44 protein-coding genes (1 of these 44 running past the window's edge) are annotated in these 46,532 nt (G+C 74.5%); 23 read left to right on the forward strand and 21 right to left on the reverse strand.

The window, feature by feature from the left end; translation table 11 throughout:
* Together ACIA6T_RS30545 and ACIA6T_RS30550 are read right to left on the reverse strand one after the other, a co-directional pair.
* On the reverse strand, positions 1–2,996 hold the 5' portion of the coding sequence (locus ACIA6T_RS30545; protein ID WP_399449741.1) for an HAD-IC family P-type ATPase. Its footprint begins 1,333 nt before the window's first position; the window shows 2,996 of its 4,329 coding nt (coding positions 1–2,996); it begins with the start codon at positions 2,994–2,996; the stop codon falls past the left edge of the window.
* A 24-nt stretch (positions 2,997–3,020) separates the two neighbouring features.
* Positions 3,021–3,794, reverse strand: coding sequence for a hypothetical protein (locus ACIA6T_RS30550; protein WP_399449743.1), 774 nt, complete (start codon positions 3,792–3,794; stop codon positions 3,021–3,023).
* Positions 3,795–3,992: 198 nt separating this feature from the next.
* Between ACIA6T_RS30550 and ACIA6T_RS30555 the strand changes: the two genes are divergently transcribed.
* The 5 genes from ACIA6T_RS30555 to ACIA6T_RS30575 all read left to right on the forward strand — a co-directional run bounded on the left by ACIA6T_RS30555 (position 3,993) and on the right by ACIA6T_RS30575 (position 9,217).
* The gene (locus ACIA6T_RS30555; protein WP_399449744.1) at positions 3,993–4,682 is read left to right on the forward strand and encodes a nucleotidyltransferase family protein; all 690 of its coding nucleotides are present in this window, start codon (positions 3,993–3,995) and stop codon (positions 4,680–4,682) included.
* 21 nt (positions 4,683–4,703) lie between these two features.
* Positions 4,704–4,988 (forward strand): BON domain-containing protein, encoded by a 285-nt coding sequence (locus tag ACIA6T_RS30560; protein WP_399449745.1) that lies wholly within the window; start codon positions 4,704–4,706, stop codon positions 4,986–4,988.
* Positions 4,985–5,752, forward strand: coding sequence for a metallophosphoesterase (locus ACIA6T_RS30565; protein WP_399449747.1), 768 nt, complete (start codon positions 4,985–4,987; stop codon positions 5,750–5,752). The genes ACIA6T_RS30560 and ACIA6T_RS30565 overlap by 4 nt, the downstream gene beginning before the upstream one ends.
* A 271-nt stretch (positions 5,753–6,023) precedes the next feature.
* A complete protein-coding gene (locus ACIA6T_RS30570) occupies positions 6,024–7,688 on the forward strand; it encodes an alkaline phosphatase D family protein (RefSeq protein ID WP_399449748.1) in 1,665 nt (554 codons plus the stop codon).
* 158 nt (positions 7,689–7,846) lie between these two features.
* Positions 7,847–9,217, forward strand: a complete 1,371-nt coding sequence (locus ACIA6T_RS30575; protein WP_399449749.1) for a trypsin-like serine protease — start codon at positions 7,847–7,849, stop codon at positions 9,215–9,217.
* Between the two features lie 302 nt (positions 9,218–9,519).
* Here ACIA6T_RS30575 and ACIA6T_RS30580 read toward each other — a convergent pair whose 3' ends face one another.
* Both ACIA6T_RS30580 and ACIA6T_RS30585 read right to left on the reverse strand, forming a co-directional pair.
* Positions 9,520–9,708 (reverse strand): hypothetical protein, encoded by a 189-nt coding sequence (locus tag ACIA6T_RS30580; RefSeq protein ID WP_399449751.1) that lies wholly within the window; start codon positions 9,706–9,708, stop codon positions 9,520–9,522.
* A 122-nt stretch (positions 9,709–9,830) separates the two neighbouring features.
* Complete coding sequence (locus ACIA6T_RS30585) at positions 9,831–11,084, reverse strand: cytochrome P450 (protein WP_399449752.1); 1,254 nt, start codon at positions 11,082–11,084, stop codon at positions 9,831–9,833.
* A gap of 172 nt (positions 11,085–11,256) precedes the next feature.
* Between ACIA6T_RS30585 and ACIA6T_RS30590 the strand changes: the two genes are divergently transcribed.
* The 7 genes from ACIA6T_RS30590 to rfaE2 all read left to right on the forward strand — a co-directional run bounded on the left by ACIA6T_RS30590 (position 11,257) and on the right by rfaE2 (position 19,529).
* Positions 11,257–11,760: a hypothetical protein gene (locus ACIA6T_RS30590; protein WP_399449754.1), complete on the forward strand. Its 504-nt coding sequence runs from the start codon at positions 11,257–11,259 to the stop codon at positions 11,758–11,760.
* 271 nt (positions 11,761–12,031) lie between these two features.
* A complete protein-coding gene (locus ACIA6T_RS30595) occupies positions 12,032–12,994 on the forward strand; it encodes an NAD-dependent epimerase/dehydratase family protein (RefSeq protein WP_399449755.1) in 963 nt (320 codons plus the stop codon).
* Positions 12,995–13,012: 18 nt separating this feature from the next.
* Positions 13,013–14,680: a carbamoyltransferase gene (locus ACIA6T_RS30600; protein ID WP_399449756.1), complete on the forward strand. Its 1,668-nt coding sequence runs from the start codon at positions 13,013–13,015 to the stop codon at positions 14,678–14,680.
* Positions 14,677–15,741, forward strand: a complete 1,065-nt coding sequence (locus ACIA6T_RS30605; protein ID WP_399449757.1) for a glycosyltransferase family 2 protein — start codon at positions 14,677–14,679, stop codon at positions 15,739–15,741. Before ACIA6T_RS30600 ends, ACIA6T_RS30605 begins: the two co-directional genes overlap by 4 nt.
* A 439-nt stretch (positions 15,742–16,180) precedes the next feature.
* Positions 16,181–17,428, forward strand: coding sequence for a glycosyltransferase (locus ACIA6T_RS30610; protein WP_399449758.1), 1,248 nt, complete (start codon positions 16,181–16,183; stop codon positions 17,426–17,428).
* Between the two features lie 74 nt (positions 17,429–17,502).
* Positions 17,503–18,129 (forward strand): SIS domain-containing protein, encoded by a 627-nt coding sequence (locus ACIA6T_RS30615; protein WP_399449759.1) that lies wholly within the window; start codon positions 17,503–17,505, stop codon positions 18,127–18,129.
* Entirely contained in the window at positions 18,126–19,529 is a 1,404-nt protein-coding gene (gene rfaE2, locus ACIA6T_RS30620) for a D-glycero-beta-D-manno-heptose 1-phosphate adenylyltransferase (RefSeq protein WP_399449760.1), read from the forward strand. Before ACIA6T_RS30615 ends, rfaE2 begins: the two co-directional genes overlap by 4 nt.
* A gap of 158 nt (positions 19,530–19,687) precedes the next feature.
* On the opposite strand, the gene ACIA6T_RS30625 is transcribed toward rfaE2, so the two are convergent.
* From ACIA6T_RS30625 to ACIA6T_RS30640, 4 genes are all read right to left on the reverse strand, one after another.
* Positions 19,688–20,923, reverse strand: a complete 1,236-nt coding sequence (locus ACIA6T_RS30625) for an MFS transporter (protein ID WP_399449790.1) — start codon at positions 20,921–20,923, stop codon at positions 19,688–19,690.
* 360 nt (positions 20,924–21,283) lie between these two features.
* Positions 21,284–21,847, reverse strand: a complete 564-nt coding sequence (locus ACIA6T_RS30630) for a hemerythrin domain-containing protein (protein ID WP_399449761.1) — start codon at positions 21,845–21,847, stop codon at positions 21,284–21,286.
* A 94-nt stretch (positions 21,848–21,941) separates the two neighbouring features.
* A complete protein-coding gene (locus ACIA6T_RS30635; RefSeq protein WP_399449762.1) occupies positions 21,942–22,475 on the reverse strand; it encodes a DoxX family protein in 534 nt (177 codons plus the stop codon).
* Positions 22,476–22,546: 71 nt separating this feature from the next.
* Complete coding sequence (locus ACIA6T_RS30640; RefSeq protein ID WP_399449763.1) at positions 22,547–22,870, reverse strand: hypothetical protein; 324 nt, start codon at positions 22,868–22,870, stop codon at positions 22,547–22,549.
* A 147-nt stretch (positions 22,871–23,017) separates the two neighbouring features.
* On the opposite strand from ACIA6T_RS30640, the gene ACIA6T_RS30645 reads away from it, so the two are divergent.
* Positions 23,018–23,899 (forward strand): fructosamine kinase family protein, encoded by an 882-nt coding sequence (locus ACIA6T_RS30645; protein WP_399449764.1) that lies wholly within the window; start codon positions 23,018–23,020, stop codon positions 23,897–23,899.
* Position 23,900: 1 nt separating this feature from the next.
* Here ACIA6T_RS30645 and ACIA6T_RS30650 read toward each other — a convergent pair whose 3' ends face one another.
* The 3 genes from ACIA6T_RS30650 to ACIA6T_RS30660 form a co-directional block, all read right to left on the reverse strand.
* A complete protein-coding gene (locus tag ACIA6T_RS30650; protein ID WP_399449765.1) occupies positions 23,901–25,559 on the reverse strand; it encodes a catalase in 1,659 nt (552 codons plus the stop codon).
* A gap of 195 nt (positions 25,560–25,754) precedes the next feature.
* Positions 25,755–25,991, reverse strand: a complete 237-nt coding sequence (locus ACIA6T_RS30655) for a hypothetical protein (RefSeq protein ID WP_399449766.1) — start codon at positions 25,989–25,991, stop codon at positions 25,755–25,757.
* A 271-nt stretch (positions 25,992–26,262) separates the two neighbouring features.
* Positions 26,263–27,753 carry a helix-turn-helix domain-containing protein gene (locus tag ACIA6T_RS30660; RefSeq protein ID WP_399449767.1) on the reverse strand — a complete coding sequence of 497 codons (1,491 nt, stop codon included), beginning with the start codon at positions 27,751–27,753 and terminating at the stop codon, positions 26,263–26,265.
* A 149-nt stretch (positions 27,754–27,902) separates the two neighbouring features.
* Here ACIA6T_RS30660 and ACIA6T_RS30665 point away from each other — a divergent pair, with 149 nt between their 5' ends.
* From ACIA6T_RS30665 to ACIA6T_RS30675, 3 genes are all read left to right on the forward strand, one after another.
* Positions 27,903–28,523 (forward strand): L-threonylcarbamoyladenylate synthase, encoded by a 621-nt coding sequence (locus ACIA6T_RS30665; RefSeq protein ID WP_073935933.1) that lies wholly within the window; start codon positions 27,903–27,905, stop codon positions 28,521–28,523.
* A 78-nt stretch (positions 28,524–28,601) separates the two neighbouring features.
* Positions 28,602–29,357, forward strand: coding sequence for a dienelactone hydrolase family protein (locus ACIA6T_RS30670; RefSeq protein WP_399449768.1), 756 nt, complete (start codon positions 28,602–28,604; stop codon positions 29,355–29,357).
* Between the two features lie 88 nt (positions 29,358–29,445).
* The gene (locus ACIA6T_RS30675; protein WP_399449769.1) at positions 29,446–30,951 is read left to right on the forward strand and encodes a metallophosphoesterase family protein; all 1,506 of its coding nucleotides are present in this window, start codon (positions 29,446–29,448) and stop codon (positions 30,949–30,951) included.
* Position 30,952: 1 nt separating this feature from the next.
* On the opposite strand, the gene ACIA6T_RS30680 is transcribed toward ACIA6T_RS30675, so the two are convergent.
* Positions 30,953–31,918 carry a TauD/TfdA dioxygenase family protein gene (locus ACIA6T_RS30680; RefSeq protein ID WP_399449770.1) on the reverse strand — a complete coding sequence of 322 codons (966 nt, stop codon included), beginning with the start codon at positions 31,916–31,918 and terminating at the stop codon, positions 30,953–30,955.
* Between the two features lie 112 nt (positions 31,919–32,030).
* Between ACIA6T_RS30680 and ACIA6T_RS30685 the strand changes: the two genes are divergently transcribed.
* Positions 32,031–32,861: an aldo/keto reductase gene (locus ACIA6T_RS30685; RefSeq protein WP_399449771.1), complete on the forward strand. Its 831-nt coding sequence runs from the start codon at positions 32,031–32,033 to the stop codon at positions 32,859–32,861.
* A gap of 453 nt (positions 32,862–33,314) precedes the next feature.
* Here ACIA6T_RS30685 and ACIA6T_RS30690 read toward each other — a convergent pair whose 3' ends face one another.
* The 4 genes from ACIA6T_RS30690 to ACIA6T_RS30705 form a co-directional block, all read right to left on the reverse strand.
* Complete coding sequence (locus ACIA6T_RS30690; protein WP_399449772.1) at positions 33,315–35,633, reverse strand: SpoIIE family protein phosphatase; 2,319 nt, start codon at positions 35,631–35,633, stop codon at positions 33,315–33,317.
* A 60-nt stretch (positions 35,634–35,693) separates the two neighbouring features.
* Positions 35,694–36,152: a peroxiredoxin gene (locus ACIA6T_RS30695; protein WP_399449773.1), complete on the reverse strand. Its 459-nt coding sequence runs from the start codon at positions 36,150–36,152 to the stop codon at positions 35,694–35,696.
* Positions 36,149–36,529, reverse strand: coding sequence for a DoxX family protein (locus ACIA6T_RS30700; protein ID WP_399449774.1), 381 nt, complete (start codon positions 36,527–36,529; stop codon positions 36,149–36,151). Before ACIA6T_RS30700 ends, ACIA6T_RS30695 begins: the two co-directional genes overlap by 4 nt.
* Before the next feature lie 91 nt (positions 36,530–36,620).
* Positions 36,621–37,115 (reverse strand): MarR family winged helix-turn-helix transcriptional regulator, encoded by a 495-nt coding sequence (locus tag ACIA6T_RS30705; RefSeq protein WP_399449775.1) that lies wholly within the window; start codon positions 37,113–37,115, stop codon positions 36,621–36,623.
* 428 nt (positions 37,116–37,543) lie between these two features.
* Between ACIA6T_RS30705 and ACIA6T_RS30710 the strand changes: the two genes are divergently transcribed.
* Both ACIA6T_RS30710 and hemC read left to right on the forward strand, forming a co-directional pair.
* Positions 37,544–38,320 carry an NPP1 family protein gene (locus tag ACIA6T_RS30710; protein WP_399449776.1) on the forward strand — a complete coding sequence of 259 codons (777 nt, stop codon included), beginning with the start codon at positions 37,544–37,546 and terminating at the stop codon, positions 38,318–38,320.
* A 77-nt stretch (positions 38,321–38,397) separates the two neighbouring features.
* Positions 38,398–39,333 (forward strand): hydroxymethylbilane synthase, encoded by a 936-nt coding sequence (gene hemC, locus ACIA6T_RS30715; RefSeq protein ID WP_399449777.1) that lies wholly within the window; start codon positions 38,398–38,400, stop codon positions 39,331–39,333.
* A gap of 8 nt (positions 39,334–39,341) precedes the next feature.
* On the opposite strand, the gene ACIA6T_RS30720 is transcribed toward hemC, so the two are convergent.
* Positions 39,342–39,863 (reverse strand): hypothetical protein, encoded by a 522-nt coding sequence (locus tag ACIA6T_RS30720; protein ID WP_399449778.1) that lies wholly within the window; start codon positions 39,861–39,863, stop codon positions 39,342–39,344.
* A 107-nt stretch (positions 39,864–39,970) separates the two neighbouring features.
* Positions 39,971–40,135 (reverse strand): hypothetical protein, encoded by a 165-nt coding sequence (locus ACIA6T_RS30725; protein ID WP_399449779.1) that lies wholly within the window; start codon positions 40,133–40,135, stop codon positions 39,971–39,973.
* A 226-nt stretch (positions 40,136–40,361) separates the two neighbouring features.
* On the opposite strand from ACIA6T_RS30725, the gene ACIA6T_RS30730 reads away from it, so the two are divergent.
* Positions 40,362–41,159 carry an RNA polymerase sigma factor SigF gene (locus ACIA6T_RS30730; protein ID WP_399449780.1) on the forward strand — a complete coding sequence of 266 codons (798 nt, stop codon included), beginning with the start codon at positions 40,362–40,364 and terminating at the stop codon, positions 41,157–41,159.
* 24 nt (positions 41,160–41,183) lie between these two features.
* Here ACIA6T_RS30730 and ACIA6T_RS30735 read toward each other — a convergent pair whose 3' ends face one another.
* Positions 41,184–41,504 carry an ANTAR domain-containing protein gene (locus ACIA6T_RS30735; protein ID WP_399449781.1) on the reverse strand — a complete coding sequence of 107 codons (321 nt, stop codon included), beginning with the start codon at positions 41,502–41,504 and terminating at the stop codon, positions 41,184–41,186.
* Between the two features lie 248 nt (positions 41,505–41,752).
* Between ACIA6T_RS30735 and ACIA6T_RS30740 the strand changes: the two genes are divergently transcribed.
* On the forward strand, positions 41,753–42,556 hold the full coding sequence (locus ACIA6T_RS30740) for a VOC family protein (RefSeq protein ID WP_399449782.1): 804 nt from the start codon (positions 41,753–41,755) through the stop codon (positions 42,554–42,556).
* 20 nt (positions 42,557–42,576) lie between these two features.
* On the opposite strand, the gene glgX is transcribed toward ACIA6T_RS30740, so the two are convergent.
* Together glgX and ACIA6T_RS30750 are read right to left on the reverse strand one after the other, a co-directional pair.
* Positions 42,577–44,721: a glycogen debranching protein GlgX gene (gene glgX / locus ACIA6T_RS30745; RefSeq protein WP_399449783.1), complete on the reverse strand. Its 2,145-nt coding sequence runs from the start codon at positions 44,719–44,721 to the stop codon at positions 42,577–42,579.
* Positions 44,718–45,230 (reverse strand): pep a2, encoded by a 513-nt coding sequence (locus ACIA6T_RS30750; protein ID WP_399449784.1) that lies wholly within the window; start codon positions 45,228–45,230, stop codon positions 44,718–44,720. The genes glgX and ACIA6T_RS30750 overlap by 4 nt, the downstream gene beginning before the upstream one ends.
* A gap of 353 nt (positions 45,231–45,583) precedes the next feature.
* On the opposite strand from ACIA6T_RS30750, the gene ACIA6T_RS30755 reads away from it, so the two are divergent.
* Together ACIA6T_RS30755 and ACIA6T_RS30760 are read left to right on the forward strand one after the other, a co-directional pair.
* Positions 45,584–45,886 (forward strand): DUF5133 domain-containing protein, encoded by a 303-nt coding sequence (locus tag ACIA6T_RS30755; RefSeq protein WP_399449785.1) that lies wholly within the window; start codon positions 45,584–45,586, stop codon positions 45,884–45,886.
* A gap of 73 nt (positions 45,887–45,959) precedes the next feature.
* Positions 45,960–46,532: maltotransferase domain-containing protein (locus ACIA6T_RS30760; protein WP_399449786.1), on the forward strand; the 573-nt coding region annotated here is incomplete at its 3' end.

Consider the following 46,532-nt stretch of genomic DNA (forward strand, 5'->3'; position numbering starts at 1 on the left):
TTGACGACGAGGAGTCCGGTGTCCGCGTCGCCGTCCCGGCCGACGGCCGCCGCGTAGCCGCGGCTGGCCTCGAAGGCCAGCTCGCCGTCGGCGGTCCAGCCGGCGTCGGGCGGGGCGACGTCGAGGACGGCCTCGTCGGTGGCGTGGGCGACCCGGCGTCCCTCTCCGGTCTCCTCCTGCGGACAGGCGCGCGCGGCGAGCCGTACGACCGGTACGGCGTCCTCGGCGTCCGGGGCGAGGACGGTGCCGTCGGCGGTGGCCACCCGGACCAGGCGGAGCCGGTTCTCGGTGAGGGTGCCGGTCTTGTCGAAGCAGACGGTGTCGACCCGGCCGAGCGCCTCCAGGGTGCGCGGGGTGCGGACCAGTACGCCCCGCCGGGAGAGCCGGCGGGCGGCGGCCATCTGGGCGACGGTCGCGACCAGCGGCAGCCCTTCGGGGACGGCGGCGACGGCCACGGCGACACCGCCGCTGACGGCACGCCGTACCGGGCTGCCGCGCAGCAGGGACAGGCCGGTGACCAGCGCACCGCCGGTGAGGGTCACCGGGAGGGCCTTGCGGGTCAGTTCCTGCAGACGGGCCTGGACTCCGGCGGGCGGCGGGACGCGGGCGGCCAGGGCGACGGCGCGGCCCGCCTCGGTGCGGTCGCCGGTGTCCACGACGAGCGCGTCGGCGCGGCCGGCCACGACGGTGGTGCCCTCGAAGACCATGCAGGTCCGCCGGGCGACCGGCGCGCCCGGGGTCGGGTCCAGGGTCTTGGTCACGGGCAGCGACTCGCCGGTGAGCGACGACTCGTCGACCTCCAGCCCGTCCGCCTCCAGCAGCCGCGCGTCCGCCGGTACGACGTCGCCGGCGCCGAGGCTGATCCGGTCCCCCGGCCGCAGCCGGGCGGCGTCGACGGTGACCGTGCCCCGGGAGGTGTCCTGCCGGCGGGCCTTGGGCCGCTGGTGGGCGGCGAGCCGGGCGAGCGCCCGTTCGGCGCGCAGCCGCTGGAGGCCGCCCGCGACCGCGTTGATGTCCATGGCGCCGACGACGAGCAGCGCGTCGACGAGCGAGCCGAGCAGCGCGGAGGCGACCGCCCCGGTGGCCAGGACGGGGGTGAGCGGGTCGTCGAGCTCACGGCGGACGGCGCCGGCCGCCTGCCAGGTCCAGCGGGCGGGGGCGGCCGCGGGCGTGCGGGTGAGCCGCGCGGCCCGCTGCCGGGAGCGTTCGGCGAGCAGGGCGAGTCCGGTGGGTTCGGCGTCGGTGCGGGTGCCGCGCAACAGCTCGTGCGCCTCGTGCGGTTCCAGGGCGTGCCAGGGCACGTGCAGCCGGGGTTCGGGCGGCGTGGCGCGGGCCACGCGCAGGCCTTCCGTCCAGCCGGTGAGCAGGGCGCCCGCCGCCGCGATGTTCACCGGGGCGTGCCGGGTGAGCCGCCGCCACAGCCGGCCGCCGGGTGTGCCGCCGCGGGCCACCATCAGCCCGGACAGGGCGGCGCCGGCCCGGGCCAGGGTCTGCGAGCGGCGGCCGACCCGGCGGGCCGCCGGAACGGCCGTCAGCAGGCGCCAGACGTCGGTCAGTTCGTTCGGGGCGAGCGCGTCGGCGCCCCAGGCGAGCGCCGAGCGCGCGTCCGTGAGGGCGATCGCCACATCGCCGGCGGGCAGCCCGTCCGCCACGTCGGCGTCGCCGTGCGCGGCCACGCGGGCGACGCTCACCACGATGTGCCCGTCGTTCTGCAGCGCCCGTACGACGTCGCCGAACGGCAGGTCGGCGGGGGCCGTCTCGTCGGCGAGGCGGGTGATGTCCTTCAGGTCGGAGCCGCCGGTGACCACGACGTGCAGTCCGGCCCGGCGGGCCGCGTCGAGGACGGCCTCGGCGCAGGGGTCGACGGGGTCCTCGAACAGCGCGGGCTCTCCGTCGGCGGGCCGCGTCCGGCCGCGCAGCGCGTCGGCGTGCAGGACCAGGGAGTCGGCGATCTCCAGCTGCCGCAGCCGCTCGGCGCTGCGGACCAGGACGCCGGACCGGGCGAGGTGGGTGCCGAGGACCGCGCCGAAGGCGGCGGGACCGTAGCGCGCCGCCTTGGGGGAGCCGGCGAGGACGGCTTCGGCCGCCTCCCGGGTGTCGTGGGTGATGAGGAGGGTGGCGGCGGCGCCCGCGAGGCTGCCGGTGCCGGCGTGGGCCGCGTACGCCTGGGCGGGCGTCACCCGCAGGGGCGGGCGGGTGCCGGCGGGGCAGGGGATGCTGGTGCGCCGTTCGAGGCAGACGTCGTCGTGCAGGGCCTCGAAGGCGGCGGCCCGCGCGGTCGCCTCGGTCAGCTGGCCGGTGCGCAGCAGTCCGTCGAGTACCAGGGACGCCGGGGACTGTCCGGCGCCGTGCGCGGCGGCGTTGGCGGCGGCGAGGAGGAGTTCCGTTCCGCCGCGGCCGAACCGCTGCCGCAGCAGGGCGCGGAAGCGGGGGTTCTCGCGCAGCAGGGTGACGGCTGCGGTGACCGCCTTGGGGCTGCGGGGCAGGCGCAGTGACCGGCCGGCCAGGGCGCCGGCCGCGCCGGCGACGTCCAGCAGCAGCGCGGTGGCGGCGACCCGCACCTCGCGGGGGTCGCCGGGGTGGGCCGTGTCGTCCTCGTCCTCGGGGCCGGCGTCCTCGGTCAGCCCGAGGCGGGCGGCGAGCGCGACGGCACGCTCGGTCACACGGTCGCCGGCCGCGTCCGTCACGGCGGTCACCACGAGCCGGGACAGTCCTTCGTCCCAGTACGCCGTCAGCACGTCGGGGTGGTCGAGCAGTTCGGCGGCGACCTCGCGGGCGAGCGGGGCGGCGGCGCCGTCCGGGTGCCGCAGGGCCAGGTGGACACGGTGTCCGGCCCGCCAGTGCCGGTCGCCGCCGAGAGCGTTGCGGGCGACGTGGCCGAGGCGGCGCGTCGTGTCGTGGACGGACGTCATGCCCTGTGCGGTGCCGCGGGCGGCGCCTGCGGCGACTCCCGCCACGGCCCCCGCGAGAGGGGCGACGTCGAAGCGTGTGAGCATCTGCGGGGTCCTGTTGATCGTGGCTCAGCCGGTGTGGCGGGCGTCGCGCGACCACCCGGGGGTGTTGTCCCGGTCCGGGCCGGGGCCGGGGTTCCCGCCGTGGTGCCGGGCGGCACCGGCGACCTGCTCGGCCGTGCCACCCGCCTCGGCGGACTGTTCGCGCACAGGGGACTCCGCCCGGCCACCCCGCTCGTGGGAGGGGTCGGGGTGGGAGCCGTGGTGCCGGGTGGCGTCGGCGACCTGTTTGAGGGCCGAGGCGGTGGCGGTGTCGCCCACCCTGGCGGGCTGGTCGCGCACGGGGTGCTCCGTACGGCCGGTGCGGTCGCGGGAGGGGGTGAGCCGGTCACCGGGGCCCGCGGGCGGGCGGTCGGCCGGTGTTCCGCGCCGTCCGTCCGCGTCGGCCGGCGGCTCCGCGCCCGGCTCGCCGTCGAGCCGTCGTGCGGGGCTCTCCCCGTCGCCGCCGTCGAGCCGTCGTGCGGGGTCTTCCCCGTCGCCGCCGTCGGACCGCTGGGCGGGGCGCGGCTGGGTGAGCCAGGCGACGGCCGCGCCGGTCAGCGCCACCGGCCATTCGACGACGCCGGCCACGCCGAGCACCCCGGCTCCGGCGTAGACGGCCATCCGGCGTCCGCGCGGGGAGACCGCGCCGATCGCGTCCAGGGCGCCACCGGTCACCCTCCCCACCTGCTCCGCGCCCGGCAGATGCCGCAGGCCCGAGGCGACGGCCCGCAGGGGCTGCGGAAGATCGGACGGACGGGACGTGTCCTGCTCCATGTCGGCCTCCACGGGCGAGTCCCTCACGGGCACTCATCACCTTCCCTGCCTTTCCCCTCATATTCAGACGTAAAAGGGCAAAGCGCCTTTCTTGTGCGCCCTCGGCGGCGAGGACGCCGCCTTCCCCCCGTGCCCGTGTCGGAACGGGCACGCCGGGTACTAGGTGCAGGCACACACAGGCACACGGCGGACGCGCGGACCGTCCGGTCGGAGAAAGGAGTGGTCATGACGGAGAACGGCGAGGACGCCACGCTCGCCCGGCCCCCGGGGACCCGGGAGCTCCGTCTGGCCACGGGCACTCCGGGACCGGTGCCGGCGCACACCGTGCGGAGCGGCGCGCGGGACCAGGAGGACGACCCCGAGCTGCCCCGCGACCGCAATCAGGCGATCCTGGAGGCGGCCAAGCAGGTCGGCGCGGTGCTCAAGCGGGGCGGGCACCTGTTCGCCCTGGCCGGCAGTGTCGCCGTCCACGCCCACGGCGGCAGCGGGAACCTCCAGCACGACGTCGACTTCTGCGTCCGGCCCGAGGACGCCGAGTCGGTGGCCGCCACGCTCCGCGAGGCCGGGCTGACGGTGTACGCCCCGCCCGAGGACTGGCTGATCAAGGCCACCTGCTTCGGCCAGGACGTCGACCTCATCTTCGAGCTGGCGCACCGGCCCGTCTCCACCGAGATGCTCCGGCGGGCGTCGGAACTGCCGGTGGAGTCGGTGCGCATGCCGGTCCTGGCGCCCACCGATCTGCTGACCGGCCTGCTGGCCGCCTTCTCGGAGCACCACTGCGACTTCGGGGCCGTCCTGCCCATCGCCCGCGCCCTGCGCGAGAAGGTCGACTGGGAGCGGGTACGGCGCGACTGCGGGGACGAGCCCATGCCGGCCGCCTTCTTCTTCCTCCTGGAACGCCTGAACGTCATCTGAACGTCCGCGGAAGGAACGCTCATGAACACCCAAGACGCCGGATCCGCAGGCGGCACACCGGCGGCGGGCCCGGAGTACCGCGTCGCCCACCTCCAGGACCGTCTCGCCTCCGGCGAGCTCGGCGAACTCGGTGTGCGGGTCGAGGTCCGCGGCAAGGCCGTACTGGTCACCGGGACCGTCCCCTCCGCCCAGTGCCGCGAGGACGTCCTGAGCACCGTACGGGAGGAGCTCGCCGGGCTCGAGGTGCACTGCGACGTCGTGATCAGCGAGACCTCGTCACCCGATCACGCGGAGGAACTGTCATGATCCGGATCGCCGCCGTCGGGGACATCCACATGAGCCCCGACACCCGGGGCTCGCTCCGCCCCGCGTTCGACACCCTGCCCGAGTGCGCCGACCTCCTGCTGCTGGCCGGGGACCTCACCCGGCACGGCACCGTCGAGGAGGCCCGCGTGGTGGCCGACGAGATCCGGGGCCTGGGCGTTCCCGTGGTCGCCGTGCTCGGCAACCACGACCACCACGACGACCGGCAGGACGAGGTCACGGCCGTCCTGCGGGACGCCGGCGCCCATGTCCTGGAGGGGGAGTCGGCGGTCGTACGGGCCGGTGACGCGCGCGTCGGGGTGGCCGGTACCAAGGGGTTCGGCGGCGGGTTCGTCGGGGCGAGCGCCGGGGAGTTCGGCGAGCCGGTGATGAAGGAGTTCGTGCGCCTCTCCCGCCGGTGCGCCGACGGCCTGCGGGCCTCGCTGGAGAAGCTGGACCAGGAAGGCTGTGACGTCCGGATCGCCCTCACCCACTACTCCCCCGTGCCGGAGACCCTGGCCGGGGAGCCGCTGGAGATCTATCCGTTCCTGGGCAGCTATCTGCTGGCCGAGGCGATCGACACGGCCGGCGCCGATCTCGCCGTGCACGGGCACGCGCACGCCGGCAGTGAGCACGGCATGACGACGGGGGGCGTGAAGGTGCGCAACGTCGCCCAGCCGGTCATCGGCCGCGCCTTCCACGTCTACCACCTGCCGGTCCGCGACCGTGTGGGCGCCGGCACCGGCACGGGGGCGGCCACCGCCTGAGCCCGCCCACCGCCCCACCACCCCAGCGCCGCCGGTCGCACCGGCGGCGCTTCTCTCTGCCCCGGGGCCGGGTCCGTACGGGGCCTCTCGGGTGAACACCCCGCAAGGCGCGCACCTTTCGCGCGTTTTGTCTGCTTAACATGCTGGCTCCGTGTCCCGTGATCCTCGTCGCCCCGCACGCCCCCGGAGCACGGTCGCGCTCGCCTGCCCGCGTCGCCGCCGGCCCGCGCCTCGCGTCCTTCCCCGCCGACCCCGTACGAGAGGACACCAGATGGCGCTGCCGGGCCGTACCGGACCGTCGTCCGCGCTCGCCCTCACCCCGCACGACGCCGAACTGCGCGCCGCCGCACGGCATCCGGCCCGCCGCCGCTTCCTCACCCTCACCGCCGCGGCCGCCGCCCTCGCCTTCACCACCAACCTCCCCGCGCGCGGCGCCTTCGCCGCGCGCCGGCTCGACGCGGCCCGCCTCACCGAGGACCCGTTCACGCTCGGCGTCGCCTCCGGGGACCCGCTGCCCGACTCGGTGCTCATCTGGACCCGGCTGGCCCCGGCTCCCTTCGAACCGGACGGAGGGCTCGGGCAGCAGCGGGTGGAGGTCTCCTGGGAAGTCGCGCTCGACGAGTCCTTCGCCCTGGTCGTGCGGCGGGGCACCGCCCTCGCGCATCCCGAGTACGCACACAGCGTGCGCGCCGACGTGAAGGGCCTGGAAGCGGACAGCCACTACTACTACCGGTTCCGCGCGGGCACCTGGATCAGCCCCACCGGCCGCACCCGTACCGCTCCCCCGGCCGGCGCCGGCACCGCGGGCCTGAGACTGGCGGCGGTCGCCTGCCAGGCGTACCACGACGGCTACTACACGGTGCACCGGCACCTCGCGCAGGAGGACGTCGACGTGGTGTTCCACCTCGGCGACTACCTGTACGAGTACGCCGTGAACTCCGCGGGCGGCGCCCGCGGTTACACCGACGTCGTGCTGCCGTCCGTGTTCGACCGCGAGACGACGACCCTGGCGGACTACCGGATGCGCTACGCGCTCTACAAGAGCGACCCCGACCTGCGGGCCGCGCACGCCGCCCACCCGTTCGTCGTCACCTGGGACGACCACGAGACCGAGAACAACTACGCGGGAGCGATCGACGAGAACGGCAGCGATCCGGCGCTGTTCCTGACCCGCCGCGCCGCCGCCTACCGCGCCTGCTGGGAGAACCAGCCGCTGCGCGCCGACCAGCTTCCCGAGGGCCCCGACGCCCAGCTGTTCCGCCGGCTGCACTGGGGCACCCTCGCCCAGTTCGACCTCCTCGACACCCGCCAGTACCGCTCCGACCAGGCCCACGACGACACCCCGCACGTGCCCGGGCCCGAGTCGGACGACCCGGCGCGCACCCTCACCGGGGACACCCAGGAGCGCTGGCTGCTCGACGGGTGGGGCGCGTCGACGGCGCTGTGGAACGTGATGCCCCAGCAGGTGTGCTTCTCCCAGCGCAAGCTGGACCTGAACGACGGGGCGAAGGTCTCCATGGACGCCTGGGACGGCTACCGCGCCGGTCGCGGCCGGCTGGTCGCGGGCGCGAAGGCGGCCGGTGTCGAGAACTGGCTGGTCCTCACCGGTGACGTCCACGTCGCGTACGCCTTCGACATCAAGGACGACTTCGACGACCCCGGCTCCGTCACTCTGGGCACGGAGCTGACCTGCACCTCCGTCGCCAGCGGCCGCGACGGCGCGGAGCACCCGGCCAACTGGGACACCTACCTGCGGGCCAACCCCCACCTGAGGTTCTACGACGGCCGGCGCGGCTATGTGCGCGTCGAGCTGGGCCGGGAGAACGCGCGGGCCGATTTCCGTGTCGTGCCGGTCGTGACGACGCCGGGCGCCGCCGTCTCCACGGCCGCCTCCTTCGTCACCGAGGTGGGCTCGCCGGGTCTGACGCCGGTGTGACCCGTCCGGGTGGCCGCCGGCGCGCGCCGGTACTGCACTCGGGCCCGTTCCGGGTCACCGATGCGGTGAATCCGGCGTGTCCCCACATCGTGCCGGGTGTCACGGGCAAGGTCTGAGTCGCCTCCGCAGCTTCGCCACCCTTGAAGGAGACGTACCGAATGGTCCTCAGACACGCCCGGGCCGCGCGCCGGTCGGCGTTCACGGCGCTCGGCGCCCTCGTCCTCGCCGGGCTCCCCTGTGCCGCGGCGGCCGATGCCACGCCCGCGGCGGGACCGACGCCCGGCGCCGCCCAGACCCTGGGTGCCGACCGGCCGTCGCCCCATCTGCTCGCCGCCCTCCGGCGCGACCTGAAGCTGGACGAGGCCCAGGCCTCCGAGCGGCTGGTCAACGAGGCCGAGGCGGGTTCCCGGGCGGGCCGGCTGCGCAACGCGCTCGGCGACCGGTTCGCCGGTGCCTGGGTGCGCGGCAGGACGGCCGAGCAGCTCACGGTCGCGACCACCGACGCCGAGGACGTGCCGGCCATCGAGGCCCAGGGCGCCACCGCCAAGGTGGTCCGGCGGACACTGGCCGGCCTGGAGGCGGCCAAGGCGAAGCTGGACGCGGCGGCCGAGCGCGTCAAGACCCTCGACACGCCCGTCTGGTACGTCGACGTACCGGAGAACCGGATCATGGTGCAGGCGACGAGTCAGGAGGCCGGCAACGCCTTCGTCGAGGCCGCGGGGCTCGAAGGCGCGGACGTCGGCATCCGGATGACGACGGTACGGCCGCGCCTGCTGCAGGACATCACCGGCGGCGACGCCTTCTACATCGACGACGCCGCGCGCTGCTCGGTCGGCTTCTCCGTGACCCGGGGCGAGCAGCCGGGCTTCGTCACCGCCGGTCACTGCGGCAGGGCCGGCGCGACCACGACCGGGTACGACCGCACCGCGCAGGGCGTCTTCCAGGCCTCCGTCTTCCCCGGCGAGGACATGGCGTGGGTGGCGACCGATGACCAGTGGACGCCCACGCCCGACGTCAAGGCGCAGGACGGCCAGGAGGTTCAGGTCACCGGTTCGGCGCAGGCCCTCGTCGGGGCGTCGGTGTGCCGTTCCGGCTCGACCACCGGATGGCACTGCGGGACCATCGAGCAGCACGACACCAGCGTGAGCTACCCCGAGGGCAGGGTCGACGGGCTGACCCGGACGACGGTGTGCGCCGAGCCGGGCGACTCCGGCGGGCCGTACGTCGCGGGCGCGCAGGCGCAGGGGGTCACCTCCGGCGGTTCCGGTGACTGCGCCAGTGGCGGTACGACGTTCTACCAGCCGGTCAACCCGATCCTCGGCGACTTCGGGCTCACCCTGACCACCGCCGCCGCGCAGACGGCGCCGGACCAGCAGGAGGGCGGCGCCGAGGCGTGGACCGCGGGCCGGGTCTACGAGGTGGGCGCCACGGTGACCCGTGACGGTGTGACGTACCAGTGCCTGCAGACCCACCAGGCCCAGGGCGCGTGGGCGCCCGCCGGCACTCCGGCGCTGTGGCAGCGGCTGTGACGGCATGACCGTACGGGGGGGGGGGGGGGGGGCGCGGGGGGGCCGCCCCCCCCCCCGCCGCCCGCCCCCCCCCCCCCCCCCCCCCCCCCCCCCCCCCCCCCCCCCCCCCCCCCGTTCCCGGGCGCGGCCGTCACCACTCCGCTTCCGTGAGCAGGGCGTACGCCGTGGCCACGAACGGGTCGTGGGCGCGGAAGCGGCGGGTGCAGACCGGAGACCACACCGGAGGCGAGGTCCTGCACCGCGGCCTGCAAGCGGGCCGAAGTGCCTGACTGCTCCATGTCATCTGCTCCCGTCGATCCCGTTCAGCCCTTCTTCGGGCGCGGGGTCGGCGGCGACAGCAGAGCCGCGCCTCCGCAGGCGACGACGGCCAGCGCGGCGCACTCAAGGCTGTCGCGGTACACACCGTCGGTCTCGGCCGGGTCGAGTGCCGCCTCGATGCCGGCGCTCCGGATTCCGGTGAGTTCCTCGGTGACCTTCTCGTCGGGACGCATGACACCCTCTCCCTGAGGTGGAGCGATCACCTCCCCCCAGGTTCACCCACATCAAACAAATCGCTCCACTTTTCCCGGACTTGTTTTCGTCACTTCCTCAACAGGCCGGGAGCGTACGGGCGTCACGAGGAGACGGCGGGCGGGCGTACGCCGGACAGGAGCACGCCGCTGTGCGGGCGGGTCGGGACCCGGTGCAGCGGGATCGCGAGATTCTGCTCCGGCACCGTGTACTCCATCCGGGCGAGCCGCACCGCGAGCGCCTCCAGCACGCCGACGGTGATGCCCTCGCCGGGACAACGGTGGCCGGCGGCCGGGTCGCCGCCGCCCTGCGGGATCAGTTCGTCGCGCTCCACGGGCCGTTCGAGGAAGCGCCGCGGGCGGAAGGCGTACGGATCGCCCCACAGCGACTCGTCGTGGTTCTGGCCGTACACGTCGAGCACCACCAGTCCCCCGGCCGGGACCCACTCGCCCCGCCAGTACAGGTCCCGGGCGGCCAGACCGCCGAGGAACGGCACGAACGGGTAGAAGCGGCGCACCTCGTGGGCGAACGCGGTGGTGAACGGGACGTCCCCGTCCGCCAGGGGCGCCCGGTGCTCGGGCCACTTGTGCAGGGCGTGCGCGGTGAAGGCGACGAACCAGGCGACGGCGGTCGTCGGGCGGACGACGTTGAGCAGTTCCACCGCGGCCGTCTTCCCGTCGAGCGGCCCGCCGTCCGCGTCGCGGTGCCGGCACACCAGGTCGAGGACCGAGTCCTCGGGGGCGGTGACCGTGCCGGACCGTATGTCCCGCACCAGCCGGCCCAGCCGGTCCTCCTGCCGGGCGCGGGCGCGCCGGGCCCGCAGGTGGCGCGGTCCGGCGGTGGCGAAGCCGTCGACCATGGCGATCATGTCGCGGGCCGTCGCCTCCGCGTCGGCGTCGTCCAGCGGTATGCCGGCCCACCGGTGGACCCCGGTGGTGAGCACCGTGGCCGCCTCGTCGAACAGCACGACGGAGCCGCGCCGGCCCCAGGCGGGTACGGCCTCGTCCCAGGCCTCGGTCACATGGCCGACGAGGCCGGCGATCCGGCCGGGTTCGAGCAGCGGCAGGAACAGGGACTTGCGGGTGCGGTGGGCGACGCCGTCGAGCGTGTGCACCGCCTCGTGGCCGAACAGGGTGGCGAGCACGGGTTCGGGGATGGCGCGGTGCCGGTGCACGTTCTGTTCGTCGTAGAAGAACCGCACCGCTTCGGGGCCGCGCAGGGCGAGGGCGGGCCGGCCCAGGATCCGGGTGCGGACCACGGGGCCGGGGGTGTCGCGCATCCGGTTGGGCAGCCAGGCGTAGCCCTCGGCCAGCAGCGGCAGGGTGCGGTCGAGCAGGGGGCGGCTGAGTACGTCCATCGGCGTCGGGTGCCCCGGGGGGAGGGCGGGACACTCCGGGCGGGGCGGGGCCACCCGTTCGGATGTGGCCGAGGCCACGTGCCGGAGGAGGTCGGGGTCATACCGGGACGGGTGGGGCGGCGGCTAGCGTTCCGTGCGGTCCTTTCACCCCAGCGGTTCGGGCGGCCCGGCAGTGCAGGCAGATCTCTCACCGGTCATCGCGGCGACGGCGCGGTGGCTGACGTGTTCCTTTCCCGCGCCCGGCGGGGCGCTGGCCGTCGCGCTGTGCGAGGCGCAGGCGCGGCAGGCGGTGACCGTCGCGGCGCGGCTGCGGTATCCGACGGAGATGGACGCCGCCCTGGTCGGGCTGGCGGGGCCGGGGGGTTCGGGGCGGCTCGACTGGGTGACCGGGGCGGATGCGGAGGGCTCGGGCGAGGCGTGGCGTACGTGGGTCGACGAGGTGGTGGCGAGCTGGGCGGTGTGTCTGCTGGCCGATCCCGGGCTGGCCGGTCTCGCGGTGAGCGCGCTCACGGGGGGTGCCGTGCCGGCCGAGTTCCGTCGGCTGGTCGCGCCCGATGAGGCGGATCGCCGGGCGGCGGCACTGCTGCGGCATCCGGATCTGGTGGCTCCGGTGGCGGGGCTTCACCAGTCGGCGCTGCTGAGCCGGCTGGATCCGGACACCACCCTGGTGGTCTGACTTCGGCGTTTGCCGGGGCCCGATGCTGTGGCTGGGCGGGGGTGGGTCGCGCGGCCCGGCGCTTACGGGGCGCCGTCGCGCCCACCCGTGCCGCCCTGCGGCACGACTGCCCGCGGGAACGGCGGCACGCGACTGCCCACGGGAACGGCGGCACGCGACTGCCCGCCCCAGCGGCACGATTGTCCGCGGTGGACATGATCACCCTGTGTCACTCACTGGAATGCAGTAGGCGAGCGGGCCGGGGGTGGGGGGCGGGGGCAGGGTGGGCGGTATGAGTACCGTCATATCGCGGAAGTGGGAGCACGCCGTCGTCACCGGTGGGGCGGGATTCGTCGGGTCCCATCTGTGTGCCGCCCTGCTCGACGCGGGCGCCGCCGTCACCTGCGTGGACGACCTCAGCACCGGCCGCCCGGAGAACATCGCCCCGCTGCTCGAACGGCCCGGGTTCACGCTCGTGCGGGCCAACGTGGCGCGGGAACTGCCGGTCGACCGGCCGGCCGACCTGGTGCTGCACTTCGCCTCCCCCGCCTCCCCGGCGGACTATCTGCGGCTGCCGCTGCACACCATGGAGACGGGCAGTCTCGGCACCCGCAACGCCCTGAAGCTCGCCCAGGACGCCGAGGCCCGCTTCGTCCTCGCCTCCACCTCGGAGGTCTACGGCGACCCCCAGCAGAACCCGCAGGACGAACGGTACTGGGGCCACGTCAACCCGGTCGGCCCGCGCAGCGTCTACGACGAGGCCAAGCGCTTCGGCGAGGCGCTGACCACCGCCCACGCGGAGGCCCGCGGCACGGACACCTGCATCGTGCGGCTGTTCAACACCTACGGCCCGCGGATGCGCGGCCACGACGGCCGCGCCGTACCGACCTTCGTCCGGCAGGCCCTGGCCGGCGAACCCCTCACCGTGACCGGTGACGGACTGCAGACCCGCTCGCTGTGCTACGTCGACGACACGGTGGCCGGCGTCCTCGCGGCGGCCGCCCACGGCATGCGCGGCCCCGTCAACATCGGCAACCCCGGCGAGATCACCATGCTGGGCCTGGCCCGTCTCGTCGTCGCGCTCGCGGGTTCCCGCTCGGAGGTCCGCTACATCGAACGCCCGGTGGACGACCCCGCCGTGCGCTGCCCGGACATCACGCTGGCCCGCGACAAGCTCGGCTGGGAGCCCCAGGTGGCCGTCGAGGAAGGGCTGCGCCGCACGATCGACTGGTTCCGCGCCGAAGTCCGCCGCTGAGCGAAAGGCCCGTCCGCCATGCGCATCCTCGGAATCAACGCCCTCTTCCACGACCCCGCGGCCGCCCTGGTGATCGACGGCCGGACCGTCGCCGCCGCGGAGGAGGAGAGGTTCTCCCGGCGCAAGCACGGCAAGCGCCCGCTGCCGTTCTCCGCCTGGGAGCTGCCCGGTCAGGCCGCCGCCTGGTGTCTGAAGCGGGCCGGGCTGCGTCCGGAGGACCTCGACGCGGTCGCCTACTCCTTCGACCCGGCACTGGCCCGCCCCGCCGACGCGATGGGCCTGGACGACCCGTGGGACCACCTGCGGCTCACCTACGCGCGGGAGGCCCCCGGCTTCCTGCGGACCGCGCTGCCCGGACTCGACCCCGGCCTCGTCCGCTTCGTACCGCACCACATGGCGCACGCCGCCTCCGGCGCCTTCGCCGCGCCGGACGCCGGGGACTGCTCCGTGCTCGTGCTGGACGGCCGCGGCGAGCGCGCCTCGCACCTCGCCGCCCGCCGGGTGCGCGACCGGCTCGAGCCGCTGCGCGCCCAGGACCTCCCCCACTCGCTCGGCCTGGTCTACGAGGAACTCACCGAGCACCTCGGCTTCCTGCGCTCCTGTGACGAGTTCAAGGTGATGGCCCTCGCCTCCCACGGCACCCCGCACATGCTGCCCGAACTGCGCCGGTACGTGTATCCGACCGGCGACGGCGGCTTCCACGCCACCGGTGTGCCCTGGCACGAGATGTGCGTGCCGCGCGGCCCGGACGAACCCTGGACCCAGGACCACGCCGATGTCGCCGCGAGCGCGCAGGCCGTGCTGGAGGAGACCCTGCTGGACCTGGCGCGCTGGCTGCACGGCCGTACCCACCACTCCGTGCTCGCCCTCGCCGGGGGCGTCGCCCTGAACTGCGTCGCCAACTCCCGCATCGCCCGTGAGGGCCCGTTCTCCCGGGTGTGGGTGCAGCCCGCGGCCGGGGACGCGGGGACCGCTCTCGGCGGCGCCCTGCTGCTGTCCGCCGGCGCCGGTGACGGACCCGAGCCCATGACCGGCGCCGACCTCGGCCGGGACTGGTCCGACGCGGAGCTGGGGGCGTGGCTGAAGACGGCCTCCGTCCCCTTCGAGCGGCCGGCGGACATCGCCGCCACCGTGGCCCGGACCCTGGCCGGCAACGGCGTCGTCGCCTGGTTCCAGGGGCGCAGCGAGTACGGGCCCCGGGCGCTCGGCCACCGCTCGCTGCTGGCCCACCCCGGACACGCGGGCAACCTGGAGCGGCTCAACGACGTCAAGGGACGCGAGCAGTTCCGGCCGGTGGCGCCGATGGTGCTCGCCGAACGGGCCGCCGAGATCTTCGACGGGCCGCTGCCGAGTCCGTACATGCTGTTCGTGCACGACGTGGCCCCCGCCTGGCGGGACCGTATCCCGGCCGTGGTGCACGTCGACGGCACCGCCCGCATCCAGACGGTCGATCCGGCGCGCGAGCCCCTGGTGGCGCGGATGCTGGGCGAGTTCGAGCGGCTGACCGGGCTGCCCGTGGTCGTCAACACCAGCCTCAACACGGCGGGCCGGCCCATGGTGGACGACCCCCGCGACGCCCTGGAGTGCTTCGGCTCCTCCCCCGTCGACCTCCTGGCCATCGGCCCGTACGCGATCCGGCGCGGCGATCTGTTCCGCTCCGGCGACGCCGGCGGGGGGTCCCGGTGACCGGGCCGGCCGCCCCGGACGGGGAGTACGCGGTGGTGGTGCCGACGCTCGGCAGGCCCGGCCTCGGCCGGTGTCTGCGGGCGCTGGCCGAGGCGGACGGGCCCGGCCCGGTACGGGTCGTGGTGGTCGACGACCGCCCGGACCGGGCCGGTGCGCCGCTGACCGCCGCCGTCCCGCCGTCACTGCGCTCGCGCACCCTCGTCGTACCCGGCGGGGCGCGGGGTCCGGCCGCCGCCCGCAACACCGGATGGCGGGCCGCCGGGGACGCGCCGTGGGTCGTCTTCCTCGACGACGACGTGGTGCCCGGCCCCACCTGGGCCGACGACCTGGCGCTCGACCTCGCCGGGGCGAGCGTCGCGACCGCCGGGATCGCCGCCCGGATCGAGGTGCCCCTGCCGCCGGACCGGCCGCCCACCGACTGGGAGCGGGGCACCGCCGGGCTGGCCCGGGCCCGCTGGATCACCGCCGACATGGCGTACCGGCGCCGGGCGCTGGAGGCCGTAGGCGGCTTCGACGAACGGTTCCGCAGGGCCTTCCGGGAGGACGCGGACCTGGCGCTGCGGGTGCTCGACGCCGGCTGGACCCTGTCCGAGGGCCGTCGCACCACCGCCCACCCGGTGCGGCCGGCCGGGCGCTGGATCTCCGTACGGCTCCAGGCGGGCAACGCCGACGACGTGCTGATGACCAGGCTGCACGGGCGCGGCTGGTGGCAGCGGGCGGAGGCACCGCGGGGCCGGCTGCCCGCGCATCTGGCGCTGACCGCGGCGGGCCTGACGGCGGCGGGCTGTCTGCTGTCCGGCCGGCCGCGTACGGCGGTGGCGTGTGCCACCGGGTGGCTGGCGGGGACCGCCGAGTTCGCCCTCGCCCGGATCCTGCCGGGTCCGCGCACCCGCGACGAGATCGTCACGATGGCCCTCACCAGCGTGCTCGTCCCGCCCGCCGCGACCTGGCACTGGCTGCGCGGCCACGTCCTGCACCGCACGGCACGGTCCCGCCCGCACCGGGCCGGTTCCCCCGCGCCCGCGCACTCCCCGTCGGCCGGCGAACGGCTCCTGTCGTGACCCGCCCGTCCCGCCGGCCGCCCCCGGTCGCGGCCCCTCCGTCCGCGGCCCTCCGCGACCGTGCCGCCGGCCCCGCCGAGACCGCGTCCCGGCCGACGGGACACACGGCCTCCACCGCGCCGGCCCCCCGCACCCGGGCCGTAAGCCGCCCGGCCCACCCACCGTGCGGCCGGGGTGCCCGTCCGGTCGTGACCTCCCGCGACCGCGCCGCCGGGTCCCCCGAGACCGCGTCCCGGCCGACGGGACACACGGCCTCCCCCGCGCCGGACCCCCGCACCCGGGCCGTAAGCCGCCCGGCCCACCCACCGTGCGGCCGGGGTCGTCCGGTCCGGCGGACGACCGCGGCCGGGACCGCCGGCGTCCGGCCGCGGCGGTGGGCCGGGGTGCCCAGGAACATTCCGCCGTGGCCTGTGCCGCGACCGATCACGGAGGTGCGCCCATGACCCCCGCTTCCGGCCCGCTCGCCCCGGGCGTGCTGTCCATCGCCCTGGTCTCGGAGCACGCGAGCCCGCTCGCCGCCCTCGGCGGGGTGGACGCCGGCGGGCAGAACGTCCATGTCGCCGCCCTGGCCGGGGCGCTCGCCGACCGCGGCCACCGCGTCACCGTGCACACCCGCCGCGACGCGCCCGGGCTGCCCGACCGGGTGCCCCTGCGCGAGGGTGTCGAGGTGCACCACGTCCCGGCGGGCCCCGCCGAGCCGGTCCCCAAGGACCGGCTGCTGCCGTACATGGACGAGTTCGGGCGCCGACTCGCCCGGGAGTGGCGGGCGCGCACCCCGGACGTTGCGCACTCGCACTACTGGATGTCGGGGCTGGCCTCGCTGGGGGCGGCCCGGGAGCTGGGGCTGCCGCTGCTGCACACCTGTCACGCGCTGGGCACGGTGAAGCGCCGGCACCAGCGGGCCGCCGACACCAGTCCGCCGGAGCGGATCGGCTGCGAGATCGAGGTGGGGCTGGGCTGCGACCGGATCGTCGCCACCTGCCGGGACGAGGTCGCCGAGCTGGTCCGGATGGGTGTGCCGGCGCACCGGATCGGGGTCGTGCCGTGCGGTGTCGACACGGACCGGTTCGCACCGGTGGGTCCGGTCGCGCCGCGCGGCCCGTTCCGGTACCGGCTGGTGCAGCTCGGGCGGCTGGTGCCGCGCAAGGGCGCCGCGGTGTCGGTGGCCGCGCTGGCACGGCTGCCCGGCACGGAGCTGGTGGTGGTCGGCGGGCCCCCGCCGGAACTCCTCGGCGAGGACCCGGAGGTGCGGCGGCTGCGCGGCGTCGCGCGGGACGCCGGGGTCGCCGGCCGGGTCCGGTTCACCGGCGGGGTGGACGCCGGGCGGGTGCCGGCGCTGCTGCGCTCCGCCGACGTGGTGCTGTGCCCCGCCGACTACGAGCCCTTCGGGATCGTCCCGCTGGAGGCCATGGCCTGCGGCCGTCCGGTGGTGGCCACCGCGGTCGGCGGCCAGCTCGACACGGTCGCCGATCCGGGCACCGGCCGGCTGGTGCCGCCCGGCGACCCGGAGGCACTGGCCGGGGCCGTGGCCGGGCTGCTCGCCGATCCGGCGGCCCGGGAGGCGTGCGGGGTGGCCGGCCGTCGCCGGGTGCTCAGCCGCTACGGCTGGGCGCGGGTCGCCGCGGCCACCGAGGCGGCGTACTGCGAGGTCCTCGACGCCGAGCCCGCCGCGACCGGGACCGGCTGAACCGCCGACGTCCGACGTTGGAAGGAGGTGCGGGTGCCGCCGCCGTCCCCCCGAGGCGGTGCGCCCGGGACGCCATGACCGAAGACTCCGTCCTCGAAGCCGCCCAGCTGCACTGCCGGTCGCTCCAGGAGGCCCTCGACGGCTTCCGCCGAAGCGGCCTGCCCCGGATCGCCGACTGGGGCGGACGCCTCGCCGCCGTGCTCACCGACGGCGGACGGCTGCTGGCCGCCGGCAACGGCGGCAGCGCCGCCCAGGCCCAGCACCTGACCGCCGAGCTGGTCGGCCGCTACCGCCGGGAGCGGCGCGCCTATTCGGCGCTCGCCCTGCACGCGGAGACCTCCAGCGTCACCGCCATCGGCAACGACTACGGCTTCGACCACGTCTACGCCCGCCAGGTGACCGCCCACGGGCGTCCCGGCGACGTGCTGATGCTGCTGTCCACCTCGGGGCGCAGCGCCAATCTGATCGCGGCGGCGGTGACGGCCCGGCGGGCCGGGCTGCGGGTCTGGGCGCTCACCGGACCCGGCCCGAACCCGCTGGCGGAGGCCGCCGACGAGGCGCTGTGCGTGGCGGCGGGCAGCACCGCGACCGTCCAGGAGACGCATCTGGTCGCCGTACACCTGCTCTGCGAGTGTTTCGACGCCGCCGTGGCCGCGCCCCTCGCGCGCGGTGCGGTGGCCGTCCCCGGGAGGATGTCATGACCGGTCCGAAGCCGCTGGTGGTGGTGGGGGACGTCCTGCTCGACGAGGACATCGAGGGGGTCGCGACCCGGCTGGCCCCGGACGCGCCCGCCCCGGTCGTCGACGTCACCGGTGACCGCCGGCATCCGGGCGGGGCCGGGCTGGCCGCCGCGCTCGCGGCCCGCGGCGGCCGGGACGTGGTGCTGGTGACCGCGCTCGGCGACGACCCGGCCAGCGAGGCCGTACGCCGGGAGCTCAGCGGCCGGATCCGGCTGCTGGAGCTGCCGCTGCACGGCACGCTGCCGGTGAAGACGCGGGTGCTGGCGGACGGGCGGCCCGTGGTGCGCATCGACCGGGGCGGCGGGACGCCGGGCGAGCCGGACGACGCGGTGCGCGAGGCGCTCGCGGGCGCGCACGCCGTCCTCGTCGCGGACTACGGACGGCACACCGCGGGGGCCGTGCGTCCGCAGCTGGAGGACGCGGCCCGGCACACGCCGCTGGTGTGGGACCCGCATCCCAGGGGCGACCCGCCGGTGCCGGGGGCGCGCCTGGTCACGCCCAACGCGGCGGAGGCCGTCGCGCTGTGCGCCGGTTCGCCGGGGGCGTCGTTGGGTGCCTTCGCCGAGCGCGGGGCGGAGCTGGCGGAGCGCTGGCGGGCGGCGGGCGTCGCGGTGACGCTCGGCGAGCGCGGGGTGCTGCTGACCCGGCCGGGCGGGGGTACGCCGATGCTGATCCCGGCGCCGTTCCGGGCGGACGGGGATCCGTGCGGCGCGGGTGACTGCTTCGCCGCGACGACCGTCGCCGCGCTGGCCGACGGGCTGCTGCCGGAGGAGGCGTTGCAGCGGGCGGTCACCGAGGCGGCGGCGTTCGTCGCGGCGGGCGGGGCGGGGAACCCTGACCTGTGGCACGCGCCGGCCGTGCCCGGTCCCGCGCACGGGTCCGCCGCCGACGCGTTCGAGCTGGCGGAGGGGGTGCGGGCGCGCGGGGGGACGGTGGTCGCCACGGGGGGCTGCTTCGATCTGGTGCACGCCGGGCACGTCGGGCTGCTGGAGAGCGCGCGGCGGGTCGGGGACTGTCTGATCGTGTGCCTGAACTCCGACGCGTCGGTCGCCCGGCGGAAGGGGGCGGGGCGGCCGCTGACGCCGGTGGCGGACCGGGCGAGGGTGCTGGCGGCGCTGGGGAGCGTGGACGCGGTGGTGGTGTTCGAGGAGGACACGCCCGAGGTGGTGCTGGGGCGGTTGCGGCCGGATGTGTGGGTGAAGGGTGGGGACTACTCCGTGCAGGAGTTGCCGGAGGCGGAGGTGGTGCGGGCCTGGGGTGGGCAGGCGGTGGTGCTGCCGTATCTGGACGGGCGGTCCACGACCGCGCTGGCCCGGCGGGCGGCGCGGGCGGCGGTTGCCCTTCGGACGTCGGACGGGTGAGCGGGGGCGGGGAGATTTTTCGCCCCCGCCGCCCCTTCCCTCCCCCACTCTCGACTTCGCTCGAGCGGGAGGGACCCCCATCGTCCCCGGGGGCTGTGCCCCCGGCCCCCCTTCGGCCCTGAACGGGCCTCGTCCTCAAACGCCGGACGGGCTGATGGTCACGCCGCTGTTTCCAGGGCCTCGGGGCGGAGAACGACCGGGGCCCGGGTGCGGCGGGTGTGGAGGAGGTGGCCTGCCGCTATCGAGCCGGCGACGATCAGGCCGCCGGTGATCAGGGCGCCGCGGGGGCCGGCCAGTTCCATGAGGAGGCCCAGGGCGGGCGGGCCGCCCAGGCTCCACACCGTGCCGACGCTGCCCCAGACGCCGAGGACGCGTCCGCGCAGATGGGCGGGCGGGTCGGTCTGCAGGACGGCCGTTCCTGCGGTGTCGGAGACGGACTCGACGACGGCCATGGGCAGCACCAGCACCAGCAGCACGGCCAGCGACGGTGACATGCCCGCCACCACCTGCAGCAGCGCGCCCGTCGCCGCGAGGGCGCCGACCAGCCGCACGGACGGCCGGCGCAGCCGCGCGCCGAGCACCGCGCCGAGGATGCCGCCGACCGCGAGGACGGTGGACACCGTGCCGAACGCCCCGGCGCCGCCCGCGAGCGGCCCGGTGACCAGGACGGCGAGGGTGAGCCCGTAGTTGCGGCCGAAGACCGCGCTGATCCCGGTGACCCCGGCGAGCGCGAGCAGTCGCGGCCGGCGGGCGAAGAAGGCGATCCCCTCGCGGACGGTCATGGCGTTCTGCGGGCGCTTGTCCCTCTCGCCCTTCTCGTCCCTCTCGACGACGTGCCGGACCGCTCCTGCCGCCGGGCGCAGGAAGGGGATGACCGCGGTCACGAACAGGAAGGAGAACCCGTTGGCGAAGTAGGCGGCGGCGGTGCCGAGGAACCCGACCGTCACCCCGGCGAGCGCGGCGCCCGCGAGCCGGCCCGCGTTGAACACCAGCGCGCCCACGCCGATGGCGGAGGGCACGTCCTCGGCGGGGACGAGGTCGTTGCCCAGCAGGGCGCACGCCGGGTTGTCGACGGTGGCGATCATGCCGGTGACGGCGGCCAGCACCATCAGGGACGTCATGTCGAGCCGGTCCAGTGCCACGAGGGTGGCCGTGGTGAAGGCGATGACGGCCAGCAGGGCCTGGCTGACGGCGGCCGTCGGCTTCCGCGGCCAGCGGTCGACCGCCGCGCCGCCGAGGACGCTCATGAGCAGGGCCGGTGCGGCCTGCACGGACATGGACAGACCCGTGGCGGCGGCGGACCCGGTGATCTGGAGGACCAGCAGGTTCTGCACCGTGAGCTGCATCCACGTACCGGCGTTGGACACGAAGTTCGCGACGGACCACCAGCGCATGCTGCGGTGCCGCAGGGAGCGCCAGGGCGAGCGGGACCCGGACTGGACCGGGGGGAGCGAGGAAGACACAGGTGCGCTACTCGGGAGGACGAGTCGGAGGACTCAGCGGAGGGGCGCGGGAAGCGGAACGCCGGCTGCGCTGCGCGGCGGTTCCCGTCGCCCGGAAGGGCGCGGCCCATCGTGGCAGAAGGGACCGCCGAGTCGGTTCCGAGCAGCCGGTGACCAGGGGGACGCGGGCGTCAAATGTGCCCTCGCACGGGGGACTTGGGCTGTGAGTGCGGTTGCTCACAAGGACGGGGGAGGGGCCCGTCACCTGTGTGACGGGCCCCTCCCCCGGTGTCCCCGCGTGCGCCCCTGGCGTCAGCCGAGCTTGCCGCGTCCGCTCAGCGCGTCCCGGACCCGGTCGACCATGCCGGCGCCCGGTGCCAGCAGCTTGTTCGCCGGGGGCTTGTCCGGGGCGGACGGGTGCGGCCGGGTCGGGGCCGTCTTCTTCGCCTGCCGGACCTTGTCACCGAGCCGGTCGAGTGCCTCCGGGGAGCAGGAGGCGCGCAGCATCGGGAAGAGGTTCTGCTCCTCGTCGGCGACGTGCTCGCGGATCTCGCTCATCAGCGCGCCGATGAGCCGGTCGAACTCGGGGTCGCCGGCGTCGCAGCCCTCCAGGTCCTTCATGGTCCGCTCGGCCGTGGCGTGGTCCTCGAGCTCACGGTCGGCCAGCGCGTCCCCGTTCTCCACGTGCTCGCGCACGGCCGGGTAGAGGTACGCCTCCTCGGCCACCGAGTGCCGGACCAGCTCGATGGTGGCCTGGTCGGCGTACGTCTTGCGGTCCTTGTGGCCGGGCGGCAGTGCCTCGATCTTGCCGAAGAGCTCCTCGACTTCCCGGTGATCGGTCACCAGTTCGTCGATGACGTTGCCTCCGTGTCCCATGTCCTTCTCACCTCCGGTTCGTGGTGGCACCCGGCCGGGTCCACCCGCCGACGACGAGTCCCCCCGACTCCGGGGAGTTAACGCGGTCCGCGCGTCAGCGGGACAGCTTGGCCCGGACCCGGCCGGCCGCCGCGCCGGGCCCGGCCCCGGCCCGGACGGACCGGCGTACGAGGTGGGCGTCACGGCGCAGGTCATGGGCGGCGTGCCGGCTCCGCCAGAGCAGTGAGGGGGCGGCGCCGGTGTCGTCGGCGGCGATCAGCAGACCGCCGAGCATCGACAGGTTCTTCAGGAAGTGGATGCGCTGCTGCATGCGCTGACCTGGGTCCTCCTCCTCCCAGAAGCGGTGGGCGGCCAGCGTCGTGGGCACGAGCGTGACGGCGACGGCGAGCGCCGCCGGGCGGGACAGGCGTCCCGTGGCCAGCAGCAGTCCGCCCACGACCTGGACGGCGCCGCTGAGGCGTACGGCGTCCTCGGTGCGGTCCGGCAGCGCCGCGACCCGGTCGGTGACGGGCTTGACGACGGACTCGGCGACCGGGGCGACGTTCTGGGGGTTGCGGACGGAATCCAGCCCGCCCGCGACGAACATCGACGCCAGCATCGGCCGGCCGAGGACGCGCAACAGACTCATGCCTTCTCCTGGAGGTATGGGTGGTGGAGTGCGCCGGGTTCCCCGCCGGGCGGGGACCATTCGGCGCGCCCTCACCAGAAGCGGGTGGTGAGCGCGGGCCGGTGGACGGCCTGGACGGCGTCGCGCAGGCACAGGGCGACGCCGATGACGGTGCGCAGGGCCGAGGGCCGTACGGTCTGGGCGGTCTCCGTGGCCAGGACCAGCAGGCAGCCCGCCGCCTGTTCCACCACGGACACCGGGAGGGTGTAGTCGCTGTCGGCGGCCTCGCGGAACGCCTTCAGCGGGATTCCGGCGCCGTCCACGGTCCGCCGGGCGGCCTGCTCCAGATGGTGCGCGGCCTGTTCGCACAGCGTGGCGGGCAGGGTGAGGGTGCGCTGGAACGATGAACTCGTCATGCTCCGAGTGCTCCCCCGGCGCGGTTTCCTTCGATCGGCGGCGGCCGGGATTTCACCGTACCGCGTGACCGGCCGGCGGCGGACGCGGGCGTGCGGGGAGCCCATACCCTGGGCACGACCGCTCGCCCGTACGTGAGGAGTCCGCCCATGAGCTTCCCTCCCGGTCCGACCGTCCGGGACGGTGACGGGCCCGGCGCCGTGGCGGCCCGGTTCACCGGGCGGGCGGTGACCGGTGTGCGTACGCTGTCCGGCTCACTGGCCGAGGTCGCCCTCGACGACGGCCGGGTGGTGGTCGTCAAGAGCGCCGAGGGAGCGGAGGCCGCGCGCGCCGAGGCGGCGGGGCTGCGCTGGCTGGCCGGGGCCGGGACGGTGCGGGTACCGGTGGTGCACGGTCACGACGCGTACCGGCTGGTCGTCGACCGGGTGGCGCAGGGTCCGCCCGGGCGGGAGGCGGCGCTGCGGTTCGGCCGGGAGCTGGCCGCGCTGCACGCCGCCGGCGCGCCGGCCTTCGGGGCGCCGCCGCCGGGCGGCCCGGTGGAGGCGTTCATCGGGCTCGCCCCGATGCGCAACGTCACCGGCGACGACTGGCCCGGCTGGTACGCCGGGCACCGGGTCCTGCCGTATCTGCGCCGGGCGGTCGACGACGGCACCGTCACCGCCGGTGAGGCGGGTGTCGTCGAGCGGGTCTGTGAGCGGCTGCCGGAGCTGGCCGGTCCCGCCGAGCCGCCCGCGCGGCTGCACGGCGACCTGTGGAACGGCAATGTGCTCTGGGGCGCCGACGGGCACGTCCGGCTGATCGACCCGGCCGCCCACGGCGGGCACCGGGAGACCGACCTCGCGATGCTCGCCCTGTTCGGCTGCCCCCATCTGGAGGCGGTGCTGGACGGCTACCGGGAGGTGGCGCCGCTCGCCGACGGGTGGCGGACGCGCGTCGGCGTGCACCAGCTGTTCCCGCTGCTGGTGCACGCCGTGCTGTTCGGCCGCGGTTACGCCGGGCGGGCGCTCGCGGTGGCGCGGTCGGCCGGGTGACTCACCGGGTCACCACGTGCCGTTCGTCGGGGACGCAGTGGGTCATGGTGAGTCCCTCCACGTCACGGGGCGGGTTGTCGCCGAGGCTCGCCAGCCGCTTGCGGTCCTCGTCGGTGAGATCCTGGCCCGCCAGGGGCTCCAGGTGGGCGACGTCCTCCGGCATGATGCCGAGGCCCTCGCCGACCCTGCGGCCGAGGTCGTTCTCGACCAGCAGGAAGTGCCACACCATGCGCTCCTGGACCGGCCGGTCGCACTGGGAGATCAGGGTGACGAAGTTCTTCACCAGGTCGTCGCGCTCCCAGTCCTCCATCAGGCAGTACCGCTGGCCCGCCTGGAGGTAGTCGTTGGTGCGCTCGATGCGCTTGCGGGTGAGCCGGCCCCGGATCTCCGGGCCCTGGTCGTCGTGTGTCGGGTACTCGCCCTCGCGCAGACCGCCGGTGATCGACGGTTCGTAGTTGACGTGCGGATTCTCCCCGCCGTTGTCCTGGAAGTACGCCATCTGCCCGTCGCGCTGGTTGGTGCGCACGTCGGCGTGCTTGGCCTGGTTGACCGGGAGCTGGAGGTAGTTGGGGCCGACCCGGTGGCGCTGGGTGTCGCTGTAGGAGAAGGTCCGGCCGACGAGCATCTTGTCGTCGGAGAAGTCCAGCCCGTCGACGAGGACGCCGGTGCCGAAGGAGATCTGCTCGTTCTCGGCGAAGAAGTTGTCCGGCATCCGGTTCAGCACCATCCGGCCCACCGGCTTCGGCGGGAAGTCCTGCTCGGGCCAGGTCTTGGTGTCGTCCAGCGGGTCGAAGTCCAGTTCCGGGTGGTCGTGGTCGTCCATCATCTGGACCAGCAGTTCCCACTCCGGGTACTCGCCGCGCTCCACCGCCTCGTACAGGTCCTTGGTGGCGTGGCCGAGACCGTCGGCCTGGACGTTCGCCGCGTCCTCGACGGTCATGCTGCGCACGCCCTGTTTGGGCATCCAGTGGTACTTGACCAGCTTGGTGTTGCCCTCGGCGTCGACCCACTTGTAGGTGTTCACGCCGAAGCCCTGCATATGGCGGTAGTCCGCCGGGATGCCGCGCGGGCTGAACAGGTTGACCAGCATGTGCATCGACTCGGGCGTCTGCGACATGAAGTCGAAGATGCGGCGCGGCTGCTGCTCGAAGGTGACCGGGTCGGGCTTGAGGGCGTGGATGACGTCCGGGAACTTGATGGCGTCCCGGATGAAGAAGACGCCCAGGTTGTTGCCGACGAGGTCCCAGTTGCCGTCCTCGGTGTAGAACTTCACCGCGAAGCCGCGGGGGTCGCGGGCGGCCTCGGAGGAGTCCCGGCCGCCGATGACGGTGGAGAAGCGGACGGCCAGGTCGGTGCGCTTGCCCTCCTCCTGGAAGAGCTTGGCGCGGGTGTAGCGGGAGACCGGCTCGTCGCCCCACTTCCCGTACGCCTCGAAGTAGCCGTACGCGGTGACGCCGCGGGCGTGCACCACGCGCTCGGGGATGCGTTCCCGGTCGAAGTGGCTGATCTTCTCCAGGAACTGGTAGTTCTCCAGCGTGGCCGGGCCGCGGGAGCCGACGGTGCGCTGGTTCTGGTTGTCGTAGACCGGATGGCCCTGCCGGTTGGTGAGTACCTTGCGGTCGTCGCCCGGAGCGGGGCCCCGGCTCGAAACGTCCGTCATGATCGTGGGCTCCTTGCGCTGATCGACGTCCTCCGATGCCGTCCGTACGAGGGTCATGCTGCCCCGCATCGCCACGGTCGGCGACTCGGGAAGCGGCCGGTTGCGCCAGGCAGGGTGAGGAAGCGGTGCCCCGGTACGGCACGGACCCGGCCGCCGTGGTCGTGCGCGGTGGCCGGGCCTTGTGAAGCGGTGTGTTCAGCCGCCGTTCAGGCGTGCGCGCAACAGCCCCTTGCCGAGTTCCGCGCCCTTGCGGCTGTCCGCCTGGGCCTTGCGGAACAGGTCGGCGGCCTCGGTGTCCTTGGCGCGTTCGGCGTCCTGGATGTAGCCCTCCAGGCGCAGTGCGTTGCTCAGGCACGCCTCGACGTACCAGATCAGGTTGTAGTCCTTGTCCTGCGTGCCGGTGACGCCGCCGGTCTCCGTCTCGCTGGTCATCCGGGCCTCCTCGTCGCGATGCTCGTCACGGGCCCGTCCGCCTCGGCACACGATGCCGGGGGGCGGGCCTCCACAACGGCGGCCGGGTACCCGTCCGCGCCGGAGGCACACAACGGCGAAAGGGCCGGGGCGCGACCGGTCCCCCGTTCCGGTCGTGCCCCCGCCGTGCTGCCGAAACTATGCGCAGCGGGGCGGGCCTGTGTACCGCACCGGTGCCCGCTGTGGCCGCCGGAGGGCTCATCCGTGCACAACTGAGTCCGAAAAGCCCGGTTCACCCGTCCGTGAGGACCGGCTGTTCCAGGTCACCCGCCGCCAGATGGGCCAGGACGACCTCGTACAGGTCGGCCCCGGTGGCCAGCAACTGGCGTTCCAGGACCGGTTCGGCGCTGCGCACGTGCTCGCGCACGGTCTGGGCGTGCACGCCCAGGCTCTGCGCGGCCCGCTCGGCGTTGCCCCCGGCGGCGATCCAGGTGCGCAGGGTGCGGCGCACGTTCCGGGTGTCCCCCTCCAGCCGTCCCAGCAGCTCCCGCGCCCAGCCGCCGACGGCGGGGCCGGCCAGCAGGTCGGCGAGGCCCGGGGAGTGCGCCGCGGGGTCGTCGGCCGCCCGCCCGTCCAGGAGGTTGATCTGGGTGTGCAGCGCCAGGTGCACCACGGCGCGGACGGTGACGTCGTCGAAGTCCGCGCCGAGCATGGTCTCGACGCGTTCCATGCGGGCCCGTACGGTGTTGCGGCTGACACCGAGGATCTTGGCGGTGTTGACGGCGGTGAACTCCAGGCCGAGGCGGGTGGTGGCGAGGAGTTCGGCGCGGGTGTGGTGCGGCAGCGCGTCGAGCGGGCGCAGCACCCGGGCCGCCCAGCCGCGCAGCGCGGCGGGGTCCATCAGCCGCTCCGGGTGGGTGCGTTCGGCGTACACGGCCGTCTTGTCGGCGCGGAAGCGCGCCACCGCCAGGGCGCTGACGGCCTGCCCGTACGCGGTGGCGGTACGGGCGAGGCTCTGCCACACACTGCCGCCGAGGAAGGTGCCCGGGTGCCGTTCGACCAGCGACCGCAGCTCGCCGGCGGTGGCCTCGCGGGGGCTGACGACGATCACGTGCCCGTCCATCGCCGGGCAGCGCACGACCAGCGCCTCCTCCCGCGTGGTGTCCAGGCACTCCGCGGCGAGCCGGTCGCGCAGGGCGGGCGCGGACTCGACGACGTAGACGCAGGCGGTGTCGGCGTCGAGCAGGCCCGGCCAGAGTCCGGCGGCGACCCGGCGGGCGGCGACGGTGTCCTCGACCATCAGCAGCTGCAGGATCGCGAGGCGCAGATCGGCGGTGGCCCGCCGCAGCCGGTGCCCGGCGGCGGCGGTCTCGTGGGCGGTCAGCAGGAGCTCGATCACCTGGGCGGTGTACGTGACGACGTCGGAGGTGTGCCTGTCGAAGGGGGCCGCGCGGGAGACGGCCAGCACACGGGCCCCCGAGGGGTGCCCGATCCGCACCAGGCGCACATGGCGCCCCTCCCCCTCCCAGGCGGCGGAGGCGATCCGGCCGGAGCCGAGGCCGGCGACGAGGGACTCGTCCAGCGGCAGCCGGGTCCCGGCGAGCAGCGCCCCGGCGGCGTCCTGGAGGGACACCTCCGCGTGCGCGGTGGCGGCCAGCCAGCCGACGACCCTGCGGGCGTCCCGCCCGGCCGGACGCAGATGTTCGAGCAGCTCCCGCGCCCACGCCGGATCCTCCCCGGCCGCCTCCGGCGCCTGCCGGATTCCGTCCCTACGGCCTGCCACCCCGGCCTTCCCCTCGTCGGCTCGTCGTCCCCGGCCCAGTCCGGGGACGTTACCCCACTCGTGCGCGCGGCTCATCCCGGCGCGTCGGCGCACCGGGCCCCGGGGACGACGTGTGCGGTCCTGGCGCACGGGCGGCATAAGCTCGGTGAATGGCGAAGTACTTCGACGTGCACCCCGACAACCCCCAGCCGCGCACCATCGCGCAGGTCGCCGAGAGCATCCGCTCCGACGCCCTCGTCGCGTACCCCACGGACTCCTGCTACGCACTCGGCTGCCGTCTGGGCAGCCGCTCGGGCATCGACCGGATCCGTACGATCCGCAAGCTGGACGACCGGCACCACTTCACCCTGATGTGCCGGGACTTCGCGCAGCTCGGCCAGTTCGTACGGATCGACAACGACGTGTTCCGCGCGGTGAAGGCGTCGACCCCGGGCAGCTACACGTTCATCCTGCCCGCGACGAAGGAGGTGCCGCGGATGCTGCTGCACCCCAAGAAGAAGACGGTCGGCGTGCGCATCCCGGACCACGTCGTCACCCAGGCCCTGCTGGCGGAGCTCGGTGAGCCCCTGCTGTCCAGCACCCTGCTGCTGCCCGGCGAGGACGAGCCGATGACCCAGGGCTGGGAGATCAAGGACCTGCTCGACCACCAGGTGGACGCGGTGCTCGACTCCGGCGACTGCGGCACCGAGCCGACCACGGTGATCGACTTCTCGGGCGGTGAGGCGGAGATCGTACGCAGGGGCGCCGGCGACGTCACCCGGTTCGAGTGAGGGCGCCGCGCCGTCCGCCGCGCCCGGCCGGCGTGCCACGATGGGTGTGATCCACACCCGTCGGGAGGCAGCGCAGTCATGACCGCCGTGCAGGGAACGACCGTCGACATCCCCACCGGGGACGGCACCGCCGACGCGTATCTGACGCGTCCCGTCGACGGGGGACCCCGGCCGGGGGTGCTGCTCTACATGGACGCCTTCGGTGTCCGTCCGCGGCTGCGGGGGATGGCCGACCGGCTGGCGGAGGCGGGTTACACCGTCCTGGTGCCGAACCTGTTCCACCGGCACGGCCGTGCTCCGGTGGTCGAGCTGCCCGAGTTCATCGACCCGGGGGCGCGGCCGGAGGTCTTCGAGCAGCTCAGGCCGATCATGCTGGAGCTGACGCCCGAGCGGGCGATGCGGGACGCCGACGCGTACCTCCGGTGGCTCGCCGCCTGCCCGGCGGTGGCCGGCGGCCCGGTCGCGGTGACCGGCTACTGCATGGGCGCGGCGCTGTCCCTGCGCACCGCCGGCACCTACCCGGACCGGGTGGCCGCCGCGGCCGGGTTCCACGGCGGCCGGCTGGCGACGGACGCGCCGGACAGTCCGCACCTGGTGGCCGGCCGGATCACCGCCGAGGTGTACTTCGGCCACGCCGACCAGGACCATTCGCTGCCCGGGGAGCAGATCGAGCGGCTGGAGCGGGCGCTGACGGATGCCGGTGTCCGGCACCGCTGCGAGGTGTACGCCGGGGCGCCGCACGGCTACACCCAGTCCGACACGGCGGCGTACGACAAGGAGGCGGACGAGCGTCACTGGGCGGCGCTGCTCGACCTGTTGGCGCGTACCTTCTGACCACTGCCCCCAACTCGGGTCAGTGCGAAGCGGGTTCGCCGGCACCCCGCTCTCCGGCCGTCCACCGCACCGTTGTTACGGTGCACCGGTGTCCGACTCTTCACGTGATACCGCCGAGGGCGCCGGCTGGGGCACCGCTGAACGCGGTGCTTACCGGCGGCTGATGCCGACCCAGGTCGAGAAGATCTCCTGGCTCGACCCGCGCATGCTGTGGGCCGCCCGCAACGGGGTCCTGGCCTCCTGGTTCGGCGACCCCACGGGAGACACCCGCGGGCGCTGGGTGGCCCAGCGGGAGGCGGCCGGCGCACCCGCCGACAAGGTGATCCGGCGCGACGATCCGGACCGTTTCTCGTTCCTCGTGATCGGCGACACGGGTGAGGGCGACGAGCCCCAGTACGCGGTGGTGCCCGGGCTGCTGGAGGAGGGCCGGGACACCGCCTTCGCCGTGCTGGCCAGTGATGTGATCTACCCGGTGGGCAGCGCCGACGACTACGGCACCAAGTTCTTCCGCCCGTACCGGGACTACCGGGCCCCGATCTACGCGATACCGGGCAACCACGACTGGTACGAGGACCTCGGCGGCTTCATGCGCGTCTTCTGCGACGACGCCCCGCCGCTGCCGCCCGGGCCCCGGCCGCGCCCGCTCACCCGCGCCTGGCTGCGGTCCCTGCTGTGGCACCGGCCGCGCGCCGGCGACGGCGGGCGCCTGGACGAGGCACGGAGGATGCGGTCCGCGCCCGCCCAGCGGGCGGTGCAGCCGGGGCCGTACTGGGCGATCGACGCCGGGCCGGTGCGGATCGTCGGCATCGACACGGGACTGCTGGGCACGGTCGACGCCGAGCAGGGCGCGTGGCTGCGCGAGGTCTCCCGCGGTCCGCGCCCGAAGATCCTCGTCACGGGCTCGCCCCTGTACGTGGACGGCGAGCACCACCCGTGCCCGATCGAGGGCGGCGGCACCGTCGACGACATCGTCCGCGACCCCGGTCACCACTACGTGGCCGCGATAGGCGGCGACATCCACAACTACCAGCGCTATCCGGTGCGGCTGGACGACGGCCGTACCCTGCAGTACGTGGTGGCGGGCGGCGGCGGGGCGTTCACGCACGCCACCCACACCATCCCCCGGGTGGACGTCGCCGGTGTCACCGAGCGGGACTTCCGCTGCTATCCGCTGCGCGGCGACTCCCTCGCCTTCTACAGCAAGCTCTACGGGCGCCGGCTGCGGCTGCGCCGCTTCTTCACCCTCACCGACGCCGAGGCGATGGCCGTGATCGCCGAACGCCTCGGCATCGGGCCCACCCGTGCGCCCGGCGCGCCGGTCCGGGTCACCCGCCGGACGCGGCTGGTCGCCGGGCTGCTCGGCACCGGCCGCCGGCCCGACCGGGGCAAGCGGCTGCGGCTGCCCGTGCGCAAGGCCTACACGTCGCTGTTCTCACCGGGTTCGGCCACCTACAGCCCGCCGTTCTTCAAGTGCTTCCTGCGGCTGGACGTGAGTCCGGAGGCGATCCGGCTGCGCTGTCACGCGGCCACCGGCCACCGCGCGCAGGAGGTCGCCCCGCCGGTCGAGGACGAGGTGACCATCCCGCTGAAGTGAGCTACCAGCGGCCGGGGGCGGTACCGGTGAGGGGCCGCGAGGGCCGGCCGTCCACGCCGACGGGTACGTCACCGGCGAGCATCACCCGGTGCATGATCCGCGGGTGGTCGAGGTGGGCGGTGTCACCCGGGGCCAGGTGGATGGTGGCCCGGTTGTCCCAGAAGGCCACGCTGCCCGGTTCCCAGCGCAGCCGCACGGTGTACTCGGGCCGGGTGGCCTGCTCCAGGAGCATCTGGAGGACGGCCGTGCTCTCGGGGCGGGACAGGCCGGTGATCTGCTCGACGTAGTAGCCGTTGACGAACAGCACCCGCTCCCCGGTCTCCGGGTGGACGCGCACCAGCGGGTGCTCGGAGGCGGTCTGGCGGTCCAGCAGATGGCGCAGATAGGCGTCGTCGCCGGGGCGGGGCTGGTAGCCGACCCCCAGCCGGTGCTCGGCACGCAGCCGGTCGGCGAACTCCCGTACCGGGGCGGAGAGTCCGGCGTACGCCGCGGCCAGGTTCGACCAGGTGGTGTCGCCGCCGTAGGGCGGGACGGTCTCGGCGCGCAGGATCGTCGCGGCCGGCGGGTCGACGCGGGCGCCGTGGTCGCAGTGCCAGCCGCGCAGCAGGGTGTGGCGGCGGCGCCGCAGCCACTCGTCGTGCTCCATGCCGAAGCGTCCGCCGAGCTCCAGCCGGTCGGCGGTGGTCTCGATCTCGGGGAAGTCCGCGGGTGAGGCCTTGCCGCGACGGGGCAGCACGACCGGTTCGCCGAAGCGGCGGGCCAGCGCCACATGTCCGGCGTGGTCGAGGCGCTGGCCGCGGAAGAACACCACCTTCCAGCGCAGCACCGCCGCCCTGATGGCGGCGGTCACGGCGTCGTCGAGGGCACCGGCGAGGTCGACGCCGGTGATCTCGGCCCCGATGTGCCCGGCCACCGGACGCACCTCCACCGCCGTGTCCTCCCCCGTGCCGTCCCTGTGCGTCGTCATGCGCTCCCCGCTCCGTCGGTCGTCCCACCGGTCTCCCTACCCGTCCGGTTGATCATTGACCCCTTCGTCCCCGACGCTGGGAGGACGACACTGTCAACGGGAAGGCACCCTGGTGAGCAGCATCCCGAGCCACACCCTCAACGACGGCACCGCGATCCCCGCCCTGGGTCTGGGCACCTGGCCGATGGACGACGCCGAGGCGGAGCGGGCGGTGGCCGAGGCCCTGCGGACGGGCTACCGCCTCGTCGACACGGCGGCCAACTACCGCAACGAGACCGGTGTCGGCCGCGCCGTGGCCCGGGCCGGCGTCCCGCGCGAGGAGATCGTCGTGACGACGAAGCTCCCGGGCCGGCACCACGGCTACGAGGAGACCCTCGCCTCCTTCGAGGAGTCCCGCGCCCGGCTCGGCCTGGAGTACGTCGACCTCTACCTGATCCACTGGCCGCTCCCTCGCGTCGACAAGTACGTCGACTCCTGGAAGGCCATGGTCAGGCTGCGCCAGGACGGGCTCGTCCGGTCCATCGGCGTCTCCAACTTCACGCCCGCCCACATCGAGCGGCTGGAGAAGGAGACCGGGGTGCTGCCCTCGGTCAACCAGGTGGAGCTGCACCCCTTCTTCCCGCAGGAGGAACTGCGCGCGTACCACGCCGGCAAGGGCGTGCTGACCGAGAGCTGGAGCCCGCTCGGCCGTGGCTCGACGCTCCTGGACGACCTGGCCGTGGCCACCGTCGCCGAGGCGCACGGAGTCACCCCGGCCCAGGCGGTGCTGCGCTGGCACGTCCAGCTGGGCGCGCTGCCCGTCCCCAAGTCGTCCGACCCCGAGCGGCAGCGCGCGAACCTCGACGTCTTCGGTTTCGAACTGGACGCCGCCCAGATGCGGACCATCGCCGACCGCGCCCACCGGCGGATCGGCGGGGATCCGGAGGTGCACGAGGAGTTCTGACCGGGCACCCGGCGCCCGCGCGGGCGGCGGTGACGCGCGGGAAGGACCGAGCGGCCCGCCGTGCCCACGGAGGACCGTCCGCCGGCGCACGAGGAGTCCGAGGGCGTGAGCCCGCGCGGCGAGTACGGCGGCGGCACGGTCCTCGTCCGGGACCACGGCACGTACGCGCCGCTCGGCCGCGCCCCGTTCCGGCCGCACGGACCGAAGCCGCACGGACCGAAGCCGCACGGCGAGTACGCCCTCGCACGCTTCCGCGGCGCGGACGGCGGCGCGGGGAAGCGTGGCTCCTCGTCCGGGCGGCCGAAGGGGTGCCGGGGGCCGCGGTGCCTCCGGGCGGACGAAGGGGGTGCCGGGGGCCGCGGTGCCTCCGGTCCGCGGCGGGCGCGGCCGGCCGGCTCCGGCCGGGCCCGCGCCCGGGCCGCCGCGGAGTCCGGTGGGGGGCCGAGCGGGGGATCACGGCTGCGGCAGCGGCTGTTCCGCCCAGATCGTCTTGCCGCCGCCCGTCTGGCGGCTGCCCCAGCGCTGGGTGAGCTGGGCCACCAGCAGCAGTCCGCGTCCGCCCTCGTCGTAGGCGTGGGCGCGACGCAGATGCGGTGAGGTGGAGCTGGCGTCGGCGACCTCGCAGATCAGGGTGCGGTCGCGGATCAGCCGTAGCTGGACGGGCGGCACGCCGTACCGGATGGCGTTGGTGACCAGTTCGCTGACGACGAGTTCGGTGACGAAGACGATCTCGTCCAGCCCCCACGCGGCCAGCCGTTCACCGGCCCACTGCCGGACGGCGGCCACCTCCTCGGGGTCCGGCGGTACGTCCCTCGTGGCGACCTGGTCGGCGCCCAGGGCCCGCGTGCGGGCCAGGAGCAGCGCCACGTCGTCGCCGGGCTCCTGCGGCAGTACGTCCTTCAGCACGCCGTCGCACAGGGATTCCAGCGAGTCGGCGGGCGCCGCCAGGGCACGGCACAGCTCGTCGGTGGCGCGGTCGATGTCGCGGTCGCGGTCCTCGATCAGGCCGTCGGTGTAGCACGCGACGACGGAGCCCTCGGGCAGCTGGAGCTCCGTCGCCTCGAACGGCAGCCCTCCGACGCCCAGCGGCGGGCCCGCGTTCACGCGGATGAGCCGGCAGGTCCCGTCGGGCAGCAGGAGCGCCGGAGCGGGATGCCCGGCGGCGGCCACGGTCAGCCGGCGGGAGACGGGGTCGTAGACGGCGTACAGACAGGTGGAGCCCAGCTCGGCGACGTCCTCGCCGTCGGCGGCGAGATGGATGACCAGGTCGTCGAGGTGGGTGAGGAGTTCGTCGGGCGGGAGGTCCACGTCGGCGAGGGCGCGTACGGCGGTGCACAGCCGGCCCATGGTGGCCGTGGAGGGGATGCCGTGGCCGACGACGTCACCCACGACCAGGGCGACCCGGCTGCCGGCCAGCGGGATGACGTCGAACCAGTCGCCGCCGATGCCGGCCGCCGACGCGGAGGGCAGATAGCGGTGGGCGACCTCGACGGCGGCCTGTCCGGGCAGCCCTCTCGGCAGCAGGCTGTGCTGGAGGGCCAGCGCGGTGGTGCGTTCGCGGGCGAAGCGGCGGGCGTTGTCGACACAGACGGCGGCGCGGCTGGCGAGTTCCTCGGCGAGCGCGGCGTCGTCGTCGGCGTACTCCTCGGGGTGGATGTCGCGGACGGCCACCGCGACGCCGAGGGTGGTGCCGCGGGCACGCAGCGGCACGGCCAGCAGGGAGTGGACGCGTGCGGCCGGGGCGGTCGCGCCGCGTTCGGCCATCCACCGGTCGAAGTCCGCCTCACCGGCGCGGGCGAGCACGGTCCTGCTCTCCCGCAGTGCCCGCGCGGGCGGGGAGCAGGGCGGGTAGAAGTCCGTCTGGCCGAGGCGTACGACCGTCTCGGGGGCGCCCTCGGTGGCGGAGCCGTGCGCCACCCGGCGCAGCACCACCCCGGTGCCGGCCCGGGGCGGGGGTTCGTCGGCGCCGAGGACCCAGTCGAGCAGGTCGACGGCGGCGAAGTCGGAGACCGCCGGTACCAGGACCCGTACGAGTTCCTCGGCGGTGCGGACGACGTCCAGGGTGGTGCCGATGGCGGTCGCGGCCTCGTTCAGCAGCGCCAGCCGCCACCGGGCCCGGTGCTGCTCGGTGCTGTCGAACGCCGCGAGGGCGGTGCCCATCGACTCGCCGGAGGGCCCGGCCACCGGCCACATCTCCATGTTCCAGGCGTGCGGGTGGGGCTGGGTGGGGGCCTGGCTGTAGATCTCGTAGTGCAGGGACTCGCCCGTCTCGGCGACCCGGCGCAGATGCCGGTCCAGGCCGCGGGTGTACTCGTCGTACTCCATGGGTTCCAGGCAGGACCGGCCGATGAGGCTCTCCTGCGGCTCGCCCAGCAGCCGGCAGGCGGTGTCGTTGAGCAGGAGGTAGCGGAGGTCGGGGCCGACGACCGAGATCGCCAGGGACGCCTGCTGGAACGCCCGCGCGGCCAGGGAGGTCTCCGCCGCGTCGGACGGTTCGGCGGTGATCAGGTGTCCGGCCGGGGCGCCCCGGGCGCCCTGCAGGGGCCGGACCGTGAGCCGGGCCGGCACGGGGTGACCATCGCGGTGACGCAGCGTGACCGGGCCCGAGAGGAGGGGTGCGGTGCCGGACGGCGTGTCCTCGGCGAGCAGCGCCCGTACGGCCCGTCCCACGGCCTCCTCGGCCGGGTGTCCGGTCAGCCGCCGGGCGCCCTCGCTCCACCCCGTCACGATGCCGCGGGCATCGACGACCATCGCGGCGGAGGCGTCATCCATTCGTCCAGGATCATCCCATTACGTCCCCGCATCAACCGCGACGGTCCGCCCGGAGCCGCGCTAGGCGCGGAGCGCGGCGAGCGCCCGGTCCGCGTGGGTGTTCATCCGCAGTTCGCTGCGCACGACCTCCAGGACGGTGCGGTCCCGGCCGATGACGAAGGTGGCCCGTTTCGTCGGCGCCAGGGCGATCCCCCGCTTCACTCCGAACCGCTCGCGGACCGTGCCGTCGGCGTCGGACAGCAGGGGCATGCCGAGGGAGTGCCGTCCGGCGAACTCCGCCTGCCGTTCGACGGCGTCCGCGCTGATGCCCACCGGCCGCGCGCCGACCGCGGCAAACTCGGCGGCGAGGTCGCGGAAGTGGCAGGCCTGCGCGGTGCAGCCGGGGCTCAGGGCGGCCGGGTAGAAGAACAGCACCACTGGCCCCTCGGCGAGCAGCTCCGACAGCCGGCGCACGGTGCCGGTCTCGTCCGGGAGCGCGAAGTCCGGGGCCGTGTCGCCCTTCTCCACCCGCCCGCTCACGACCTGCCCTCCGCGCCCTTGGCGACGCCGCGCGCCCACAGCACCAGCGGCACCTGCAGGGGCAGCCGGCCGAGGGCCGCGGCCCTCTGCGGGGCGGGGCGGTGCCGCCAGTCGACGGCCATCTTCACGTTGGCGGGGAACACGCCGACGAAGAAGGCCGCCGCGGCCAGTGCGGCGGCCTTGCGGGTGCGGGGCAGCGCCAGGCCTGCGGCCAGCGCGAGTTCGACGGCGCCGCTGGCATGGGTCCAGGTCCGGGGCGAGCCGGGCAGGGAGCGCGGCACGATGTGGTCGAACTGGCGGGGGGCGGCGAAGTGGGCGGTGCCCGCGGCGGCCAGCAGGCCGGCGAGCAGCAGGGGCGAGCGTTCGGACCGGGACACGGTTCCTCCTCTGATGACCTGCCGCGGGATATTACCCGACGGTAAGTACGGTGAGGCACCGGCCTCGGGGCCCGGCGTCCCGGCGCCGCCGTCAGGCGCCGGGGGCGTGTTCCGGCTCCTCGGTGGCGTAGGCGAGGAAGTCGTCGACCATGCGGTGGAAGAGGGTGGCGAGCTGCCGCAGGTCGTCGGGCGACCAGTCGGCCAGGGCCATCTGCATGCCGCGGACCCCCGTCTCCCGGATCCGGGCGATGGCCTCCCGGCCGGCCCCGGTGAGCTCGATGCGCTGGGCGCGGCGGTCGTCGGGGTCCGGGACGCGGGTGACATGGCCGGACTTCTGCAACTGCTGCACCGTGCGGGTGACGTGCGAGGCCTCCACACCCAGCCGGGCGGCCAGCTCCCCCGGCCGCATCGGCTCGGTGTCCGCCATCTGCCGCAGCAGCGCGACGGCGGCCCGGTCCAGCGGCACACCCGCCAGGGCCATCAGCCGCTCGTGCTGACGTGCGCGCGTGCTCAGGTAGGTGAGGCGGTGGAGCGCGCGCTCGATCTCGGCCACTTCCTCGGGGGCGGGGACGTCGGGTGCGGACATGCACCGCACTTTACCATCTCATTGCGTAACTCAATCAATCGCCCGCGCTCCCCCGGTCGGCGGGCGACGGCTCCCCTCGCCGGGACGGCACGGTCGTCCCGCGCGCCCGGTCCGGGCGGGAGATCGCGGCCGGCGCCCCGGGCCCGGCCACCGGCCGTCACTCCCGGCACCGGGCCCACGGTCCCGGCCGGCGAGGTCCGTCACGGCTCCCGCGCCCCGGAAGGCGTGCCGCGTCGGCCGCTCCGGCCGTACCCGAGGAGGCGGCGGCCGGCGACCCGGTGCTATCCGGGGCCCGGCGCGGCGATTGTCAAGCCGCGCTTCACCAGCGGTACACCTGCGCCCTCTTGGCATGTATACGTCTAGCCGGGATGCTGAACTCCCCATTCCCCCACAGCCGTTGGCTGCGCCCGGACCACGAGGAGGACGCAGTGCCGTCGAGCACGTTCCGAACGCACCGCAGGAGATGGCTGACCGGCCTCGCCGGCGCGGCCGCGCTCGTCATCGCCTTCCCCGCCACCGCCTTCGCCGCGCCCCCTCCCGCCCTGCCGGCCAACGCGGACGCCCTGGAGCGGACGTACCAGCCCGCCTACGACTACGACACCGACGGCTGCTACCCGACAGCGGCGATCGGCCCGGACGGCTCCGTCAACACCGGCCTCAACCCGACCGGCGCCCTCAACGGCAACTGCCGTGACGCCTCGGACCTGGACAACACCAACGGCTACTCCCGCTCCAAGTGCGACAACGGCTGGTGCGCCGTCCTCTACGGTCTGTACTTCGAGAAGGACCAGGCCCTGCCGGGCACCAGCCTCGGGGGCCACCGCCACGACTGGGAGCACGTCGTGGTGTGGGTGCAGAACGACACCGTCCAGTACGTCTCGACGTCCAACCACGGTTCGTTCACGGTCCACGCGCGGTCGGCGGTCCGCTTCGACGGCACGCACCCGAAGATCGTCTACCACAAGGACGGCATCGGCACCCACTGCTTCCGCCTCGCGGGTTCGGGCGACGAGCCGCCGGAGAACCACAGGGGCGGCTGGCAGTACCCGACGCTGGTCGGCTGGAACGGCTACCCGGCGGGGCTGCGCGAGAAGCTCAGCTCGTACGACTTCGGCAGCGCCCACTTCGGCCTGAAGGACGGCAGTTTCACCTCCCACCTCGCCGCGGCCAAGCCCTCCGGCATCCCCTTCGACCCGAACGCCTGACCGCGCACGGCTCGTTGGCGCCGGGACGCCGTTCGGCGTCCCGGCACGGGGCCCCTTCGAGGGTCTATGGTGTCGGCATGTCCGCCCCCGAACTGATCCGTATCGTCTCCCGCGACTCGCCCATGGCGCTCGCCCAGGTGGAGCGCGTCCGGGCCGAGTTGGCCGCCGCCCGTCCCGGTGTGCGCACCGAGGTCGTACCGGTGAGGACGACCGGCGACAAGTGGCTCGGCGACCTGTCGGCAGTGGAGGGCAAGGGCGCGTTCACCAAGGAGGTGGACGCCGCGCTGCTCGCCGGCGAGGCGGACCTCGCCGTGCACTGCGTCAAGGACGTGCCCGCCGACCGGCCGCTCCCCGCGGGCACGGTGTTCGCCGCGTTCCTGAAGCGGGACGACATCCGCGACGCCCTCGTGCACCCGGACGGCCTCACCCTGGACGAACTCGCGCCCGGCACCCGGATCGGCACCTCCTCGGTGCGCCGGGTCGCCCAACTGGCCGCCACCCACCCGCATCTGCGGTGCGTGCCGTTCCGTGGCAACGCCAACCGGCGGCTGGCGAAGCTCGCCGCCGGGGAGGCGGACGCCCTGCTGCTCGCGGTCTCCGGCCTGGAGCGCATCGGCCGCGCCGACGTGATCAGCGAGGTGCTCTCCCCCGAGGCCATGATGCCGCCCATCGGCGCGGGCATCCTCGCGCTGCAGTGCCGTGAGGGCGACACCGGCCTGATCGACGCGGTCGGCGCCCTCGGCCACCCGGACACCCATCGCGAGGCCGCCGCCGAACGCATGTTCCTGCACGTGCTGCAGGGGCACTGCAACAGCCCGATCGCCGGCTACGCGCGGGTGAACCGCGGCGGCGAACTGTCCCTGCAGGCGTGTGTCTTCACCCCGGACGGCAAGACCCGGCTGAACGCGCACGAGTGGGCGGGACGGCTCGACCCGGCCACGCTCGGCACCTCGGTCGCCGTGGCGCTGCTGCGTCAGGGCGCCCGCGAGATCATCGACGGCATCCCGCACTGACGCGACGCTCAGGCGGTGCCTTCCTCCGCCTGCTCCTGCAGGAAGACGCTCACCTGCTGGGCGAGGCTCTCCCGGCACGCGCCCGCGGGCGCCCCCGCGGACCCCTCGTGCACGCCGATGCCGCCCGCCCACAGCCGGCGCCCGGCCCACTCCTCGTCGACGCGCAGCTGGACCTGGACGTCGACCTGGCTCAGGGCCGCCTCGGGACCGGCCGCGTAGAGGACGGCGGTGGCGCGGCGCAGCGGGTAGACGTCGAATCCCTCGATGAACTGCGAATTGCGCCAGTCGATGAACGCGCTCTCACCGTCGGGGCCGGTCCGTACGTCGATCTGGCCGTCCTCGACGTGGACGGAGAAGGGCCGGTCGCCACGGTTCTCGACGGTCACGCGGACACTGAAGTACGTCAGCCCCTCGGCCGCGTCGTCCCGTCCCCTCGGCGGTTCGCCGGATTCCAGACGGTGGACGCGGACCCGCAGACCGGCATGCTCGTCGTACTCCTGCCAGTCCCCGACCACGTTCGGCTCGTACACAGTGCACCTCTCGACTTCTGTCCGCTGTTTCCTATCTGTGGCCTCGGCGCACTGTCAAATGAGCGGAATGCGCTCTGGTCAGGCGGTTCGCCCGATCTGAGTGGTGATCAAGCGCTGCGCTGGAGGAATCCCCCGGCCGGCCGGCCGACGCCCGGCGAGGGCGTGCCGCACATCACGTCCGGCGCCGTGATCACCGGCCCGCCGTCCGGACGGTCCGCGACGGCGGGGACGGGCCGGCCCTGAGCCGCCCGCTCCGCGGCGGGGGATTTCACGCCGTGAATTCACTCGATTTCACACCGTGTGCTTTCCGGTGATTTTCTCCGCCGAATTCCGGGAGACGTTTTGGAACGACGGATCACGGGGAAAGGAATTCTCAGTGCTTCGGACAGGAGGCACGTCCGTGGGAACCGCTTCGCCGGTCGCGGGCCTGTCGTGGTCCGAGCCGCCGCTTCCCACGGGTTCTGTCCATCCGGCACCCCGCTCAGGGAGGTGCGCGTGATGCGTACCGTCAGTCCCAGGAAGCAGCACCCCCACGACGACGCCCCCGACACGGCGGGGGACTTCGCACGCCTGGCCCGGCTGCCCGAAGGGCCCGAACGCAGGATGCTGCGCGACGCACTGGTCACCGCCTGGCTGCCCATGGCCGAGCGCATCGCCGTCCGTTTCCGGGGCCGCGGTGAGGCCCTGGAGGATCTGTACCAGGTGGCGGCCCTCGGCCTGGTCAAGGCCGTGGACCACTACGACCCGGCGCGCGGCAACGCCTTCGAGGCGTACGCCGTGCCGACGGTCACCGGCGAGATCAAGCGCCACTTCCGCGACCACATGTGGACGCTGCACGTGCCGCGCCGGGTCCAGGACCTGCGCAACCGTGTGCGGCACGCGGCGAAGGAGCTGGCGCAGACCACTCCGGGCCGCTCTCCCACGGTCGCCGAGATCGCCGCGCACACCCTGCTGACCGAGAGCGAGGTGCGCACCGGGATGGAGGCCCTGGAGTGCTTCTCCGCGCTGTCGCTGGAGGCGGAGATGCCGGGCACCGACGGCTACGCCCTGGGCGACGCGATCGGCGGCCCCGATCCGGCCTACGACACCGTCGTCGACCGGGTGGCGGTGCGGCCCTGTCTGGAGGCGCTGCCGGAGCGTGAGCGGCTCATCCTCTATCTGAGGTTCTTCCGGGGAATGACGCAGAGCGACATCGCCGAGCAGCTCGGCATCTCGCAGATGCACGTCTCCCGGCTGCTCAGCGGCTGCTTCGCCCATCTGCGCGAGGAACTGTTCACCGAGGCCGAGGCCGGCTGAGCGGGGCGGGCTCCGAGGGGCGCGTCAGCCCTCCGGCGGCGCGCCCGGGATCTGGGTGGGGCCGAGCCGGTCCAGGACCTCCTCCAGCACCGTCCGCACCTCCGCCGGCAGGAGCCCGGTGCGTCCCCAGACGAGGATCAGGTCGGCCACGTTGCGGAGTTTGATGTTCGTGCGCTGGGAGACCTCCTTCAGCACGGTCCAGCCCTGGTCGGGCGAGACCCGCCCGAACGCGACCATCATGCCGATCGCCTGGTCCACCACCGCGTGCGAGACGACCGCGTCCTTCAGCTGCTGGACTTCCTCCTCCAGCTGGAGGATGCGGTCGGCGCCCCCGTCCGTGGGCATGGTCACCTCCGGGTCCGGTGTGCCGCTCTCGTGGTGCCTTCGCATAGTGCTTGAGTGCCTTCACCCAGTGTCCGATCCATCCATCGTCGCCACTGCGGCCGCCCTGCGCCACCGGGGCGGCCCGGGGCGGCGGGGCCACCGTTTCGGTGCCGCCGCCGGGGTACTCGGCAGGCGCCCGGAGGGGTACCCGGCGGACACTGGTGCCATCCGGGTGGCTGCCAGGCCGACGAGATCAGGACGCGACTGCCATGAACCACGACATGCCCTCCCCCGTCGGCGCGACGGACGTCTTCTCGACGCACTCCGTGTTCGGGGCACCCTGCTGGGTGAGCCTGACCAGCCGCGACATGAAGACGACCGAGGAGTTCTACGGGGCCGTGCTGGGCTGGGAGTGGCGTCCGGTGCGCCTCGGCGACCGGTTCCGCATCGCCCTGTCCGAGGGCCGGCCGGTGGCCGGGATCGCCGACGTCGCCGGCATGTGGCAGATGGCGGTGGCGTGGACGCCGTACTTCGCGGTGCGCAGCGCCGACGAGGCCGCGGGGCGGGTGCAGGAGCGCGGCGGCACCGCGGCGGTCGGCCCGATCTCCCTGCCTCCCGGACGCGCGGCGCTGCTGGCCGACCGGGACGGGGCGACGTTCGGGGTCTGGGAGGGCGAGCTGTTCAGCGACTGGCCCACCTGGCGCCGCGCGCAGCTCGCGTTCGTCCGGCTGCACACCCGCGACGCCTTCGACGCCGCGATCTTCTACGCCGGGGTCTTCGACTGGGGGTCCGACAAACCGGGCTGTGTCGAGGTGCGGTACGAGGGCGAGGAAGTGGTGCTGCGCAGCGAGGGGGACGTGGTGGCGCGGATCGAGTCGGGGGCGGCGGAGTCGGCCCCCGACCCGACGGTCCGGCCGCACTGGCAGGTGCACTTCGCCGTGAAGGACGTGGCCGCCTGTGCCCGCGCCGCGGAGCGGCACGGCGGCAGTGTGCTCTCCCTGGGCGCCGACGAGGCCGTGCTCCGCGACAACGAGGGCGCCCAGTTCACGGTGACGTCACGCAGCGAGCGCTGACGCCTCGCGGAACCCGCCGGTCACTCCGGCGCGCGGGACGGGCGGGACAGCAGGACCAGACCGCGGGGGCCCACGGTGAGGGTGGTGCCGGCCTTGTGCTCCGCCTCGTCGGGGGTGCCCTCCGGGTCGGCGGTGTCGATCAGGGCCGTCCAGCGCTCGCCGTAGGAGACGGGCGGCAGGCGGAATCCCACGGGCTCCCAGTGGCTGTTGAGCAGCAGCAGGAAGGAGTCGTCGACCAGGCGCCGGCCGCGCGGGCCGGGTTCGGCGATGGCGTCGCCGTTGAGGAACACACCGACCGAGTGGGCGTCGGAGCGCCGCCAGTCGTCGTCGGTCATCTCCCGCGCGTCGGGCAGCAGCCACACCAGGTCGGGCAGCGGCTGGCCGGCGTGGCGCACGGTCTCGCCCCGGAAGAAGCGGCTGCGGCGCAGCACGGGGTGGGCGAGGCGCAGCGAGATGAGCCTCCGGGTGAAGTCCAGCAGCTCGCGCTGTTCGCCGGTGAGCCGCCAGTCGATCCAGCTGATCTCGTTGTCCTGGCAGTAGGCGTTGTTGTTGCCGCGCTGGGTGCGGCCCAGTTCGTCGCCGTGGGAGAGCATCGGGATGCCCTGGGAGAGCAGCAGGGTGGCGAGGAAGTTGCGCTGCTGGCGGGCGCGGAGTTCGAGCACGGCCGGGTCGCGGGTGGCGCCCTCCGCGCCGCAGTTCCAGGACCGGTTGCCGCTCTCGCCGTCCCGGTTGTGCTCGCCGTTGGCCTCGTTGTGCTTGTCGTTGTACGAGACGAGGTCGCGCAGGGTGAAGCCGTCGTGCGCGGTGACGAAGTTGACGCTGGCGCGGGGGCGGCGCCGGTGGTGCGCGTACAGGTCGGAGGAGCCGGTCAGCCGGGAGGCGAACTCGCCGAGGGTGTGTTCCTCGCCGCGCCAGAAGTCCCGTACGGCGTCCCGGTACAGGCCGTTCCACTCCGACCACAGCGGGGGGAAGTTCCCCACCTGGTAGCCGCCCTCACCCACGTCCCAGGGTTCGGCGATCAGCTTGACGCGGCTGATCACGGGGTCCTGCTGGATGAGGTCGAAGAACGCCGACAGCCTGTCCACCTCGTGGAACTGGCGGGCCAGGGTGGCCGCGAGGTCGAAGCGGAAGCCGTCGACGTGCATCTCGGTGACCCAGTACCTGAGCGAGTCCATGATGAGCTGGAGGACGTAGGGGTGGCGCATCAGCAGGCTGTTGCCGGTGCCGGTGGTGTCGTAGTAGTGACGCCAGTCGCCGTCCACCAGGCGGTAGTACGAGGAGTTGTCGATGCCCCGGAAGGAGAGCGTGGGGCCCTTCTCGTTGCCCTCGGCGGTGTGGTTGTAGACCACGTCGAGGATGACTTCGAGGCCGGCCGCGTGCAGGGTCCTCACCATCTCCTTGAACTCGGTGACCTGCCGGCCGCGGGTGCCGTGGGCGGCGTAGGCGTTGTGCGGGGCGAAGAAGCCGATGGTGTTGTAGCCCCAGTAGTTGGCCAGGTCGCGGCCCTGCAGCACACCGTCCTGGACGAACTGGTGGACCGGCATCAGTTCGACGGCGGTGACGCCGAGCGAGGTGAGGTGCTCGACCACCGCGGGGTGCGCCAGTCCGGCGTAGGTGCCACGGAGTTCCGCGGGGACGTCGGGGTGGGTGCGGGTGAGGCCCTTGACGTGGGCCTCGTAGATGACGGTGTCGGAGTAGGGGCGGCCGGGCCGGGTGTCGTCGCCCCAGTCGAAGGCCGGGTCGGTCACCACGCCGAGCATGGTGTGTCCGGCGCTGTCGGCGGGGTCCGGGCCGTGCGGGGCGCGCTCGTACAGCGAGGGGTGGTTGTCGATCTGGCCCTCCACCGCGGTGGCGTAGGGGTCGAGGAGGAGTTTCGCCGGGTTGCAGCGGTCGCCGGCCGCCGGGTCCCAGGGTCCGTGCACCCGGTAGCCGTAGCGCTGTCCGGGGCCGACGCCGGGGAGGTAGCCGTGCCAGACGAAGCCGTCGACCTCGGTGAGCCGTGTGGTGGTGTGCCGGCCGTCGTCGTCGACCAGGACCAGGTCGACGCGTTCGGCGACCTCGCTGAAGAGCGCGAAGTTGGTGCCCTCGCCGTCGTAGGACGCACCCAGCGGGTAGGGGCGCCCGCTCCAGGCGGGCGCCCCTTTCCGGTTCTGTCGCCGGGTCACCGGACCTCCTCCAGGAGGCCGCCCGGCGTTCGTACCCGGCCGGTGAGCGTGGCGACGCTCACCTCGCGGGGGAGGTCCAGGCCCTCGCTCTCGCGCGGGTCGGGCGCGGTCGGTACGAGGGGGACGCGTTCGCCGGCGCGGGCGCGCTGCGAGAACCAGATGACCTTGCTGCCGTTCTCGGTGGCGCAGCAGCCCCAGCCGTCGCTGCTGGCCGCGATGTGCTCGAGGCAGCTGCGCAGTTCCTGGTCGGGGCGCAGGGCGCGGTTGTTGTCACCGATGGCCGTGATGAGGTGCTGGCCGTTCCACCACATCTCGATCGACGTGTTCTTGTCGGTGGCGTGCTCGTCGATGGCCCGCAGCAGCATCTCGGCGCCGCCGCAGACGGGCTCCATCAGATTCTCCAGGTCCCAGAACCGGAGGTGAGCGGCCAGTATGCGGCTGACCTGTCCCACCCTCTCGGGGCTGACTTCCACATCGAGGTGGTAGTAGCAGGGCACTGCGGTCTTCATGGTCGTTGGCTCCTCACGCGAAGCTCTCGTCCCTCCTCGCCCCCGCGGGGCGAGCCCCCGGACACGGAACGTGAGCGGGTATCGCTTCTGAGTCACTTTTCAGAGTGAGGGGGTTGGTCCGTTCGTGCAACACGAGCACGCATCCGTGACTCCCGGGGCGACGTCCGGGCAGGGACGGCCGCGGCGCACCGCCTCAAGTGGTTGAAAATCCAACAAGACGTTGCGTCATCACCCGTGCACCATGTGTGAAGACCTCGATCGCCGTTACGGGTCCGTGCGACTGCGCGCACGGCCGCCGCCCGACCGCCGGGACAACGCGCCTCGAATCGAGCCCCGGAAAGGTGAACGGCGCCATGCTGCTACCCGCCAAAGCCGAAGTTGCCCGGCAGTTGCGTCGGTACCGGGCCTGGGAACGCGTGATGCTGGCGGCCCCGACCGATCGCACGGTACGGGCCACCTTCGAGGACGCCGGCTACACCCTCTGTGTGCTGATGGGCAAGCGCTGCGCGCGGGAGGCGGCGGACGCCGCCGAACGGTATCTGCGCACCACCCTCGTCACCTATCTGCAGGAACAGAACGACACGCCCCGTCCGGCGGCCGCGGTCCGACGGGGACCGCCGGCCGTCGAGCGGCGCTCCCCGGCGGGAAGGCAGTGACCTTCCCGCCGCTGTTTGGTCCCACGCCCGGGCGTCCGCCCGGGCGTCGAGCACGGCGGAGGTGCACAGACCCATGAAGACGACCCGGACCATCGGCCGTGTCCCGGTACGGGACGTCCGGCCGTCCGTCGACTGCGGCAGGCGGCCGGCCAAGGCCGTCGTGGGCGAGACGTTCGAGGTCACGGCCACGCTCTTCCGTGAGGGCCACGACGCGGTCGCCGCCAACGTGGTGCTGAAGGACCCCGAAGGGCGGCCGGGGCCGTTCACGCCGATGCGGGAGCTCGCGCCCGGCAGTGACCGGTGGGGCGCTGAGGTCGTCGCGGACGGCCCGGGCCGGTGGACCTACCGCGTCGAGGCGTGGGGCGATCCCGTGGCCACCTGGCGCAGGACCGCCGGCATCAAGGTCCCGGCGGGCATCGACACCGGGCTGGTGCTGGAGGAGGGCGCCGACCTGCACGAGCGTGCGGCCGCCGGGGTTCCGCGGGACGACGGGCAGGCCGTGGTCCTCGCCGCGGCCGAGACCCTGCGGGACGACTCCCTGCCCTGTGCCACCCGGCTGGCGGCGGCGTTGACGCCGGAGGTCGACGCGGTGCTGGCCCGGCATCCGCTGCGGGAGCTGGTCACCAGCAGCGAGCCGCTGCCGCTG

Source organism: Streptomyces sp. NPDC051740, from assembly GCF_044453165.1.
Taxonomy (GTDB): domain Bacteria; phylum Actinomycetota; class Actinomycetes; order Streptomycetales; family Streptomycetaceae; genus Streptomyces; species Streptomyces atrovirens.

What these genes read in the sequence shown, in the direction of transcription:
- ACIA6T_RS30555 (WP_399449744.1), top strand. Translation starts at nt 3,993, where the DNA reads ATGACGGAGAACGGCGAGGACGCCACGCTCGCCCGGCCCCCGGGGACC.
- ACIA6T_RS30560 (WP_399449745.1), top strand. Translation starts at nt 4,704, where the DNA reads ATGAACACCCAAGACGCCGGATCCGCAGGCGGCACACCGGCGGCGGGC.
- ACIA6T_RS30565 (WP_399449747.1), top strand. Translation starts at nt 4,985, where the DNA reads ATGATCCGGATCGCCGCCGTCGGGGACATCCACATGAGCCCCGACACC.
- ACIA6T_RS30570 (WP_399449748.1), top strand. Translation starts at nt 6,024, where the DNA reads ATGGCGCTGCCGGGCCGTACCGGACCGTCGTCCGCGCTCGCCCTCACC.
- ACIA6T_RS30575 (WP_399449749.1), top strand. Translation starts at nt 7,847, where the DNA reads ATGGTCCTCAGACACGCCCGGGCCGCGCGCCGGTCGGCGTTCACGGCG.
- ACIA6T_RS30580 (WP_399449751.1), bottom strand. Translation starts at nt 9,708, where the DNA reads ATGCGTCCCGACGAGAAGGTCACCGAGGAACTCACCGGAATCCGGAGC.
- ACIA6T_RS30585 (WP_399449752.1), bottom strand. Translation starts at nt 11,084, where the DNA reads ATGGACGTACTCAGCCGCCCCCTGCTCGACCGCACCCTGCCGCTGCTG.
- ACIA6T_RS30595 (WP_399449755.1), top strand. Translation starts at nt 12,032, where the DNA reads ATGAGTACCGTCATATCGCGGAAGTGGGAGCACGCCGTCGTCACCGGT.
- ACIA6T_RS30600 (WP_399449756.1), top strand. Translation starts at nt 13,013, where the DNA reads ATGCGCATCCTCGGAATCAACGCCCTCTTCCACGACCCCGCGGCCGCC.
- ACIA6T_RS30610 (WP_399449758.1), top strand. Translation starts at nt 16,181, where the DNA reads ATGACCCCCGCTTCCGGCCCGCTCGCCCCGGGCGTGCTGTCCATCGCC.
- ACIA6T_RS30615 (WP_399449759.1), top strand. Translation starts at nt 17,503, where the DNA reads ATGACCGAAGACTCCGTCCTCGAAGCCGCCCAGCTGCACTGCCGGTCG.
- rfaE2 (WP_399449760.1), top strand. Translation starts at nt 18,126, where the DNA reads ATGACCGGTCCGAAGCCGCTGGTGGTGGTGGGGGACGTCCTGCTCGAC.
- ACIA6T_RS30625 (WP_399449790.1), bottom strand. Translation starts at nt 20,923, where the DNA reads ATGCGCTGGTGGTCCGTCGCGAACTTCGTGTCCAACGCCGGTACGTGG.
- ACIA6T_RS30630 (WP_399449761.1), bottom strand. Translation starts at nt 21,847, where the DNA reads ATGGGACACGGAGGCAACGTCATCGACGAACTGGTGACCGATCACCGG.
- ACIA6T_RS30635 (WP_399449762.1), bottom strand. Translation starts at nt 22,475, where the DNA reads ATGAGTCTGTTGCGCGTCCTCGGCCGGCCGATGCTGGCGTCGATGTTC.
- ACIA6T_RS30640 (WP_399449763.1), bottom strand. Translation starts at nt 22,870, where the DNA reads ATGACGAGTTCATCGTTCCAGCGCACCCTCACCCTGCCCGCCACGCTG.
- ACIA6T_RS30645 (WP_399449764.1), top strand. Translation starts at nt 23,018, where the DNA reads ATGAGCTTCCCTCCCGGTCCGACCGTCCGGGACGGTGACGGGCCCGGC.
- ACIA6T_RS30650 (WP_399449765.1), bottom strand. Translation starts at nt 25,559, where the DNA reads ATGACGGACGTTTCGAGCCGGGGCCCCGCTCCGGGCGACGACCGCAAG.
- ACIA6T_RS30655 (WP_399449766.1), bottom strand. Translation starts at nt 25,991, where the DNA reads ATGACCAGCGAGACGGAGACCGGCGGCGTCACCGGCACGCAGGACAAG.
- ACIA6T_RS30665 (WP_073935933.1), top strand. Translation starts at nt 27,903, where the DNA reads ATGGCGAAGTACTTCGACGTGCACCCCGACAACCCCCAGCCGCGCACC.
- ACIA6T_RS30670 (WP_399449768.1), top strand. Translation starts at nt 28,602, where the DNA reads ATGACCGCCGTGCAGGGAACGACCGTCGACATCCCCACCGGGGACGGC.
- ACIA6T_RS30680 (WP_399449770.1), bottom strand. Translation starts at nt 31,918, where the DNA reads ATGACGACGCACAGGGACGGCACGGGGGAGGACACGGCGGTGGAGGTG.
- ACIA6T_RS30690 (WP_399449772.1), bottom strand. Translation starts at nt 35,633, where the DNA reads ATGGATGACGCCTCCGCCGCGATGGTCGTCGATGCCCGCGGCATCGTG.
- ACIA6T_RS30705 (WP_399449775.1), bottom strand. Translation starts at nt 37,115, where the DNA reads ATGTCCGCACCCGACGTCCCCGCCCCCGAGGAAGTGGCCGAGATCGAG.
- hemC (WP_399449777.1), top strand. Translation starts at nt 38,398, where the DNA reads ATGTCCGCCCCCGAACTGATCCGTATCGTCTCCCGCGACTCGCCCATG.
- ACIA6T_RS30730 (WP_399449780.1), top strand. Translation starts at nt 40,362, where the DNA reads ATGCGTACCGTCAGTCCCAGGAAGCAGCACCCCCACGACGACGCCCCC.
- ACIA6T_RS30735 (WP_399449781.1), bottom strand. Translation starts at nt 41,504, where the DNA reads ATGCCCACGGACGGGGGCGCCGACCGCATCCTCCAGCTGGAGGAGGAA.
- ACIA6T_RS30740 (WP_399449782.1), top strand. Translation starts at nt 41,753, where the DNA reads ATGAACCACGACATGCCCTCCCCCGTCGGCGCGACGGACGTCTTCTCG.
- ACIA6T_RS30750 (WP_399449784.1), bottom strand. Translation starts at nt 45,230, where the DNA reads ATGAAGACCGCAGTGCCCTGCTACTACCACCTCGATGTGGAAGTCAGC.
- ACIA6T_RS30755 (WP_399449785.1), top strand. Translation starts at nt 45,584, where the DNA reads ATGCTGCTACCCGCCAAAGCCGAAGTTGCCCGGCAGTTGCGTCGGTAC.